This is a genomic window from Maribellus sp. YY47, from assembly GCF_023111095.1.
Lineage (GTDB): Bacteria > Bacteroidota > Bacteroidia > Bacteroidales > Prolixibacteraceae > Draconibacterium.
The window spans coordinates 115,343-173,013 of record NZ_JALGYW010000009.1 but is presented as its reverse complement, the minus strand read 5'-3'; the positions used below and the strand labels follow the sequence as shown (position 1 = coordinate 173,013).

At 42.4% G+C, this 57,671-nt stretch carries 50 protein-coding genes, 1 tRNA gene and 1 riboswitch (2 of these 52 running past the window's edge); of the genes, 33 read left to right on the top strand and 18 right to left on the bottom strand.

Features of this window, described 5'->3' with window-relative positions:
- From MR764_RS09530 to MR764_RS09515, 4 genes are all read left to right on the top strand, one after another.
- On the top strand, positions 1 to 98 hold the final stretch of the coding sequence (locus tag MR764_RS09530) for a secondary thiamine-phosphate synthase enzyme YjbQ (protein ID WP_247979185.1). 406 nt of this gene lie to the left of the window's left edge; 98 of the gene's 504 nt are visible here — the last part of the coding sequence; its start codon lies beyond the left edge, outside the window; its stop codon occupies positions 96 to 98.
- Between the two features lie 81 nt (positions 99 to 179).
- Complete coding sequence (locus MR764_RS09525) at positions 180 to 698, top strand: SIS domain-containing protein (RefSeq protein ID WP_247979184.1); 519 nt, start codon at positions 180 to 182, stop codon at positions 696 to 698.
- Positions 699 to 1,801: 1,103 nt separating this feature from the next.
- Complete coding sequence (locus tag MR764_RS09520; RefSeq protein ID WP_247979183.1) at positions 1,802 to 3,193, top strand: aminopeptidase P family protein; 1,392 nt, start codon at positions 1,802 to 1,804, stop codon at positions 3,191 to 3,193.
- Positions 3,194 to 3,885: 692 nt separating this feature from the next.
- Positions 3,886 to 4,284, top strand: coding sequence for a hypothetical protein (locus MR764_RS09515; protein ID WP_247979182.1), 399 nt, complete (start codon positions 3,886 to 3,888; stop codon positions 4,282 to 4,284).
- Between the two features lie 100 nt (positions 4,285 to 4,384).
- On the opposite strand, the gene MR764_RS09510 is transcribed toward MR764_RS09515, so the two are convergent.
- Positions 4,385 to 4,470, bottom strand: a tRNA-Leu gene (locus tag MR764_RS09510).
- Positions 4,471 to 4,558: 88 nt separating this feature from the next.
- Positions 4,559 to 4,885, bottom strand: a complete 327-nt coding sequence (locus MR764_RS09505; RefSeq protein WP_247979181.1) for a hypothetical protein — start codon at positions 4,883 to 4,885, stop codon at positions 4,559 to 4,561.
- 254 nt (positions 4,886 to 5,139) lie between these two features.
- Between MR764_RS09505 and purL the strand changes: the two genes are divergently transcribed.
- A complete protein-coding gene (gene purL / locus MR764_RS09500; protein WP_247979180.1) occupies positions 5,140 to 8,829 on the top strand; it encodes a phosphoribosylformylglycinamidine synthase in 3,690 nt (1,229 codons plus the stop codon).
- Positions 8,830 to 9,311: 482 nt separating this feature from the next.
- Here the strand turns inward: purL and MR764_RS09495 are convergent, their stop codons facing one another.
- From MR764_RS09495 to MR764_RS09480, 4 genes are all read right to left on the bottom strand, one after another.
- Complete coding sequence (locus MR764_RS09495; RefSeq protein WP_247979179.1) at positions 9,312 to 10,997, bottom strand: hypothetical protein; 1,686 nt, start codon at positions 10,995 to 10,997, stop codon at positions 9,312 to 9,314.
- A gap of 11 nt (positions 10,998 to 11,008) precedes the next feature.
- On the bottom strand, positions 11,009 to 11,758 hold the full coding sequence (locus MR764_RS09490; RefSeq protein WP_247979178.1) for a hypothetical protein: 750 nt from the start codon (positions 11,756 to 11,758) through the stop codon (positions 11,009 to 11,011).
- A gap of 70 nt (positions 11,759 to 11,828) precedes the next feature.
- Complete coding sequence (locus MR764_RS09485) at positions 11,829 to 12,383, bottom strand: DJ-1 family glyoxalase III (RefSeq protein WP_247979177.1); 555 nt, start codon at positions 12,381 to 12,383, stop codon at positions 11,829 to 11,831.
- A gap of 357 nt (positions 12,384 to 12,740) precedes the next feature.
- Complete coding sequence (locus tag MR764_RS09480; RefSeq protein WP_247979176.1) at positions 12,741 to 13,250, bottom strand: RNA polymerase sigma factor; 510 nt, start codon at positions 13,248 to 13,250, stop codon at positions 12,741 to 12,743.
- A 238-nt stretch (positions 13,251 to 13,488) separates the two neighbouring features.
- On the opposite strand from MR764_RS09480, the gene MR764_RS09475 reads away from it, so the two are divergent.
- Positions 13,489 to 15,543: a TonB-dependent receptor gene (locus MR764_RS09475; protein WP_247979175.1), complete on the top strand. Its 2,055-nt coding sequence runs from the start codon at positions 13,489 to 13,491 to the stop codon at positions 15,541 to 15,543.
- Positions 15,544 to 15,676: 133 nt separating this feature from the next.
- Entirely contained in the window at positions 15,677 to 16,093 is a 417-nt protein-coding gene (locus MR764_RS09470; protein WP_247979174.1) for a DUF5606 domain-containing protein, read from the top strand.
- An 11-nt stretch (positions 16,094 to 16,104) separates the two neighbouring features.
- On the opposite strand, the gene MR764_RS09465 is transcribed toward MR764_RS09470, so the two are convergent.
- On the bottom strand, positions 16,105 to 16,644 hold the full coding sequence (locus MR764_RS09465) for an exonuclease domain-containing protein (protein ID WP_247979173.1): 540 nt from the start codon (positions 16,642 to 16,644) through the stop codon (positions 16,105 to 16,107).
- A 165-nt stretch (positions 16,645 to 16,809) separates the two neighbouring features.
- On the opposite strand from MR764_RS09465, the gene MR764_RS09460 reads away from it, so the two are divergent.
- Positions 16,810 to 18,105, top strand: coding sequence for an OmpA family protein (locus MR764_RS09460; protein WP_247979172.1), 1,296 nt, complete (start codon positions 16,810 to 16,812; stop codon positions 18,103 to 18,105).
- A 913-nt stretch (positions 18,106 to 19,018) separates the two neighbouring features.
- Here the strand turns inward: MR764_RS09460 and MR764_RS09455 are convergent.
- Positions 19,019 to 20,014, bottom strand: a complete 996-nt coding sequence (locus MR764_RS09455; protein WP_247979171.1) for an FAD:protein FMN transferase — start codon at positions 20,012 to 20,014, stop codon at positions 19,019 to 19,021.
- 333 nt (positions 20,015 to 20,347) lie between these two features.
- On the opposite strand from MR764_RS09455, the gene MR764_RS09450 reads away from it, so the two are divergent.
- The 13 genes from MR764_RS09450 (at position 20,348) to MR764_RS09390 (ending at position 32,887) form a co-directional block, all read left to right on the top strand.
- Complete coding sequence (locus MR764_RS09450; protein ID WP_247979170.1) at positions 20,348 to 21,358, top strand: Gfo/Idh/MocA family oxidoreductase; 1,011 nt, start codon at positions 20,348 to 20,350, stop codon at positions 21,356 to 21,358.
- 432 nt (positions 21,359 to 21,790) lie between these two features.
- On the top strand, positions 21,791 to 22,675 hold the full coding sequence (locus MR764_RS09445) for a restriction endonuclease (protein WP_247979169.1): 885 nt from the start codon (positions 21,791 to 21,793) through the stop codon (positions 22,673 to 22,675).
- Positions 22,676 to 22,686: 11 nt separating this feature from the next.
- Positions 22,687 to 23,016 (top strand): hypothetical protein, encoded by a 330-nt coding sequence (locus MR764_RS09440; protein WP_247979168.1) that lies wholly within the window; start codon positions 22,687 to 22,689, stop codon positions 23,014 to 23,016.
- A gap of 45 nt (positions 23,017 to 23,061) precedes the next feature.
- The gene (locus MR764_RS09435) at positions 23,062 to 23,427 is read left to right on the top strand and encodes a DUF2200 domain-containing protein (RefSeq protein ID WP_247979167.1); all 366 of its coding nucleotides are present in this window, start codon (positions 23,062 to 23,064) and stop codon (positions 23,425 to 23,427) included.
- A gap of 123 nt (positions 23,428 to 23,550) precedes the next feature.
- On the top strand, positions 23,551 to 24,864 hold the full coding sequence (locus MR764_RS09430) for a sulfatase-like hydrolase/transferase (protein WP_247979166.1): 1,314 nt from the start codon (positions 23,551 to 23,553) through the stop codon (positions 24,862 to 24,864).
- Between the two features lie 64 nt (positions 24,865 to 24,928).
- Positions 24,929 to 25,564 carry a chloramphenicol acetyltransferase gene (locus tag MR764_RS09425; RefSeq protein WP_247979165.1) on the top strand — a complete coding sequence of 212 codons (636 nt, stop codon included), beginning with the start codon at positions 24,929 to 24,931 and terminating at the stop codon, positions 25,562 to 25,564.
- A gap of 61 nt (positions 25,565 to 25,625) precedes the next feature.
- Positions 25,626 to 26,471: a DUF4349 domain-containing protein gene (locus tag MR764_RS09420; protein WP_247979164.1), complete on the top strand. Its 846-nt coding sequence runs from the start codon at positions 25,626 to 25,628 to the stop codon at positions 26,469 to 26,471.
- Between the two features lie 599 nt (positions 26,472 to 27,070).
- Positions 27,071 to 27,359: riboswitch (cobalamin riboswitch) on the top strand.
- A gap of 73 nt (positions 27,360 to 27,432) precedes the next feature.
- A complete protein-coding gene (locus MR764_RS09415; protein WP_247979163.1) occupies positions 27,433 to 28,248 on the top strand; it encodes a helical backbone metal receptor in 816 nt (271 codons plus the stop codon).
- Positions 28,249 to 28,252: 4 nt separating this feature from the next.
- Complete coding sequence (locus MR764_RS09410; protein WP_247979162.1) at positions 28,253 to 29,272, top strand: iron ABC transporter permease; 1,020 nt, start codon at positions 28,253 to 28,255, stop codon at positions 29,270 to 29,272.
- A gap of 4 nt (positions 29,273 to 29,276) precedes the next feature.
- On the top strand, positions 29,277 to 30,086 hold the full coding sequence (locus tag MR764_RS09405; protein WP_247979161.1) for an ABC transporter ATP-binding protein: 810 nt from the start codon (positions 29,277 to 29,279) through the stop codon (positions 30,084 to 30,086).
- Positions 30,087 to 30,221: 135 nt separating this feature from the next.
- On the top strand, positions 30,222 to 31,058 hold the full coding sequence (locus tag MR764_RS09400) for a sugar phosphate isomerase/epimerase family protein (protein WP_247979160.1): 837 nt from the start codon (positions 30,222 to 30,224) through the stop codon (positions 31,056 to 31,058).
- A gap of 140 nt (positions 31,059 to 31,198) precedes the next feature.
- Complete coding sequence (locus MR764_RS09395) at positions 31,199 to 31,954, top strand: sulfite exporter TauE/SafE family protein (protein ID WP_247979159.1); 756 nt, start codon at positions 31,199 to 31,201, stop codon at positions 31,952 to 31,954.
- Between the two features lie 21 nt (positions 31,955 to 31,975).
- Complete coding sequence (locus tag MR764_RS09390; RefSeq protein WP_247979158.1) at positions 31,976 to 32,887, top strand: GTP-binding protein; 912 nt, start codon at positions 31,976 to 31,978, stop codon at positions 32,885 to 32,887.
- Here MR764_RS09390 and MR764_RS09385 read toward each other — a convergent pair.
- The 3 genes from MR764_RS09385 to MR764_RS09375 are packed head-to-tail and all read right to left on the bottom strand — an operon-like array spanning position 32,884 to position 34,538.
- Positions 32,884 to 33,579 carry an LrgB family protein gene (locus MR764_RS09385; protein WP_247979157.1) on the bottom strand — a complete coding sequence of 232 codons (696 nt, stop codon included), beginning with the start codon at positions 33,577 to 33,579 and terminating at the stop codon, positions 32,884 to 32,886. The genes MR764_RS09390 and MR764_RS09385 overlap by 4 nt on opposite strands.
- Positions 33,567 to 33,926, bottom strand: coding sequence for a CidA/LrgA family protein (locus MR764_RS09380; protein WP_247979156.1), 360 nt, complete (start codon positions 33,924 to 33,926; stop codon positions 33,567 to 33,569). Before MR764_RS09380 ends, MR764_RS09385 begins: the two co-directional genes overlap by 13 nt.
- A 27-nt stretch (positions 33,927 to 33,953) precedes the next feature.
- Entirely contained in the window at positions 33,954 to 34,538 is a 585-nt protein-coding gene (locus tag MR764_RS09375) for a beta-phosphoglucomutase family hydrolase (RefSeq protein ID WP_247979155.1), read from the bottom strand.
- A gap of 323 nt (positions 34,539 to 34,861) precedes the next feature.
- On the opposite strand from MR764_RS09375, the gene MR764_RS09370 reads away from it, so the two are divergent.
- Complete coding sequence (locus MR764_RS09370) at positions 34,862 to 35,689, top strand: glycoside hydrolase family 16 protein (protein WP_247979154.1); 828 nt, start codon at positions 34,862 to 34,864, stop codon at positions 35,687 to 35,689.
- A 201-nt stretch (positions 35,690 to 35,890) separates the two neighbouring features.
- On the opposite strand, the gene MR764_RS09365 is transcribed toward MR764_RS09370, so the two are convergent.
- From MR764_RS09365 to MR764_RS09355, 3 genes are all read right to left on the bottom strand, one after another.
- The gene (locus MR764_RS09365; RefSeq protein WP_247979153.1) at positions 35,891 to 36,616 is read right to left on the bottom strand and encodes an SIMPL domain-containing protein; all 726 of its coding nucleotides are present in this window, start codon (positions 36,614 to 36,616) and stop codon (positions 35,891 to 35,893) included.
- A gap of 105 nt (positions 36,617 to 36,721) precedes the next feature.
- On the bottom strand, positions 36,722 to 37,609 hold the full coding sequence (locus tag MR764_RS09360; RefSeq protein ID WP_247979152.1) for a dienelactone hydrolase family protein: 888 nt from the start codon (positions 37,607 to 37,609) through the stop codon (positions 36,722 to 36,724).
- 116 nt (positions 37,610 to 37,725) lie between these two features.
- Complete coding sequence (locus MR764_RS09355; protein WP_247979151.1) at positions 37,726 to 38,613, bottom strand: metallophosphoesterase; 888 nt, start codon at positions 38,611 to 38,613, stop codon at positions 37,726 to 37,728.
- A gap of 68 nt (positions 38,614 to 38,681) precedes the next feature.
- On the opposite strand from MR764_RS09355, the gene MR764_RS09350 reads away from it, so the two are divergent.
- Positions 38,682 to 39,128: a nuclear transport factor 2 family protein gene (locus MR764_RS09350; RefSeq protein ID WP_247979150.1), complete on the top strand. Its 447-nt coding sequence runs from the start codon at positions 38,682 to 38,684 to the stop codon at positions 39,126 to 39,128.
- A 2-nt stretch (positions 39,129 to 39,130) separates the two neighbouring features.
- Here MR764_RS09350 and MR764_RS09345 read toward each other — a convergent pair whose 3' ends face one another.
- On the bottom strand, positions 39,131 to 40,489 hold the full coding sequence (locus MR764_RS09345) for a carboxypeptidase-like regulatory domain-containing protein (protein WP_247979149.1): 1,359 nt from the start codon (positions 40,487 to 40,489) through the stop codon (positions 39,131 to 39,133).
- Positions 40,486 to 41,070: a sigma-70 family RNA polymerase sigma factor gene (locus tag MR764_RS09340; protein ID WP_247979148.1), complete on the bottom strand. Its 585-nt coding sequence runs from the start codon at positions 41,068 to 41,070 to the stop codon at positions 40,486 to 40,488. Before MR764_RS09340 ends, MR764_RS09345 begins: the two co-directional genes overlap by 4 nt.
- Before the next feature lie 114 nt (positions 41,071 to 41,184).
- On the opposite strand from MR764_RS09340, the gene MR764_RS09335 reads away from it, so the two are divergent.
- The 6 genes from MR764_RS09335 to MR764_RS09310 all read left to right on the top strand — a co-directional run bounded on the left by MR764_RS09335 (position 41,185) and on the right by MR764_RS09310 (position 49,241).
- On the top strand, positions 41,185 to 43,029 hold the full coding sequence (locus tag MR764_RS09335) for a VWA domain-containing protein (RefSeq protein ID WP_247979147.1): 1,845 nt from the start codon (positions 41,185 to 41,187) through the stop codon (positions 43,027 to 43,029).
- Positions 43,030 to 43,114: 85 nt separating this feature from the next.
- Positions 43,115 to 44,626: a DUF4419 domain-containing protein gene (locus MR764_RS09330; protein WP_247979146.1), complete on the top strand. Its 1,512-nt coding sequence runs from the start codon at positions 43,115 to 43,117 to the stop codon at positions 44,624 to 44,626.
- Positions 44,627 to 44,738: 112 nt separating this feature from the next.
- A complete protein-coding gene (locus tag MR764_RS09325) occupies positions 44,739 to 46,862 on the top strand; it encodes a S9 family peptidase (RefSeq protein WP_247979145.1) in 2,124 nt (707 codons plus the stop codon).
- 219 nt (positions 46,863 to 47,081) lie between these two features.
- A complete protein-coding gene (locus tag MR764_RS09320) occupies positions 47,082 to 47,267 on the top strand; it encodes a helix-turn-helix domain-containing protein (protein WP_247979144.1) in 186 nt (61 codons plus the stop codon).
- A 320-nt stretch (positions 47,268 to 47,587) separates the two neighbouring features.
- Positions 47,588 to 48,475, top strand: coding sequence for a toxin-antitoxin system YwqK family antitoxin (locus MR764_RS09315; protein ID WP_247979143.1), 888 nt, complete (start codon positions 47,588 to 47,590; stop codon positions 48,473 to 48,475).
- A 163-nt stretch (positions 48,476 to 48,638) separates the two neighbouring features.
- Positions 48,639 to 49,241 carry a hypothetical protein gene (locus MR764_RS09310; protein ID WP_247979142.1) on the top strand — a complete coding sequence of 201 codons (603 nt, stop codon included), beginning with the start codon at positions 48,639 to 48,641 and terminating at the stop codon, positions 49,239 to 49,241.
- Between the two features lie 56 nt (positions 49,242 to 49,297).
- Here MR764_RS09310 and MR764_RS09305 read toward each other — a convergent pair whose 3' ends face one another.
- Positions 49,298 to 50,737, bottom strand: a complete 1,440-nt coding sequence (locus tag MR764_RS09305; RefSeq protein WP_247979141.1) for an SDR family oxidoreductase — start codon at positions 50,735 to 50,737, stop codon at positions 49,298 to 49,300.
- Positions 50,738 to 50,927: 190 nt separating this feature from the next.
- Between MR764_RS09305 and MR764_RS09300 the strand changes: the two genes are divergently transcribed.
- The 4 genes from MR764_RS09300 to MR764_RS09285 all read left to right on the top strand — a co-directional run bounded on the left by MR764_RS09300 (position 50,928) and on the right by MR764_RS09285 (position 56,990).
- The gene (locus MR764_RS09300; RefSeq protein WP_247979140.1) at positions 50,928 to 52,427 is read left to right on the top strand and encodes a LysM peptidoglycan-binding domain-containing protein; all 1,500 of its coding nucleotides are present in this window, start codon (positions 50,928 to 50,930) and stop codon (positions 52,425 to 52,427) included.
- The gene (locus tag MR764_RS09295) at positions 52,424 to 53,893 is read left to right on the top strand and encodes a GDSL-type esterase/lipase family protein (protein WP_247979139.1); all 1,470 of its coding nucleotides are present in this window, start codon (positions 52,424 to 52,426) and stop codon (positions 53,891 to 53,893) included. The genes MR764_RS09300 and MR764_RS09295 overlap by 4 nt, the downstream gene beginning before the upstream one ends.
- A gap of 197 nt (positions 53,894 to 54,090) precedes the next feature.
- Positions 54,091 to 55,290: a GDSL-type esterase/lipase family protein gene (locus MR764_RS09290; protein WP_247979138.1), complete on the top strand. Its 1,200-nt coding sequence runs from the start codon at positions 54,091 to 54,093 to the stop codon at positions 55,288 to 55,290.
- 11 nt (positions 55,291 to 55,301) lie between these two features.
- Positions 55,302 to 56,990, top strand: coding sequence for an MBOAT family O-acyltransferase (locus MR764_RS09285; protein ID WP_247979137.1), 1,689 nt, complete (start codon positions 55,302 to 55,304; stop codon positions 56,988 to 56,990).
- Positions 56,991 to 56,993: 3 nt separating this feature from the next.
- Here MR764_RS09285 and MR764_RS09280 read toward each other — a convergent pair whose 3' ends face one another.
- On the bottom strand, positions 56,994 to 57,671 hold the end of the coding sequence (locus MR764_RS09280; protein WP_247979136.1) for a hypothetical protein. Its footprint extends 1,071 nt past the window's final position; 678 of the gene's 1,749 nt are visible here — the last part of the coding sequence; the start codon falls outside the window, past its right edge; its stop codon occupies positions 56,994 to 56,996.

The window sequence follows — 57,671 nt, the reverse complement described above, 5'->3', positions numbered from 1 at the left end:
AAATGCAGTTGGGCGAGTTTGGATATATTTATTTTATCGATTGGGATCAGGTAAGAGCTAGAAAAAGAGTATGTCAGGTTCAGGTAATGGGAGAGTAATTGATGAAAAAAGACATTTGGAAACATGCGGAGGACTCTTTTAGGATAGAGTCCTCCGCTCTACTGAAAGCTTTGGAGTGTATGGACGAGACAGCTTTCGAAAAAGCGGTGACTGTATTGGCAAAGGCAGGGAGCATAGCTACGAGTGGTTGCGGTCATTCAGGAATAGCCTGTCAGCATTTTGCGCATTTGATGTGTTGTATCGAGAGACCGGCAAGATTTATTTCTCCCTCAGAAGCCTTGCATGGCGCAAGTGGATTTCTAAAAGAAGGGGATGTTATGGTACTTGCCTCAAGGGGGGGGAAAACAACTGAACTCATCCCGATAATGGATGTTTGTAAATTCAAGAAGGTAAAAGTTATAAGTATAACAGAAAACATAGATTCTCCTTTGGCTTTGAAGGCAGACATAGTGATTAAAATGCATGTGGAGCGTGAAACTGATAAGTATAATAGTCAGGGAACAACCAGTTTTGTCGTATTGTCGGCAATATTTGATGCTTTGCAGAGTGCTCTTCTTGAAGAAACAGGTTTTAAAATAGATCAGTTTGCGTTGATTCATCCGGGAGGAGCAGTAGGTGAGAGACTTAACGCAAAATGATCATAATTGTAGTTTGTCTATTTTGTAAAAGTTAAGATTTGATTTGAGAGTAAGCCTGATAGCAGATTTGTAAGAAAGTTTCTAAAGCAACGATGCCTTGTATGTTCGATCTGGCAGATATTTTTCAGCTCATCGTGTACCGTTTCAACAAGTGCCCTTTTGCGAAGCAGGATTTTATCCTGAAGCAGCATCCATGAGTTCTTGATGTTTTTACGAATCTTGGTAATCAAATGAATCCCTTCATTAAACAATTCATCAAATAATGTCTTGGATATGTACCCTATGTCTCCGACCAGTTTGCCAAAGATTTTGTGATGAAAGGTTTATTCTTCAGAGGCTTACTATCGTTAATATTAAAGTGTGTGAATAGTAAATCAAGAATCTCTCATTTGTCGTTTATTATATAATGTGGAGTTTGAATTCGAAAAACCCTCCCTTTGAACACTGACTGTTGGTCGCCAGACCTTTGAAAGTTTTATGCAGAAACTCACGCTTTATATGACAAACCCGGATCGGGATAGAATCAATAATGGAAATGCCGGTACACTTGCTTAGAGAGCATAATTGAAGGAGAACGGGCATTGGCATTAAATTTTTTTGTTGTAACTCTACGAAACGGTTGCATGTTATGGTCTTCATGACGTCAGGTTGCATATATATTGGAAGTACATGGTATCTAAGTTTTTTTAACAGCAGTATTTTTCAGATAAAAAAAGGACTATGATGGCTATCACGTTACTGTCAACCAAGATGAATTTGCGTTTTCTTCGATTTACAGAGCTTATTTCAGTTACTGTGTGTCCTCCCTTAGTTAGTTCAGATTCGTTGCAAAATTCGTCAACCAGATAGAAAATTTCGATATTTAAGAGTTTATAAGCAAACAAGTCATCTGGTTTATTTTTCTAAAGTTTGATTCATTGAACTCACATTAATTTAAATCGCCTATTACTGAAAAAAAGTTTGTCATGACTTTGTCGCTAACCTGAGAGGAATCAAGATAAATTCAGAGATTTAAGTCTATTTTTAAGACTTATTAAAAGTAGCCTTTATGCTTTTGGTAAGATTAATTGTATTTTCGGGTTTTTATAAAATATACAAATACTATGTTTGACAGAAGTACATACATTAACAGGAGAAGCGCCCTGAAAACAAAAGGATTGACCGGCATTGCACTGATCTTAGGCAATGTGGAGGCTCCGATGAATTACCGGGATAATACCTATCATTTCAGACAAGACAGTAACTTTTTATATTTCTTTGGTCTTGACTTTCCCGGTTTGGTGGGTGTTGTGGATTTTGACAGTGGCGAGGATTTTATTTTTGGAAATGATGTGGATATTGAGGACATCATTTGGATGGGGCCACAGGTGACTTTACAGGAAAATGCTGCAAAAGCAGGAATAACAAATACAGCGCCGTTTGCCAAGGTTTTCGATGTGGTGAAGGCGGCCAAAGAGACAGGCCGGAAAATTCATTTTCTTCCACCATATCGCGCCGAAAACAAACTTTTACTGGAAAATTTAACCGGAAGTTCTGCACAATCAATCAATGGTTTCGCATCGCTTGAATTGATTAAAGCGGTGATCTCACTTCGCGAAGTAAAGGAAGCACAGGAAGTTGACGAGATCAGGAAAGCGTGTGCAACCGGCTACCAAATGCATGTTACTGCCATGAAAATGGCACAACCCGGAACCTGGGAACAGAAAATTGCAGGTACCATCGAAGGAATTGCCCTGGCAGGAGGAGGAGTGAGCCCTTACCCAACGATTCTTTCCATGAATGGGGAAACGTTACACAATCATGATCACTCTCAGATTTTACAGGAAGGGAGGTTGATCGTTTGTGATGCCGGCGCCGAATCTCTTCTGCATTATGCATCTGACTTTACCCGTACAACACCGGTAGGAGGTAAGTTCACCCAAAAACAGCGCGATATATACGAGATTGTTTTGGCCGCCAATAACAAAGCCACCGAGTTGTCAAAACCGGGAGTTACCTACCTGTCGGTTCATTTGGCCGCGTGCGAGGTTTTGGCTGCAGGTTTGAAAGAACTGGGACTGATGAAAGGAGATGTGAAAGAAGCTGTAAAAAGTGGAGCTCATGCACTGTTTTTACCTCACGGATTGGGACATATGATGGGATTGGATGTACACGATATGGAAGATTTGGGCCAGATTTATGTGGGCTACGACGATGAAGTTCGTCCGGTTGACCAGTTTGGAACTGCGTATTTGCGTATGGGAAAACGGCTGAAACCGGGATTTGTAGTCACCAATGAACCCGGATGTTATTTTATTCCTGCACTAATTGACAAATGGCAGGCAGAAGGCATAAACAAGGATTTCATCAATTTCGATAAAGTGAATGAATATCGCGACTTTGGAGGCATTCGTCTTGAAGATGACATTCTGATCACAGAAACAGGAGCTGAAATAATTGGCGAAAGAGTGCCCATTACACCCGATGAAGTGGAGGCAACAGTAGCCAAAGGATAGCATGTAAAATTTAACGGAGTATAGAAAAACGCAGTAGAAGAATTTATAAGAACAGATTTCAACTGCGTTCTGTCTTTAATTTTATCCTTTTTGTGGTTTTAAAATATATTTGTAAAAATAGCTCAATTCGAGTATGAGTTCGTCGCGAACTGAAAACCTTTACGTATTGCTTAATGCAATTACAAATAGCCTCTGGGGCAATTTGACTATCATAAATTCTGGATTATCATTCCAAGTTTGAGACTGATTGAGTCCTATGTCCTTAAACAATTTAAAAACGATGGTATATTGTTGCGAATGACCTGAAAGATGACAGAATAAAAACCATCAGGTGGATCGGCTTTCTGACTTGTCTATCACCTCAATTAAATTTTTGAAACCAAGGACCTTCTCTATTAATGCTTACTTTGGGAATTGTTTTAGAATTATTACACTCGGCGCAGGAGAACCGGAAGAGGTTATTCTCTCCTTGCCTCAGTATGAGTAAATACATTATAACAATGCCTTTGCATGACTCTCAGAAAGTGCTGATCGATAACGAAATGGAAGGAAGAATTTATCTAAAATACACCTAACCTATGACTTCTTGTTGGAGCTCTTATCATTTGGAGCCAACGTCAAAATAGTAAGTCCACCGAAGGTCGTTGAGCAAATCAAGAACAACTACAAAAAAGCTTTAAAACAGTACACCAATGAAAAGGCTAATTGAAATAGCAGACCGCCTAAATGAACTTCATGATGCTGAACCTTTGGATACGAACAAACTCACTGAAATGGCTCTTGCGTTGAATCAGATACTTGATTTACGCATCAAAATAATCGATTTCGAAAAATACAATAAGGACACTTTAGCAACACCAACAGAAGAAAAACTCAAAAACGTCAAGGAGCAAAATTTCGATAATGCCACCAACCTAAAAGAAGAAGAAAAGAAATGCTCTTATTTCGACAACTTTCATAAGTACTTTAAGCTGAAACATTCTTTTTTCTATCCGGAGGAGAACAGACTCTTTTGCTTTTATCTGGGAACATCAAAACAAGAAAGGGAAATAAAAGAATTTATTATTGATAACACATCTTCTGGTTCTTAAAAAGTATGCTGTTTGAAGTGTAAGGGTATGTATCCGGGTATGAATAAAAAATAAACCCGATGTAATTTCCTTATATACATCGGGTTGTGATTTTTAAAAGTGCCCAGGACGGGACTCGAACCTGCACGGGATTATACTCCCACAAGGCCCTCAACCTTGCATGTCTACCAATTTCATCACCTGGGCAGTACGTTTAGAACGTTTCTCGGATCTCCCGAAAATTGTGTGTGCAAAACTATAAAAATTTTTTAACCTGCATACATTTCAGAAAAAATCATTGCCGTTCGTATTCATTTTCGAGTTTAATTTTCACGATCACCCCTTCTTTAACCGTTACATAATAACGTTCGGTTTTCTGCACCTTGGGTGTTACAATCGGATCGAGCGCTAATCTTCCCTGGCTGATCTCGGTGCCTTTCAGCGCTTTTTGCTTTTCAAAAATGTACACCTTTCCGGTTTCATTGTCAAATACTTGTTGCGGATCGCCCATTTCTTTCAGCAAAGCAGTAATGGGTTTTCCAACGTATGAACGTTGAATTTTTTTCTGCGGGCTGCAGGCCATCGCCGCCACCAGAATCAACAGTAATAAGAAACGATGCATTGATTGTCAATTTTTGCTAAAGAAAACCAGAATAATTGAATTCACCGATCATTTTAATTCATTTTAACTTTAAGGCTTGTTGAAAACTGCAACCTAATGATGAAACGAGTCCCGAGTGCTCGGGACGAGTTACATGAGTTACGAAAAAATAAACAATTATAAACGAGTGAAAACTTATCATACTCGCCCGTTTTTATTTTTTATCTTTGTGGCGTGTTTTACAACATGTTCGTCATAAAACTTAGCCGTACAAAATGATTCAATTCTTTAAAAATCAAAGTAACAGTATTATCGCAGTTTACTCTGCAAAACCTCTTGGTGAAGAGAATATTGAAAAACTGATCTGGCTTTTTTCCGGAGCCGAATACCTGAAAAGTCAAACGCTGGATGGTTGGTTTGTTGGGCCTCGTAAAGAGATGCTAACTCCGTGGAGTACCAATGCAGTGGAAATCACTCAGAATATGGGGATCGATGGAATTCGCCGGATGGAAGAGTTTTTCGAAGTTGAAAGCAAATCTGCGAAATACGATCCGATGCTCCAGGCGATATACAACGGGCTTACCCAGCAGGTGTTTGCCATCGATAAAGCGCCGGATCCGATTCTGAATATTGAAGACATTGCGGCATACAACGAACAGGAAGGACTTGCATTAAGCGATGATGAAATTGCTTACCTGAATGGTGTTTCAAAAGAAATGGGACGTCCGCTTACTGACGGGGAAGTATACGGATTTGCACAGGTAAACTCCGAACACTGCCGGCACAAGATCTTTAACGGCACCTTTATCATCGACGGAAAAGAGATGGAGTCGTCGTTGTTCCAGATGATCAAAAAAACATCGAAAGAAAATCCCAATAAAATAGTTTCGGCCTACAAAGACAATTGTTCTTTTGTACAAGGACCGGTGGTAGAGCAGTTTGCGCCCAAAACACAGGATAAACCCGACTTTTTCGAAGTTAAGGATATTGAAACCGTACTTTCATTAAAAGCCGAAACACATAACTTCCCCACAACGGTTGAACCCTTTAACGGGGCAGCTACCGGTACCGGAGGCGAAATTCGTGACCGTATTGCCGGGGGAAAAGGAAGTTTACCGATTGCCGGAACAGCAGTTTATATGACGTCGTATCCCCGGACAGAAGCGCAACGCTCGTGGGAACAGGCAACCGAAGAACGTGATTGGTTGTATCAGACTCCAGAGCAAATTCTGATCAAAGCTTCGAACGGAGCCAGTGATTTCGGAAATAAGTTCGGACAGCCGATCATTACCGGTTCGGTGCTTACTTTTGAGCATTTTGAAAGTTTTACCAAATACGGCTACGACAAGGTGATTATGCTGGCAGGCGGTATTGGTTTCGGAAATATAAAACACAGTTTAAAAGACGAACCCACTAAAGGAGATAAAGTCATTCTTCTGGGGGGAGATAACTACCGCATCGGAATGGGCGGAGGCGCTGTTTCGTCGGTAGCAACCGGCGAGTTTAACAATGCCATCGAGTTGAACGCGGTGCAGCGTGCAAATCCCGAAATGCAGAAAAGGGTGTACAACGCCATCCGGGCATTAAGCGAATCGGATGAGAACCCGATTATTTCGATCCACGACCACGGCGCAGGCGGTCACCTGAACTGTCTGTCGGAGTTGGTAGAATCGACGGGTGGAAAGATTGATACATCAAAATTACCGGTGGGCGATCCAACGCTTTCACAAAAAGAAATTATCGGAAACGAGTCGCAGGAGAGAATGGGATTGGTGATGAAACAGGAACATGTTGACCTGCTTCACCGGATTGCCGATCGCGAACGGGCACCGATGTACGAAATCGGAGAGGCAACCGGCGACATGCAGTTTACCTTTGAAAACTCGGTTACCGGCGAAAAATCGATCGACTGGCAACTGGGCTACATGTTTGGAAATCCACCCAAAACGGTTTTGGAAGACGAAACCATCGAGCCCGATTTTGAAGAACTGGAATACAACTGGGAAGAAATATACGATTTGGTGGAGCAAACCATTCAGTTGGAATCAGTGGCCTGTAAAGACTGGCTGACCAACAAAGTGGACCGCTCGGTAACCGGACGAATTGCCAAACAGCAAACGGCAGGTGCGCTTCAGTTGCCGTTGAACAACGTTGGGGTGATTACGCTCGACTATCAGGGGAAAGCGGGTCTTGCAACTTCCATCGGCCATGCGCCGGTGGCAGCTTTGGTGGATGCCGAAAGAGGTTCGGTGCTGGCAATTGCCGAATCGCTGACCAACATTATCTGGGCGCCCATGACCGATCACCTCAAAAGTGTTTCGTTAAGCGCCAACTGGATGTGGCCGGCAAAAAATCCGGGCGAAAATGCACGGATCTACAAAGCCGTTAAAGCTGCCAGCGATTTTGCTTGCGGTCTTGGAATCAACATTCCCACCGGAAAAGACTCCATGTCGATGACCCAGAAATACAAGGACGATGTGGTACTGTCGCCCGGAACGGTGATTATCTCGGCTTCGGGCGAGGTATCGGATGTGAAAAAAGTAGTGGAGCCGGTATTGGTGAACGACGAAAGTAAGGAGATTCTTTTTATCGATTTATCGTTCATGGAAAGAGCTTTAGGCGGAAGTGCCTTTGCCCAGTCGATCAATAAAATAGGGAAGACAGCGCCAACGGTGGCTGATCCCGGGAAATTTGTAGTTGCTTTTAATACGGTTCAGAAACTGATTGAACAGGATTTGATTCTGGCCGGACATGATATTGCTTCGGGTGGTTTGATTACTACTTTGCTGGAAATGTGTTTCAGCAACACCAAAGGCGGAATGAAGGTGGATGTTACTGCCTTTGAAGAGGAAGATTTGGCGAAGATATTACTGGCTGAGAACCCCGGGTTGGTTATCCAGTGTGCCGACAACGACGAGGTGAAAAAACAGCTGACCGAAGCTGGTGTTGCATTTATGTCGCTTGGTTTCCCTGTACCTTACCGCAAAGTGAGAGTGCTGAACCGTACGGTGGAAGCTGATTTCGATATCAACTCGTTGCGCGATATGTGGTTCAAAACTTCGTACCTGCTCGACCGCAAACAAAGTGGCAAGGAGAAAGCGCTGGAACGTTTCAAAAATTACAAGAATAACGCGCTGAAATTCGATTTCAAGGATTTCACAGGAAAAGCTGCAGATTTGGGTATCGACCTGAAACGCAGAACTCCGTCAGGAATTAAGGCCGCAATCATTCGTGAAAAAGGGGTGAATGGCGACCGCGAAATGGCTTATGCCATGTACCTGGCCGGTATGGACGTAAAAGACGTTCATATGACCGATTTGATTGCCGGACGTGAGACACTGGAAGATGTGAATATGATCGTATTTGTGGGTGGTTTCTCCAATTCCGATGTACTGGGATCAGCCAAAGGCTGGGCCGGCGCATTTAAGTTTAACGAGAAAGCCCGTGTTGCACTCGAGAAATTCTACCGCAGGGAAGATACTTTGAGTTTGGGGGTTTGTAACGGTTGCCAGGTAATGATCGAATTGGGCGTGGTTTATCCCGAGCATAGTATTCAGCCCAAAATGTTGCACAACGAGTCGCATAAATTCGAATCGACCTTCCTGAATGTAGATATTCTTGAAAACGATTCGGTGATGCTCGGAAATATGGGTGGCATGAAACTGGGAATCTGGGTAGCACACGGAGAAGGTAAATTCTATCTGCCGTTTAACGAGAACCAGTACCAGATTCCGATGAAATACAGTTACGAAGAGTATCCTGGAAATCCAAACGGCTCGCATTACAATGCTGCTTCACTTTGCTCGGAAGATGGCCGTCACCTGGTAATGATGCCTCACCTGGAAAGAGCTTTTAAACCATGGCACTGGCCGCATTATCCTGCCGACCGGAAAGCTGACGAAATTGCTCCGTGGATACAGGCTTTTGTAAATGCCAAAAACTGGATCGCTGACAAAACGAAATAGATTTTACAGAATAGAGAAGCCGCTTTTCATGATTGAAGAGCGGCTTTTTTCTGAAAGTCAAACCCTATCCGATCACATATTCATACCCATCTTTTTATCCTTCCCTGCGGGCAAGAAAGCCTGCCTGCCTGGGTAGACAGGGACAATTATTCTTCAGGAAGTAAAATGGTATTCATTTTATACACGTGCATTGTTGTTTTCAGAGGCTGATCGTCTTTCCCTTCGCAGAAGGTAGAGATAAAAGAGAGGGTAAATACGTTGCAACTAAAAATACATTTTAATTTCTCCCGGCGAGTACTAAAATCATACATGTTTTATGATTTCTTTTCCTCTCAGAAAAAGCGCAGGTGTGATCCCAAAAATTTCGTGCTTACCTTTTTAAATTTCGTAACTACGTTTTCCCAATTTCATGCCTACGTTTTTTTTATTTCGTAAGCACGAAATTGGAAAACTTACTTTTATCGTTTATTTCGATCGCGATATTATTGGGTTATATCCACTTTTGTAACCGACCAGATTCCGGTTTCGTCACTGATATAGTCTGCAAATTTCTGTACCAGCCACACATTAGTTTTATCTTCCGACGGGAAAATGGCTACAGGCCGCCCTGTCCATGTGGATGTAAATGAATCGGGGCGTACAAACATCATATCGTAAGACTTTAACTGAACAAGCGTATTGCTGTTATATACTTTTAAAATCAAAAAAGCATCTGACCCGTGGAACCCGGTAACGGCAAAAATTCGTTCCGTCGAACGCTGGCTCGAAATACAGTCAACGGTTTGGTAATTGCTAAAACTGAGTTGTCCGATTACAGGTGGCTCAGTTACGTAAAAGCTATTCCCAATCGTAAATTCGGGCATGTTATAAATATTCTTCCAACCGGTAAACAAGCGTTCTCCATCGTCAGATGGCCAGTAGCCATACGTGCTCATGTGGTACTGGTTTATTGAGTCGGTCTGGCCGGGTTCGGAAATATCGAACAGAAATAACCCATCGGGCGAATAGCCGGGCCGGTTCGACAACAAGAGTGGTTTTCCGGGCACTTTTTTTAATGTTTTCAGTCCGCTTTCGCCTTTTTGGGCACGCACAATTTCTTCAGTATTTAGGTTTATACTGTGCAGATAATTCTGGTAATCGCGTTTGGCAATAAAATAAAGCCATTGGTTAGTGTTTAGCTCAATGCTTATTGGAATGGTTCCCAAATTATAGGTTTTTAAAGGAGTACGGCTAAGGGCGTCATAGGTTGTGAGGTTTGAATTTGAATAACCAACAGCAATCAACGATTCGTCTTCGGATAAAGCCAGGCACTGAGGAACTCCGTTTAGTTCAACAATTTTGGGATTATTTATATCCTCTTTAAAAAAGAGGAGTTGATTGGGCGATTTGGTTAATACAATAACCTCGTCGCGGGTTTTGCTAAAGCGGGTATCAACGAGTACTCCCTGGCGGTAACTGCCGTAATGGGCGCTTGCCGAAATCTGCAAATACACCTGAATATTAAAAACCGGGGTATTCTCGGCATTGCTTTGAATGACTACGGTGCCCTTGTACTCGCCGGGTGCAAGCCCGTTAACGTCGGCTGAAAGCATAATCTCTTCTGATGTAAATTCATCAAGCAGCCCTGATGTTTTGTTGGCTTTTATCCAGGAAGGTGCACTGCTGATTTGCCATGCTAAAAATCCATACCCATTATTGTTTCTGATTTCGAAGGATTTATTGTACGTGTTATCAAACGAAATATTGTTGCGTGATACCTGTATTAACGGATGTCCCAAATGAGCCAATGCAACGGTGTAGCCAATCATTTCTCCATTGCCGATATCGAAAACCAGTGGGAAAGTATAAAAACCAAACCCTAAAGTTATGTCAGAATCTTTAACCCCGAATTGAACAACTGAGCTTCCGTTGGCATTTTTTGATCCTTCCTTGGGGTGAATTTCCAGCCAAAACGGATATTGTACCAATTTCCAGTTGAGAGCCTTATCGGTATTAAATTCCATATTCAGACTAAAGGGGGGTGTTGTGTTGGTAACAAACAGGGTGTCGGGTATATCAGTGTAATTCAGGTTCTGGGTTTCATCGAGGAAACTATTGTCACACGATTGGAAACTGAACAAAAAAATCAGTCCAATAATAATTAAGTTGCAGATATGTTTTGTTTTCATAGGTAGTTTATTTAGAAGTACAACCGTAAGCCAACACCGGCATCAAGTCTCGAAAGGCCTTCGCGTTGTTCGTCTTCAAGCTTGATTTCGGTAGTAGAAGTCCCGTCGTCAACTTTTATTTTCGAAATGGTTGAGAGAAAGCAGTTGAGGTTGGCTCCCACAGCGATACGAGGAGTAATAAAATAATCAAGGCCAGCTTCTGCGTTAATGCCCGGAGCCTTGCCTGTGATAAGTACCGGGGTATAAAAAGTTTCATTTTCCTGTCGGAAGTACGTAATACCAAACGATGCCTGTGCGTAGAAATTAAATACTTCGGGTTTAACCCACATTTCTTCGTACAACGAAAGCCCCACGTAATTGGCGAATATTTTGTCCTTAAGTTTTCCGTAATAAAGTGTTACCCCGTCCTGTGGGTCAATAATGCCGGTCATGGAACCTGACCCGTAATGGAATTGATAATCGATACCAATACCATAATTTTCTTTAAAAAGATAGTGAAGCTGTGCCGAAGCTTTGGGCCCCCACTTTATCCCTTTAAAATAGTTGTCAACCTGCGACTTGGCAAATCCCTGCTGTGTGAAAATTTGCTTTGAATCTTTGGTGCTGGCAACACGGTATCCCATTCCGCCGGTTAAAGCAATTCTCCACCGCTTATCGTTGTTTTCATTTTGCTGTATTTCGGGTTCCTGGGCCGAAAGGTGGTTTAAAAATGTTGGTGCCAAGAAGAGGAACAGCAACAACAAGTGAGTTTTGGATGGCATAAGATTGTAGTTTTATTTTGGGGTGAAGATACCGGAACTGTTGTGATTTTTACATAATTTGGATTACTTTTTACATATGTTCTACAATCATTTTTTTGGCCAGCTCAGCGGCAGCTTTTTCGCCTTTACTATTTTCTACAATTTTCAGTGCAAATTTTATGGCAACACCGGCCCCCTTTCCGGTAATAATATTTCCGGCTTGCTCCACGTCGTTTCCGGTGATAATGGCTCCGTGTAATTCATCTTCAAATCCAGGGTAACACGTCGCTTTTTTGTTTTTCAGGAGGCCCAGGTTTCCGAATACCATTGGAGCAGCGCAAATGGCTCCAAGCTGTTTTTCGCTATCGTTAAAATTCAGAATTTGTTCGCGCAATCCGCCATGGGCTTTAAGGTTGGCTGAACCGGGCATCCCTCCCGGAAGAACCAGCATGTCAATTTCTGAATAGTCAACTTCCTCAAAAATTTTATCGGCTGTAACTTGTATCTGGTGCGCTCCTGTAACAACGAGCTTTTCAGTGATGGAAACGGTGGTGACCTTCAGGTTGGCCCGGCGTAACACATCAATAATACTTATGGCTTCTATCTCTTCAAATCCTTCAGCTAAATGAACGGCTATTTCTTTCATGACAGTTTACTATTGTTGTTTTTATTGACCTCTCTGTCCATCCTCCCACATTCCCTAAGCAGGACATCTCTCTTAAAATAAAGAGAAAATAAGGAATATTTAATGATTTCAAAAATAAAAAATCATGATTACAGAGGAATTACCAACAGGAATGAAAGTAATGATTTCTACTCCTATCCGGGATTTGTTTTTAATTTATAATCCAGAATATTCAATGCAGGATTCCCAATATCCAATTTCCAGGATTTTGTTGGATATTTTTCATTCAAATTTGAGAATTGGATATTTTTAAAAAATGACTTTCAAAAAAAAGGCCTTCAAAAATTGAAGACCTAATTACCTAATCATTTATTATCATTAATTATCAGAGTACTCGTGTAGCGCTTTTTCAAGCTTTTTCCGGGTGAAGAAGATACGGCTTTTCACAGTTCCCAAAGGCAAATTCAGTTCTTCTGCAATTTCTTTGTATTTGTAACCGTCCAAAAACATGGTGAAAGGCACTTTGTATTCGTCTTCCAAAGCATTAATGCTTTTTGTGATTTCTTTTGAACTGTAAAAGGAATCAGGTGCCGGATAGACTTTGTCTTTTGTAAACATCAGGTGAAAGTCGTTGTTTGAACCTTCAAAGGTGTTTTTTGTTTTAACCTTTCTACGATAGTCGTTGATGAAGGTGTTTTTCATTATGGTATAAATCCAGGCCTTGAAATTGGTGTTCTGGGTGAATTTTTCACGGTAAGTAAGCGCTTTCAAAAATGTCTCTTGCAACAGGTCATCAGCTCTTTCCGAGTCGGCAGTCAGACTAAGTGCATAGTAGTGTAGCTTGTCGCTTAACCCTAGCAGGGCGTTGGTGAATTGAATTTGAGTCATGGCGCGTTATTTTTAATTTGTCTAAACAAATTTAAGCTTTTATTACCCTGAAAAGCAAATAAATCATGACAAAAGTCAGTCGATTAAATCTATCCTACATAAAGATTTTTTATCTGCCTATCGTGTTGAATTTGATATATGTTAGTAATACTGCACTTTGGCTCCCGAATCGGTTATGGCCGTTTCTGCACGGCTGTATTCATATCAATTTATATCTTTGCCGCTTCATAGATTTTGTATGATGAGAACAAGTAAGTTTAACCATGATGCGCAATCTGTTTTGTTTTTCCGAAAGTGGGGAAGAAAGAGTTATTCTCTTTTCCTTGCACTGAAGAAAGTTGTGGCGATTTCGGTTTTGGCGGTAATTTATTTTCTGTCGACACCTGTTATAACGCTGGCAACTACTCAGGATACTTCGGAAGTTAAAATGGAATACGACCTTGATGAGATCGAGGTGAGTGCGCAGAGAACACCTGCACTTTATTCGCAGGTAGCACGGATTGTTTCCGTGATCGAGAGAAAAGAAATTGAGGCGGTACCGGCTCAGAGTGTTCAGGACCTGTTAGAGTACATTGCCGGAGTGGATGTGCGACAACGCGGAACTGAAGGAGTACAGGCGGATGTTAGTATTCGCGGTGGTACTTTCGACCAGATCTTAATCCTGCTAAACGGTATTAACATCACCGACCCTCAAACCGGCCATCACAATTTAAATCTTCCAGTCAGTTTAGCCCAAATCGAAAGAATCGAAGTGCTCGAAGGGCCCGCTGCACGTGTCTATGGTCCCAATGCATTTTCCGGCGCCATTAATATTATTACCCGGAAAGGTAATGGGAATTCGGCAACCGTGAATGCTTCGGGTGGAAACTTTGGTTATTTCGATGGGAATGCTTCGGCCAACGTTCAAACCGGTCGGGTTAGCAATGTGCTTGCCTTTAATAAAAAGCGTTCAGACGGGTATACTAACAATACCGACTTTGATGAGTTAAATGGTTTCTATGGCGGTTACCTGAACACAACAGACGGGGATTTGAACGTTCAGCTTGGTATTTCAGAAAAAGGATTTGGGGCAAATAGTTTTTATACGCCCAAATATCCCAACCAGTACGAAGCCACCAAAACACTGTTTACATCGGCTAAGTGGAATTCAACCGGAGATTTGCATTTGAGCCCGGCTGTTTATTATCGGCGTCATCAGGATCGGTTTGAATTATTTCGGAATAATCCGGCTTCGTGGTATGGTGGTCACAATTACCATTTGACAAATACATACGGAGCCAACTTGAATTCATGGTTTGCGTGGGATGCGGGAAAAACTGCAGTAGGATTTGAATACCGGAGCGAGCATATTCTGAGTAATGTTCTTGGAAAAGAGATGGACCATCCCAAAGACGTTCCGGGAGAAGATGCACAGTTTACCAAATCCGATTCAAGAAACACTTTGTCCGGATTTTTGGAGCACTCGTTATATATTAGTAAGTGGACGTTTACGGCCGGGATAATGGGGAACTATATTTCAGGAAGCGATCTTGGTATAAATTTCTTTCCCGGAGTTGATTTGAGTTATGATATTCTGGACGGAGTAAAATTATACTCAAGCTTTAATACCTCGTTGCGAATGCCAACTTTCACCGATCTCTATTATCAGGGGCCCACCAATGTAGGAAACCCTGATTTGAAACCGGAGAAATCGGCAACGATTGAAGGGGGAATCAAGTTTAGTAAGCCGGTGGTGAAAGGACACGTAGTTGTGTTCTATCGAAAGGGAAAAAACATTATCGATTGGGTAAAGGAATCTGAGGATGAGATATGGATGACGCAAAACCTTACCCGCCTGACAAGTTTTGGGGCAGAGGCTCAGGTGCAGCTGCTATTGCGTAAGCGGTTGGGCGAGTTTGTTCCCAATGTCGATGTCAGCTGTTTATTTAATAATGTAGACAAACAGGAAGACGATTTTATCTCGCGTTATGTATTGGATAATTTGAAACACAAGCTGGTACTCTCCGTTAATCAGAGATTGATAAAAAATGTAAGTATCGATCTGAAAATGGTTTACCAGGACAGAGAGGGAAGTTATACCAGATTTGAAGACGCTGCCCCGGCGGGTGAAGTCAGTTACGATCCTTTCTGGTTAGTAGACACAAAGCTGTCTTACAAGCGAAGGAATTTAACACTTTTTTCATCAGTTAATAATTTGTTTGACACGACATATAACGATATTGAAAATGTTGTTCAGCCCGGAAGATGGGTAAAGGCCGGTCTGATTTATACTTTTCAAATCAATAAAAAATAGTCACCTCATAATTTATTCGAAATAAAATAATTACATACGAAGCCGGGTTTTCTGAATTCTGTTGTTTTCGGATACCCGGCCTCTGTTTTAAAAAAGAATTACAAAAATTGTATATTCGCCAAAAATTTAAGTCATGTTAAAGGGAATATTAGCGATTTCAGGCCACTCAGGATTGTTTAAAATGGTGGCAGAAAGTAAAAACAATATAATAGTTGAATCACTGGATACAGGCAAACGTATGCCTGTTTATTCAACAGCCAAAGTTTCGGCGCTGGAAGATATTGCGATCTATACCTATGAGGGCGATGTTCCGCTAAAAGATATTTTTAAAACCATATCAGAAAAAGAGGATGGGGGAGCAGCTATCTCGGCAAAAGCATCGGGAAGTGAACTAAAAGCCTATTTCGAAACTGTTTTGCCGGAATACGACAAAGAGCGTGTATATGTTTCAGACATTAAAAAGGTGTTTTTGTGGTATAACACACTTCAGGAAAAAGAATTGCTCGATTTTACTGAAACAGAGGAAGAGGAAAAAGATACTAAGGAATAGGCTGTTGGCAATCAGAACAGGCGGTAATTGTTCTGACTTTTTAGTCCGCCGTTTTGCTGGTTTTTTTCCATCAGTATTTCAAAAAGTTTAACAGTGGCAAAGGCATCGCCTGCAGCGCGGTGTCTGCCATTTATATTAATACCAAGCTCAGCACACAATTTCCCCAGCGAATAGGAACGATGCCCCGGCAGAAGCTTTCTTGAAAGTTTTACGGTACAAAGTGTTTTGCTTTGATAATCGTAACCCAGCCGTGCAAATTCTTCGCGAATGAAATTGTAATCAAAACTTACATTGTGCGCCACAAAAGTTCTTCCTGAAGTCATTTGAACGATCTTTTTGGCTACTTCGTAAAACTTTGGAGCATTGCTTACCATGTTATTGTCGATTCCGGTAAGGTCGGTGATAAAGTAGGGGATGTCCATTTCGGGGTTGATCAGTGTTGAAAAAGAATCGGTTATAAATTGCCCATTGTGTTGAATAATAGCAATTTCTGTTATTTTTCCAAATTTGGCGCTATGGCCTGTAGTTTCGATGTCAATTATTGAAAACAAAATGTTTAATATTTTGAGTTTATATAATTTTAATGTTTAATTTTGTTCAAAAGTTTAATGTTAATAAAATAAACCATAAGCTGATCTTCCATTCTTTGTAGGAATAAAATTAATTTTTAAATTGGCTGAAGATTTCAAAGACAACAAAAAATAAACTCTTAGATTATGAAAAAAATTACTCTATTCTTTCTCACTATGTTATTGGTTACTGGAGCTGCGGTAGCGCAGAATTCAGATAACAAATGGGCGATAGGCCTTGGACCTGGTATTGATTATAACATTGAACGGGAATATACAAGCCCACTGGCTAATTTTTATATCAGCCGCTACCTGACCCCACGGTTCGATATTATGTTGGATAACAGAATGTCATTCAACGATCCGAATGTGGATGTTTTCACCACATTATTGAACTTACGTTTTAAACTTCTTAATGAAGATAAAGCCATTCAACCATTCCTGCTTGCTGGTGGTGGTTATATGTGGGATAACAGAGAAACCGGTTTCACATTCGATTATGGTGCAGGTATAAAAGTTCCTGTAAGCGACAGAACATCTCTTTTCGTTGCTGGAACTTATGTTAACAGTATCGAAGGCTGGCATTCAGGACATCCTGGATTTGGATGGACTGACGAACATTTTATGATTACCAGTATTCTTGAATTTGCTTTAGGCAAAGGAAAAGATTCAGATGGTGACGGCGTAAAAGACAGAAAAGACGAATGTCCTGATACACCTCCGGGAGTACAAGTTGACGAAAAAGGATGTCCGCTGGATCGTGACGGTGACGGTGTTCCGGATTATAAAGATGATTGTCCGGATGAAGCTGGTCCTGCTTCATTGAACGGCTGTCCAGACCGCGATGGTGACGGTGTTGCTGACAAAGATGATGATTGCCCGGATGTAGCTGGTTTGGCTAAATTCAAAGGCTGTCCTGATACTGACGGTGACGGTGTTCCGGATCCAAAAGACAAATGTCCTGATACACCAAAAGGTTGTGCAGTTGACTCAGACGGTTGTCCGCTTGATTCAGACGGTGACGGTGTAATCGACTGTGAAGATAAATGTCCGCAACAAGCCGGTCCTGCTTCAAACAACGGATGTCCTGATTGGTCAGACATGGAAGTTGAAACAATCTATTTCGATTTCGACAAAGCAGATTTGAGCCCTGCGTTCAAAGCAGAATTGGATAAATTGGCTGAACAGTTGAATGCTGCAAAAGAATACGAAATTGTTGTGGGTGGTCACACTTGTAACATCGGTACAGAAGCATACAACATGAAACTTTCTGAAAAACGTGCTCAAGCCGTTGTAAAATACCTGTTGATGAAAGGTGTTAACAATGCTTACGTTGGATCAAACAACTACGGAGAAAGCAAACCAGCAGTTGCGAATGATTCAAAAACACACAGAAAAGAAAACCGTCGTACTGAATTCGAAGTTGCTAAAATTAGAAAATAGTACTCGTACGAGATAATATTCAAAAAGCTCTGCCGTTTGGCAGGGCTTTTTTTTTGAAAGTCTGTCAACGAAAGACAGCTATTTTTCGTCCGGAAGTCTTATAAATCTATGATCAACTAACTGTTCCAGACGATTTCCCTTCGGTCATTTCATCCCGGCGTTATACACCGGGTTACTCACATTCGAGGCTTTCAGCGCCATAAAAAGCTATGTGTTCAAACATTATTGTCCGGTTAACTCGACTTAAGTTTGTAATTCTGTTCAATATACCAAAGGGATAAAATAAGATTAACCTCGGGTGAAACCCGGAGCTGATATGTAAATAATAGAAGGCGCAATCAATAAGCGATTCAACGCACAATCGCTTTATGCGCGTTGTAATCTAACTACTTTTATGAAATGCTGTCGGCAAGCCACACTGTCATTCCTGTTGGTGATTCCCGAAAATCATGATTGTTTTCTGCCTTGCACTGATGTCTTTTATGATTTAATCCCTTTCAATTTGGGTAGCGATAATCAACTCATTCGATCGTATTATTCGTAAAAGGAATTTAATAACTGCTGTTGGGAAATATGGGCAGTCCGAATTAATGGGAATTTCGAATTTCATATGAAACGAAAGCGAACCTATAAAGCTTGCAAAGAAGTCAGATGATTGCCACAAGAAACTACGTCTTGACTTTTAATGCTAACACTGAAATGAAATACGTAAAGAGACTGTTCATCGCGTAAGTAAAATCAAGACCGGTCAACGAGCCAAAAGAAGCGAAAAGGCACAGACTAATTATCAGCCCATGCTTAGCTTTCTTTTGAGTAAGCCCTGGCATACTAAACGTTAAGCTTACTTGTGATATGCTCTTTTCAAAAACTAACTTAAAAATATACTCACCGATTAAGGCAACTCAATCAAGACCTATTTTGCCATATACTGCGAAAATCCTTCCGACATATACACCTTGTTTTCTCCCTGATCATCAGCATAAATAAAATAGATTTCCAGACCGGGAACTTTACTTGCCACCTCAATTCCCGCATCTTTCCCCAAAACCATAAAGGCAGTGGCAAAAGCATCGGCAGTCATACAATCGTTGGCCAAAACGGTAGAACTAAGTACACTGTGTTGCACCGGGTAGCCCGACGACGGATCGATGGTGTGCGCATACTTTTTCCCGTTTTCTTCATAAAAATTAAGGTAATTACCCGAAGTCGCCAGGGCACGGTCAGGAAGCCGGATGGCAGCATTCAAATCGTTACGGAAAGGATCTTCCGAAGGTTCGCGAATACCGATAGTCCAGGTGCGGCCTTTGTCGTTGTTTCCTTTGGCAACCACTTCGCCACCGATGTCAACCATGTAGTTAAGGCATCCGTGTTTAGCCAGAAATTCGCCGATCAGATCACAGGTATAACCTTTGGCAATGGCGCTCATGTTGAGCTGTATCTCAGGTATATCTTTCTCAATTTTCCCGTCGACGATTCTGATTTTTTGATACCCGATCAACGCCTTTAGTGAGTCGACCACTTCCTGCGTCATCTTTTGCCGGTGTTCGGGGCCAAATCCCCAGGCATTGATCAGCGGGGCAGCGGTAATGTCGAAAGCTCCGTTGGTGATCACCGAAATTTCTTCGGCTTTATTAAAGCAGTTAATAAATTCGGGTTCCAGCGTTACGGCTTCATTGCGGTTGACTTTCGAAATGGTCGACGCTTTTTCGTAGTGCGAAAAAATCAGCGTTAAACGGTGAAACTCTTCATCAATTTTCTCCTGAAGATCCGATCCATCCGGACTTTCATATTTTATACTGTAGTAGGTTCCGTAAACGGTGCCGTTATTCGCGATATATTTGGCGACCGGTTGTTGGCAGGCTGCCATAAAAAACAATGCAGCAACCAATATGGAAATACGTATCTTCATTATCCTGTAAATTAATTTGGATGAAAACTTATTCAACTTAAATGATTCGGATGTAAAATTAGCATTTTCAAACGGTGGCTGGTTTTATTCGGGGAATTAATATTACAATTCATCATTATTCAAACGATGTGCGGGAGAGGTTTCTGCCTGGTTTTCATCAACCGAAGGTTGTTCATATCACAACAGTAGATCAGCTGGTTGAATGTTTTTTACACCCGCTAAATGCTGTTTTTGGTCTGCTTTAGTCTTGTAAATTCAAAAAAAATACAGAGATAAAACCAGGCGATGTATTACCTTTAAGACCTTTGATAACTTAAACATTCAATCGATTTTATGTCTGAAACAAAAACGTATAACTGGGCGGTTTTGGGATGCGGAAAGATTGCCCGGAAATTTGTGAGCGATCTGAAGTTATTGCCCAACGCGAGGCTTTATGCGGCTGCGGCACGCGACTTATCGCGTGCTCAGGAATTTGCCGCTGAGCTGGGTTTTGAAGTGGCTTACGGCAGCTACGAAGAGTTGGTTCGCGATCCAAAGGTCGATGTGATCTATATTGCCACTCCGCATTCGCATCATCGCGAACATGCCCTGTTGTGCCTGAGCCACAAAAAGGCAGTGTTGTGCGAAAAGGCGCTGGCGCTCAATTCAAACGGAGTGGAGGAAATGATGGCCTGTGCCCGCGAAAACAACACCTTTTTTATGGAAGCATTCTGGACGATGTTTCAGCCCAGCTACCGTAAGGCGATGGAAATACTTCGCTCGGGAGAGTTGGGTAAAATCAAGATCGTGCGGTCCGATTTTGCTTTTAATGCGCCTTACCTCGAAGACAAGCGTCTGTACAATGTAAAACTGGGAGGCGGTTCGTTGCTCGATATTGGTATTTACCCGGTGTTTGCAGCGCTAACATCGCTGGGCCTGCCCGAAACCATTAAAACTTTTGCCGATTTCAGCCCGACCGGTTCCGAAGAAAGTATCAGTATCATTTGTAAATACGCAGATGGCGCTATGGCGAACCTAACCTCGAGCTTCTCGTCGTATTCGCCCACGCAAACCGAATATTTTTGCGAAAAAGGCTACCTGGTTCTTAATCCGCGCTGGTTTACGCCTACCCAGGTTACGGTTTGGAAAGAGGGAGGTGAAGTAATGACTTATCCCAAGAGCCACAAGGAGGGATTTGGCTACCAGTACGAAGCCGAACATGTGATGGAATGCCTCGATCAGGGGCGGATCGAAAGCCCGCTAATGAGCTGGCAAATGAGTCGCGACCTGATTAAGTTCCTCGACCGGATCCGCATCGACGCAGGCATCTTTTTCCCTGATCACGACGATAAAATGTTTTTCTAGAATAACGTGGCAGGAAGTTGCCAATGCCCTGAGACCTTCAAGGTTTTTGCAACCTTGAAGGTCTTTGCTTACAGGTAGTTATCCGGTAATTTTCCGCCATTCTGTTACTGTTTTTTTTTTGCGGCTTTTTTTACCTCCTTGTTGGGGTCATATTGTTCGCCTTGGCAAACAGCCTGGTGGACGTACCTCGATGGCTTTGAAGATCCATTTTACGCTTTGGTCGTAAATCCATTGATATTTTGTCAGATTTATGTTTATTTTAGGACAAAATCAATCATACCCAATACCTTGAAAACAAAGCATACAAGGGCCAAAAAGCATTATTCCCAGTTTTCAGAAATATAAAGGAGATAACAGCAAGTTATTAAAATGGTAGCTAACAAGGCATAACAGTATTATTACATTTAGGCAGGAAAGAAAAAATGAATCTATATGGAAATACCAAAATTTCATGAGACTTTTATCCCAATCTTGAAAGTATTAGAGAATGGAGAAACACTCCAAACAAGGGAAATGTATCATAAAGTAATTGATCAATTCTATTCAGAACTAACCAAAGAGCAGCTAGAGCAGAAAACGAAAAGTGGTGAGGTTTTAATAATAAACAGGATTGCTTGGGGCAAATCATATTTAAAAAAGGGGGGATATATAGAGTTTCCCAAAAGAGGATTTGTAAGAATAACCGAGAAAGGTAAAACACAAAGTTCTTCAGAGTTGACGTTGAAGCAAGTTGAAAGTTCAGAGAACTACCTTGAATTCTATAATGAGGAAAATTCCAAAAAAGTATCGACACCTTCAATAATGGAAAATGCTTCACCACAAGATCTGATTGACGAAGGCTTTAATCAAATTGATATTCAGGTCAAAGATGAATTACTAGAGAAGTTGAAGAAAATTGATCCATTTTATTTTGAGAAAGTAATTCTTATTCTGCTCAAAAAAATGGGTTATGGTGACTTTGTTGAAACAGCAAAAACTGGAGATGGTGGAATTGACGGAATAATCAATGAGGATAAACTTGGATTGGATAAAATTTACATTCAAGCCAAACGATATGGTGAAAATAAGGTGCGTGAAAAAGAAATCCGAAATTTTATAGGAGCAATGAGCGGAGACACTCAAAAGGGGGTATTTGTTACAACATCTTCATTTGATTCCGGAGCAATAAAAAAAGCTCATGATGCTCATCATACGATTATTTTGATTGATGGATTAAAGTTAGTTGATCTTATGTATCAGTATAATGTAGGCATTCAAACAAAAGCGGTTTATGAATTTAAAGAACTAGATCATGATTTCTTTGAAGAAAATAATTAATTGAAAGTCTGATGTCAAATCAATGGAGTATTCCAAAGAATGTTGAACAAATTGTAAGAGAAAGAGACACTGCATGCGTTTATTGTGGAGTATCATTTTCGTGTGAAAGCAATTCACGAAAGAGTAAGCCATCTTGGGAGCATATAATAAATGACATAAGAATTAATGGGACTGATAATATCGCTCTTTGTTGTGTGTCATGTAATGCTAGTAAAGGTTCGAAATTGCTTAAGGACTGGCTTGAAAGTGACTATTGTAAGAAAAAAGAAATTACGGTTGATTCTGTTGCTGAAATAGTGAGAATAGCATTAAATAATCCTCCCGGATTGGATAATGACTAAGCATAACACCACACCACAATAGCATATTTTAAACAGAAGGCAGCAATGAAAACAACACAGGAACACAATGAGAAAATCGCGAAAATGACTTTTGCAGCTGTCTATCCGCTCTACATCCGAAAAGTGGAGAGCAAAGGTAGGACAAAAGAAGAATTGAACCGGGTGATAGAGTGGCTGACCGGATTTAACGAAAGCAAACAGCAGGAACTGATAGCCGAAAATGTGAATTTCGAAACCTTCTTTAAGCGGGCAACTTTGCACCCCAATGCCCATTTGATAACCGGTGTAATTTGTGGTTACCGGATCGAAGAAATCGAGAATCCTGTCACCAAGCAAGTGCGATATTTAGACAAGCTGGTCGACGAATTGGCGAAAGGCAAAAAGATGGAAAAAATTTTAAGAGGTTCATAGATGGATCAATTGACAAGGTTACCCGGAGTTACCGCTTCCGGCTTGTTGTAATTTCCGGTGTACGTGGCGCCATCGGGCCACGATAAGAGATCGTTAGTACTAGTTTTAAATCGATAAGAACCAATGAAAGCTATTCGAAAACTATCAATCGTATTTTGGGCTTTAGCTTTTTTTCCCTGTTCAACAGATGCAAAAAAAGACCGGCCGAATGTGGTACTGATCATGGCCGACGATATGGGGTATGAATGTCTGGGTGCCTATGGCTCCACATCGTATAGTACTCCTCATCTCGATAAAATGGCTGAACAGGGCATCCTTTTCTCCAACTGTGTTTCGCAGCCCTTGTGTACTCCTTCGCGGGTAAAACTGATGACCGGAAAATACAACTACCGCAATTATGATTATTTCGGGCATTTAAACCTTTCGGAATATACTTTTGGGAACCTGATGCAGGAAGCGGGTTACGAAACCTGCATTGCCGGGAAATGGCAGTTAAACGGGCTGGCTTATAAAGACCTTATTGCCGACTGGAACGACAACACCCGCCCCAATAAATTCGGGTTTCAGGAATATTGCCTGTGGCAGCTTACAAAAGCCGGAAAGCAGGGCGAACGGTACGCAAATCCTTTAATCGAACAGAACGGCAAAATCATGGAAAGAAACAAGGATGACTATGGCCCCGATATTTTTTCGGACTTTATCCTGGATTTTATCGAACGGAAAAAAGATAAGCCCTTCTTTGTTTACTATCCCATGGTTTTGGTTCACGATCCTTTTGTCCCAACGCCCGATTCGCGGGATTGGGAAAACCCCGAATTCAGGTATAAAAAAGACACCGCCTATTTTAAAGACATGGTGGCTTATGCCGATAAAATGGTAGGCAAAATTATGAATAAACTAAAAGAACTGAAGCTGGATGATAACACCATTGTAATCTTCACAGGCGATAACGGAACCAATATTAACATCAAATCTCATTTGGGGGAAGAGCTGATTGCCGGAGGAAAAGGAAAAACAATTGATGCCGGTACGCACGTTCCGCTGATTGTCTACTGGCCTGCTCAAATCAAAGAGAAACTGGTATTCAACGATCTGATCGAGTTTAGCGATTTTTTCCCAACGTTGGCAGATTTAACACAGACCGATGCTGAATCAGACGGAAAAAGTTTTTATCCTCTACTAATTGGCGGAGAATATCAGCCCCGAACTACCGCCTTTGTACATTATGATCCGCGCTGGGGAGAATTTGTAAACCGGCACAGAAATCAATTTGTACGAACACTGGAATATAAGCTCTATCCCGACAGTAGTTTCTATCATCTAACCCACGATAAACTGGAAAAGCACCCGTTGTTACCCGATTCGCTCCGGCCCGAAGAGCTGGTAATAAAACAGGCATTGGAGAACGAGCTGAAGAAGCATCCGAAGTGGAAATAAAATTACTGTTTCAGTATGATGGCGCAGTGTGAAAAGAGGAAACCTGTCATAAAAGCATAAAGCAATGAAGTATATTGATCTTGAAACCTGGAAACGAAAAGGCCATTTCGAGTTTTTTCACCGGATGGACTATCCGCATTACAACATTTGTATGAACCTCGATGTGTCGAACTTTGTGCAGTTTAGCCGACGGAATAACTTATCGTTTTACTACGCCATGGTGTTTGCCGGAACATCGGCGCTTAACCAGATAGAGAACTTCCGGTACCGGATACGCGATGGCAAAGTGGTACTTCACGACAAGGTACACCCTTCATTTACCGATATGGACAAAGCCGGAACCGATGACCTTTTTAAATTTGTAACGCCTGAGTTGGGCGATAATATTTTTGATTTTGAACGTCGGGCGAAAGAAACCAGTGAAAACCAACAGGAATATTTTGAATTTGAAAAACTTGCCGGTCGCGATGACCTTGTTTACATAACCTGTATTCCGTGGATTTCGTTCACGCATATTTCACATACCATTTCGTTTAATAAAGATGATTCAGTTCCGCGAATTTCCTGGGGAAAATTCTTTACGCAAGACAATAAAATTCTGCTGCCTTTTTCGGTACAGGTGAATCATGCGCTGATCGACTGCTATCATGTAGGGAAGTACATCAATCAGTTACAAACTTTTCTGGATCAAATAACGTAGGATTATCAGCTACTTCATAAACGGGTAGTCGTTATATTAAATAAATCAAAAAACTATTCCAATGAAATTCATTCTTTCAATTATTGTTTTAATGGTCTTACTGGCCTCATGCGGGCAGCATCAGGGTGACGAAAGATCGTACGCATTGGATCAAATCGAAGAGGAAATTATGCCGGTAACCCGGGAAGATTTGTCCAGTCCGCCGCCACCGCCGCTACCTCCGGTGAAAGAGCACGAAGGGATCAAAAAGAAAATCATTAAAGACGGGCGTTTACAGATAGAGGTAAAAGACCTGGAAAGTACCAAATCGCGTATCGATACATTGGTGAAAATGTATGGCGGTTATTACGACAACGAGAGCTTTAATAATACCGAACGGGAATCTTCGTATAATTTAAAAATCAGGATACCCGGTTCAACCTTTGACCGCTTTGTCAGCGACGTAGAAAAAGGTAAGGGCGAAATAAAATTCAAGGAGATTGAGGCACGCGATGTCACTGATCAGTTTATTGACCTGGAAACCCGGCTTCAAAACAAAAGGAATTACCTGGCACGATACAACGAACTGCTCTCGCAAGCCAAAACGGTAAAAGAAATACTGGAGATTGAAGAGGAAATACGTGGAATTGAAGAGGAAATTGAAAGTACAACCGGCAGACTGAAATACCTGGGCGATTTGGTCGATTACAGTACGCTGAACCTGACCCTCACAAAACGAAAAGACTTTAAATACAATCCAACCGACCGCGACAATTTTGGTCAAAGATTAAAACAGGCCCTGTCGAAAGGCTGGTTTGGCTTTATCGATTTTATACTCTTTATGGTGAACCTGTGGCCATTCTGGTTGATTGTAACACTGTTGGTTTACGGCCTGATACGACTGGGGAAAAGGAAGACAAAGAAATAGGATTGTGGTGTGCAAAAGAGCAGTATTCAAAAGTAAATCTGTTTGAAAGGATGTTTCTTCAGGAAACGGGCACGATGTCTAAGGAAATAAGCATCCTGATTTTAGAAACTCGCATGCCAGTTAAAGAAGTAAGCATCCCATCTGTAGAAATAAACATCCTGTAGATGGAAGTATGCAATCTGTAAAAGGAAATAAGCAGCCTGATTTTACAAACTCGCATGCCAATTAAAGAAGTTAGCATCCTATTTGTTAAAGTAAGCCTCCCGTTTGTTAAAGTAAGCCTCCCATTTGTTGAAGTAAGCCTCCCGTCGAAGGAAATAAGCAGTAGGTTCAAAGGAGGTTATGAGGGTGTCTGAAAATTGAAATGAAAATATTCCTGGCTTACACCTTGAACGTTAGTGTATAAAAACAGAACACTGATAACACCGATTTTGCAAATAATCACGGATAAAATCGGCGAAAATCTGTTGAGTCTGCGTTATCTGTGTTCCATTCGTTTTTTTATGTAAGTTTCATACTTTTCATACACCCTCAACAAAGTAAATCCAACAAGGTGCTGACTTGCCTTACCGGAGCAGCCAACTGCCACAAAAAATTTTCTACCTTTGTCGGAGGTTGGTAACGAAGTGTCGTTAAAAGGGAATCCGGTTAAATTCCGGAGCTGTACCCGCAGCTGTAAGTTCCGGTTTTTTCTTAAGATTTGTGAGGAATCTCAATCAAATCGTTAGAAAAACAGAATCCTGATAAAAAAGAATAAAGTAAAATTCTTCGTCAGGATCTGTTACAAAACAAACTGACTTTTCTTACACCATTATCCGTTGGTGAACGGATGAGAAGGTTGAAGTCGGAGAACGAGCCAGAAAACCTGCCAACAAAAAAAGATGAACGAACTTCGGGAGTAAAGTGTCGGGAATCATTCGCATGATTCTGTAAGTTGTTTCCGGGTTGAAAAAAGTATCCAATGAATGCGAAAAGCATTTGGCTTTCGGTAGTACTGTTTCTGCTAATTGTTCCGGTTTTTGGAACCGGGGTGCAACGTGTGGTTTCGCTGGCGCCATCGATTACCGAAAATATTTACCTGATTGGCGCGCAGAACAAGTTGGTGGGATGTACCAGTTATTGCACGCAGGCGGTAAACGATGGTGTTGACCAGGTGGGGTCTACCATCGATGTGAACATTGAAAAACTGTTTTCGCTAAAGCCCGACCTCGTGCTGGCTTTGCAGCTGACCAAACAACAGGACATTGCAGCCATGGAAAAGCTGGGAATAAGAGTCGAAACCATGAAATCGCCGCGTAATTTTGCCGAAATGTGCGAACAAACAAAATTCATTGCTGATTTGCTCGGAAGCTCAGAACATGCAACTGAAGTGCTCGAACCTCTGGAAAAGAGAGTGGCGGAAATTCAGCAGCTAACCAAATCGTTGAAACCTCAGAAGATCTTTTTTCAGATTGGCGCCAATCCGATTTTTACGGTGCTGGAAAATACCTTTATGAACGATTTTATTACATTTTGTAACGGCTCCAACATTGGGGCCGGGCTTACCAAGGGAACCATGACGCGCGAAAGTGTGGTGCTGCGTAATCCCGATGTGATTATTATTGCGACCATGGGAGGTTTTGGCGAAACGGAAAAAGAGGAGTGGATGAATTACAAAAGTGTGTCGGCCGTTCAAAATGGCAAGGTTTTTCTAATAAACTCGGAGACTTCCTGTAGTCCGACTCCTCAGAATTTTGTGAGCGCGCTCGAAGATATGTATCGTTTTTTAAGTGAATAAGCGGATGGCGGGAATACGAACAAAATACTGGAAGTGGATCGTCTTTTTAGCGGCGCTGTTGTTGTTGCTGGCGATCTCGGTGGCCATTTCTCTTTCATCGGGCGAAATCGATATTCCGATTAGCCGGCTTCCGCAAATCCTTTCGCAACCCGATTCAATGGAGTTTACCATTCTTACCCGGATCAGAATACCCCGGTTGATTCTCGCTATTGCCGTTGGAGGTGCCTTGAGTCTTTCCGGGGCTATTTTACAGGGGATTTACCGTAACCCGCTGGTGGAACCTTACACCCTGGGTATTTCAGGTGGAGCGGCGCTGGGGATTGCCATTGCCATTGTTTTTGGACTGAATAGCCTGAGCTTTCTTACGCTTCCCGTGTTTGGCTTTTTAGGAGCCATAATCACCTTGTTTTTGGTGTATTTTCTAAGCATAAAAAGGGCAGGGCTTAGTATCAACAGCATGTTGCTGATTGGGGTGATGGTGAGTTTTATTTCATCGTCGGCCATGATGTTTTTGATGTCGATCTCGACTACCGATAACCTGCAAAGCATTGTTTTTTGGGTGATGGGGGCGCTGGACGAATCAAATTCGATGTTAATAAGAATCGCAATGTATTCGTCGCTGGCCGGACTGATCATTACTTATTTCTTTGCACAGCCTTTAAATGCGCTGCGTTTGGGAAATGCCAAGGCAAAACATTTGGGAATCAATACCGATGTTACGGTTCGCCTGTTGTTTTTTGTGGCGTCGCTGCTCACCGGGATTGCGGTTTCCGTAGCCGGGGTGATCGGTTTTGTGGGACTGGTAATTCCTCATCTGGTACGTTTGCTTATCGGTAACGATTACCGGATATTGCTGGGCGGATCGTTTCTGGGAGGCGCTATTTTTCTCGTGTTAAGCGATACGATTGCCCGGACGATCATTGCTCCCAACGAGTTGCCAATAGGCGTAATTACAGGTTTTGCAGGCGGACTGGTTTTTATTGTTGTGCTGAGTAGGTCACGTTCTCACGTTAAATTAAATTGAATACATGCAGTCATTTGTTAACATAGAACATTTTTCGTGCGGTTATCCGGGGCATTTTGTCCTCGACGATGTCAGCTTTGGTATTCAGAAAGGAGACTTTGTCGGAATCATCGGCCCCAACGGATCGGGGAAAACTACTTTGTTCAGAGGCATTTCTGCCGAGCTTTCCGCATTAACAGGGGTAGTTACCTTAGACGGAAAAAACATTCACAAAATGAGTTTGCGGCAACGCGCGCAAAACGTAGCCATTGTTACGCAAACAATCGAGGCAGGCGCAATGACCGTGGAAGAGTATGTGTTAATGGGCCGCATGCCTTACCGAAAACAGTTTCAGTTTTTTGAGAACGAGAACGATTTTGCCATTGTCGAGAAATACATGAAACTCACGGGTGTTGACCGGCTTCGGAACAAATTCATGAACGCCTTGAGTGGGGGAGAGCAGCAGTTGGCGGGTATTGCCCGTGCACTGGCACAGGAACCTCAGTTGCTTTTGCTGGATGAACCCACATCGCATCTTGATATCACACACCAGGTTCAGATTTTGAACCTTATCCGCCGCTTGAGCCACGATCTGAAACTGACCATTCTGATGATAATTCACGATTTGAATCTCGCCGGAGAATATTGCGATCAGCTGATCATGATGCAAAAGGGAGGCGTTCGTAAAACAGGTATTCCGATGGATGTGCTCAATTATAAAGACATTGAAGCAGTATACGACACTGTGGTGATTACCCGTACGAATCCGGTCTCCGGAAAACCGGTTGTCTTCTTGATTTCAGAGGACGTGATGAGCACAAAAAAGCTTCCGTGAAACCTGTTGAATGTTCAGCAATCAAGATTTTCTGACCGGGATTAGGTTATATCCTCCATTTCATTTTTAGGCCGCAAGCCTGGTTCCGTAAATTATTTGCTACTTTTATACCCATTAAATCTAAATCATTGAACCATGAAAAAACTTTTGACATTAACTGTCCTGATTGTTTTTGCACAGTTGGCAGTTCATGCACAACAGCCCAAAAGGCCCGATCCTCAACCGGCGCCGGAAACTCAAGAGAACTTTAAGCTGGGAGTTGCCGGTTACACCTTCCATAAATTCGATCTTCAAACTACGCTTGAAACCCTGCAACGTTGTGATGTTCATTATTTGTGCATCAAGGATTTTCATTTGCCGGTAGCAAGTACCGATGAAGAAATTGCCGCTTTTCATGCCAAATGTGCCGAATACGGTGTAAAAGGTTATGCTGTGGGCCCGCTTTATATGAAATCGAAAGAAGATGTCGACAAGTATTTTGATTACGCCAAAAGGGTGGGCGTGAATACGATTGTCGGCGTTCCGAATTACGATCTGTTGCCTTATGTCGATGAAAAAGTAAAAGAATATGGATTCTTTTATGCCATTCACCTTCACGGTCCCGATATCGACATTTACCAGGATGCGGATGAAGTTTGGGAAAAAACAAAAGATCTGGATCCGAGAATCGGTATGTGTCTCGACATCGGTCACGATACCCGTAACGGTAAAGACCCGGTGGCCGACTTAAAAAAGTATCATTCACGTGTGTTTGATATTCACCTGAAAGATGTGACCGGAACCACAAAACTGGGGTATTCGGTAGAAGTGGGAAGAGGCATTATTGATTTTCCTGCCTTTGTGAAAATGATGCGTAAAGTAAACTATACAGGTGTGATAAGTTTGGAACACGAACGTAACATGGACAATCCTTTTATGGGAATTGCCGAGTCCATCGGTTATTTCCGCGCCATGATTGTGGCAACCCGCTAAAGGAACAAAGCGTAAATGAATAGTTGAAAGGTGTTGGCGTAGAGTTAACACCTTTTTTGTTTTGAATTACAAACTGTTATTTCACACCTTTGTAGTGATTAACAATAGGAAGCCGAATTATACCCGCAAAATCGATAAACATGGAGTGGTATTTTGTTTTAGCCCTGATAGGAACCGGAATTGCAGCCGGTTTTATAAACACGACAGCCGGTGGCGGATCGATGCTGACGGTTCCCTTGCTAATGTTTATGGGATTGCCGGCCAACGTGGCAAACGGCACAAACCGGATTGCTATTTTGATGCAAAATATCGTTACCGTTCGAACTTTCCGCCAAAAGAAAGTCCTCGATTATAAAGAAGACTTTCGGTTGACGATTCCGGCAGTATTGGGCTCACTGGTGGGGGCGTTAGTTGCGGTCGAGATAAATACCTTTTTGCTCGAAAAGATCATTGCGGGAGTGATGGTGATGATGCTTTTGCTGGTGGTATTAAAACCCGATGTGTGGATAAAAGAACGCGCGGGGTCGGTAAACGCGAAACCAACATTCTGGCAGTACCTCATTTTCTTTTTTATCGGCTTGTATGGCGGATTTATTCAAATTGGAGTGGGATTTATTTTACTGGCCGGTTTGGTACTGGGCTGTGGACATAACCTGGTGAAAGCAAATGCTTTGAAAGTTTTTATTGTTTTGATGTACATGATCTTTTCGCTCGGAATTTTTATTTACAATAAACAAGTTGATATCCGGGCGGGTTTGATACTTGCAGCAGGCAACATGTTTGGAGGCTGGCTCGGGGTAAATTTCACCGTAAAAGGCGGTGCGAAGTATGTGCGTTACATGTTGATTTTTGCGATGATCATTGTGATCTTAAATTTGTTTGGAGTGTTTGGATAGAATAAAACTTTCACTGTTCACTTGAAAAGAGATACGAAAATACCAGTCACCGTAATAACCGGCTTTTTGGGAGCTGGAAAAACCACGTTTATCAACCAATTGCTTCAGAAATATCCGGAGCGAAAGTTTGCCCTGGTGGAAAACGAATTTGGCGACGTGGCGATCGATACTAAACTGATCAAAGGAGTGGATGCCAGTCAGATGTTCGAATTGAAGCAGGGGTGCATTTGCTGTACGATTACCGACGAATATGAGCTGGTTTTACAGGAACTGGCTGATCGTTTTCCGGATGTGGAGCACTTGCTGATCGAGACCACGGGAGTAGCCGATCCTGCACCGGTGATTCAGCCTTTTTTTAGCGATGAAAGATTAAAGGAAATATACGCTTTCAACGGTACGATTTGCTTGGTGGATGCACTTCATTTTGATGAAATTCCTGAAAAGGAAATTTCGTTAAAACAGTTGGCAGTAGCCGATCTGATTCTGATCAACAAATCGAATGAACTGACAAAAGGACAACATGAAGCGTTCCTAAAAGAAATTGGAAAACTGAATCCCTTTGCACGAATGATTCCGACAGCTTATGGAAATGCCAATGATGTGGAGTTGGATAAAGTGATGCAGAAGATCCGTACGGCTTTTGATTTTGTGCATTTTCCTTCGGTACACCAACACATCGAAACCAAATTAATGGAATTTGGTACGCCCATCCCAAAAGAAGAATTTCTTCGCTGGTTTTCGTATTTGATGGATGTAAATAAGCGCCTGATCTACCGCACCAAGGGAGTGCTGTATTTTGAAGACGAACCTTTTGAGTACATTTTGCAGGGTGTAGGCGGCAACTTCGAACTCACCGAAGGAGATCTGGTGATCGAACCCGGTGAAAGCAAAATTGTATTTATCGGAAAATTAAGCGACGTTCAGTTTAATTAATACCAGCCCATCAGCTGCATTAAGATGACTGCCAGCACGGTGGTAAGTGCAGCAACACCAATTGCCAGTCCACTCATGGCACCTTCTGTTTCGCCCATTTCAATGGCTTTGGTCGTTCCCAATGCATGCGACGAAGTACCAATGCTTAATCCTTTGGCCACCGGGTGGGTAATGCGCAGTAATTTCAGCATAAAAGGAGCCAGCGAACCGCCCAGTAATCCTGTAATGATGATGGAAATGATGGTGATTCCTTCGTTGGCCTGAAGCATATTGGCTACACCGATTCCGATGGGAGTGGTGACCGAATGACCGATGAGGGAACGTTCCAGCAATTCATTTATTCCCAACAAACGACAGAGTACAATTACTGAAATGATGGCAGACAAAACACCCGAAACAATTCCTCCTAAAATGGAATATTTATGCTCAACCAGAAGTTTTCGCTGGCGGTAAAGCGGTAAAGCCAGCACCACCGTAACCGGTCCCAAAAGTGAATGGATAACACTTCCGCCTTTCATGTAATGATCGTAAGGAATATCGCCCATAACCAAAATGCAAATAATAATGACGGTTGACAAAAGAAGCGGATTGAGCCAGTTCAGGCCCGATCGTTTCCGGACCAGCGAGATAACATAAAAGCAGCCCACGGTAAGGAAAATACCAAAAAGGTGGGCGTTGGTTATTTTTTCCATCGTTCTTTTAAATTAATCAACAATTGGGTGGACAATGCAGTAACCGCCAAAACGATAATGGTTGACAGCACAACAACTAAAGAGGTTTGAAAATAGTGACCGTCCAAAGCATGGTAAGTAACCAGTACACCAACGGTTGCCGGAATAAAAAAGAATCCCATATTCTGAATCATAAAATCGGCTGTTTCGCGGATATGTTTTTCCTTTAAAATTCCTGTAAGCAATAATACCAGCAGCAATATCATCCCGGAAATAGAGCCCGGAATGGGAAGGTGCAGGTATTTGCTCAATAATTCTCCGGCGAGGTTAATCCCCAGAATAATAAAAAGTTGTTTAAATACCTTCATTACTAAGTGTATGATGTAAAGGCTTGATCAGTAGGTGTAAGGACGAACATCGGTTACAAACATCCCGGCTGTTTGGGCGGCTTCAATACCGAGTACCCCGTCTTCAAAAACCTGGCATTGCTTAGCTTTTACGCCCATTAACACAGCACACTTCAAAAAAGTTTCGGGTTGTGGTTTGTGCCGGGTAACATCGTCGGAACTTACCACCGCATCAAAATACTTGTTTAAGCCCAGCGATTTCAGCTGAACTTCAGCGCTCCGCCGGCTGGCTCCCGTTCCAATTGCCATCGGAAGTTTGCCATGGTATTCAAATACCAGGTCAATTACCGGCTGGTGAGGTTTTAACAGCGAAGCATGATCCCAGAACAGTTCCTGTTTCATCCTGACAAGGTTTTCGGGCGTTTCGCTAAGTCCGTATTGGGCCACCACGCGACGGGCAAAATCAATGGTGGGGCGGCCGGTTAATTCATAAAGAATTTGACGGTCGAAACTGAATCCGTATTTTTCGCCAATCATCTCCCAGGTTTTCAGGTGAACAGGTAGTGAATCGGAGAGCGTTCCGTCCAAATCGAATATAAGGCCTCTTGCCTCCGGATGAACTGTTATTCCCATGCTTAATTATTTGCGGCAAAGGTAACAGAAGCTGATGAGATGTTTGTTGCCTTGCCAACTCATCGTAAAAATTTAATTATCAATTAAAAGAAAACAGTCAATTAAATAATTCTCCGTGGCAGACCACGGGGTTTCCTTATATTCTCCCCTGAGTTTCAGGGGAGATGTCATCCTTCAGCTGACGGATGACAGAGGGGTGTAATAAAGAAAATTCGATTCTCAGCTTTTTTGCTGAAATAAAGTTGGCGTAATACTCTGTGGACAGTCAACTTTAGAATTTTCTTTATTTGTTATCTTTGGGAAAAACCTTTCAATTAAACTTAATGATGAAAACGATTTTTCTTTTGGCTGCTTTAGTAGTTTCAACTTCAGTTGATTGCTCCGCTGAAAACAATTCCCCCCAAAAGCAATCTGCTCCGGATACCGGTAAAAAGTGGGAGTTGGTTTGGGAAGATAATTTTGAAAAAGATGGTTTACCTGATCCGAAAATCTGGGGGTACGAGGTGGGCTATGTAAGAAACCGAGAAGCGCAGTTTTACACCGAAGGCCGCTCCGAAAATGCACGTGTTGAAAACGGCTGCCTGGTAATCGAAGCCCGGAAAGATAATTGGGAAGGACACGAGATTACATCGGCCAGTTTGCATACTTACGGTAAAAAAAGCATGCTTTATGGCAGAATTGAAGTAAAAGCCAAGCTTCCGACCGGAAAAGGTACATGGCCGGCCATTTGGATGCTGGGCGACAACCACAGGGAAGGCACACGATGGCCTGATTGTGGCGAAATTGACATTATGGAGAACGTAGGTTACGATCCTGATCATATTTTCGCGAATGTTCATACCAAGAAATACAATCACTCCATTGGAACCGGGCGGGGAAGCAGTATTGTCATGGATAAACCTTACGAAAACTTTTATGTGTACGCCTTGGAATGGGATGAGAGTGAACTGCGTTTTTATGTCGATGATCAGCTGTATTTTACCTGCCAAAACGATGGGACGGGAGTTGAAGCGTGGCCCTTTGATCAGCCACAATATCTGATCCTGAACCTGGCTATTGGAGGTGCCTGGGGAGGCAAGCAGGGCATCGCCGAAGATTTGTTGCCGCAAAAGTATTACATCGATTACGTGCGGGTCTACAAGCAAAAGTAACGGAGGTGACTAAAAATAAAGAAGGGGCTGTCCAAAAAGTTGGCAAAAACAGGTTCTCGCAAAGACACAAAAGAAGCGCAAAGGTCGCAGATTGCTCATGATTAGCTTCTTTTTTTGCGTGCTTTTGAGTAAATCTTGGCGTGCTTTGCGTGACATTTACTTTTTGGACAAGCCCTTTGTTTTTATCTGTTGTGTTGTCGCTTATTGGTTAATTTCCCACGAAATGAAAATATTGGTGTTCATTTCCACTTCATCTGGATTGAGTACATCCGTTATTTGGGCTGACGATTTCGCCTGATCCATCATGGCGAACATACGAAGTTCGGGTTGTGTCGGCCCGATTGACCGTTGAGCTTCCCCGTACTGAATGTTTTTAATTTTTCCGAGCGTTGTTCCCGAAGCTTTGGCAATCCATTCGGCTTTCTGACGGGCATCTTGTACTGCCAGCGTAATCAGTTTTTCTTTTACCGCATTCATTTGTTCTTCGGAAAGTGAAAAATTGAGATTGAAATTCGATTCCAGGTTGTCTTTTATCAACTCAAAGATTTTATCGTTCTTTTTGTAATCCCGTTTTGTACGGATAGTCACCGGAATATTGGCTTCGTAGCCGTCAAATACAGACTGCCGCAGTTCGGGATCGTATTTTTGGATTTCGCGGATGGAATAATTATTAGCTTTTAGCAAATCTTTGTCGATGCCGTTTTTTACAAAGAGTTTTTTTATGTTGTCCATTTTTTCAACCGCCATCTCGGCACACTTTGTATAGTTGTTATCTTTTACACTCAGGTTTACGGTAAACGAAAGGTCTTCGGGCATCAGCTTAACCAATGATTTTCCTTCTACTGAAATAATTGCCCCTTGATTATTTTGGGCAAATGAGCCGAGAGAAAACAACAATACGGCCAAGGATAAAATAATTCTTTTCATGACTTACTTTTTAATGATTTTAAAGGTTCGTTGCAGAACCTGGTTGCGAAGTAATACAAAGTATATGCCAGAAGCCAGCCGGCACTATCAATAACGTTATTATGTTCATTTAAGTTGCTGATGAAAAAAATCGATGGTTCGTTTCCAGGCAAGTTTTGCAGCTGTTTCGTCATAACGCGGGGTGGTATCGTTGTGGAAACCATGATTCACTCCCTCGTACATGTAAGCTGTGTATTTTTTATTGTTGGCTTTTAATGCCACTTCGTAGGCCGGCCAGCCTGCATTTACCCGTTGATCAAGAGATGCAAAATGCAGCAGGAGCGGAGCGTTAATTTTTGGCACATCCTCGGCTTCGGGTTGTCCTCCGTAAAAAGGAACGGCAGCTTTAAGATCCGGTACCCGTACCGCCATCATGTTTGAAATCCAGCCACCAAAACAGAATCCAACCACGCCCACATTTCCGTCGCATTCCGGGTGATTTTTTAGGGTTTCGAATGCCGCAATAAAATCCTCCAGCATCTCGTTTCGGTCGCGTTTACTCTGCAGCTCACGGCCTGCGTCATCGTTGCCGGGGTACCCGCCCAGCGGTGTTAAAGCATCGGGCGAAAGCGAAATAAAGCCCTCCAAAGCTGCCCGCCGGCCAACATCAGCGATGTGTGGGTTCAAACCACGGTTTTCATGAACCACCACAATCCCGGGTAATTTTTTTGTGTTACCCGCAGGTCTCGACAGCTGCCCCTTAATTTTGCCTCCGCCTTTTGGCGAAGCATATTCGATGGTCTCCGTTTTTAAGCGACTGTCGTCGGCCTTTACCTGGATCTTTTCCTGGTAATCGGGCATTATAAAACTCATCAGTGATGAAACTGTCAATCCTCCAACAGCATAGGCCGAAAGTCGTTCCATAAATTGCCGGCGATCGATCTTGTTGTGCGCATATTCGTCGTACAGGTCAAATACGCCCTGGTCGACTTGTTCTTTTTTGATCTGCTTCATGGTAAAGTATTTTCATTAAAAACCTGAATGAGAAGGTTTTGTTCACAGGAGTGACCGACTTTCTTTTGCAGAAGATTTGGCGATCCAAAAGAGTAAAATGAATTGCTGTCGGGCGCTTAGTTGATCGGTAAAGTACGTTGTGGCTCATTCCCATAACCGGTCACTTCGATGGCCTTTTTACTTAGCTTTATAACGGAGAAGGTGTTGATATCCGCTGTTTCAATCATACCCTTCAGGTTTAGGAAATGAATACCATCGGCAAAGGTGTAGTTTCCGGCGTGATTGTGACCGTTCATCCAGCATTTTACGCAATCGTACTTTTTCAGGATGTCAACCACTTCTTCGGTATTCCAAAGTGAATGCGCATTATAGGGGAGTAGCGGAAAATGACAAAACAATATTACTTTTTGCCGGCTGTTCTGCGCTTTCTTAAGCTCATTTTCCATCCATTGAAGCTGTTCTTCCCCAATGCCTCCGTTCCAGTTGTGGTAATTGGGTTTGCCCTCGTTTTTCAATGCTGCGGTAAGTGCCTTGGCTTTTTCAACGATTTGGGGATCATTCGATTGAAAAGTAAGATCACATCCATTCAAAAAAATAAAACGCCATCCCTTTTTCTCAAACGAATACCAGGTTTTGTCGAGTTTAAGCATTTGAGGTACTTTTTCAAAATACTCATTTTCAACCGACAAATCGTGATTGCCGATCACCTGGGAAACTTCTGTTTTTGAATGTGAAAGAACGGGAGTAATTCCGTCGAAACTCGAAAATTCATGATCGATCAGATCGCCCAATCCAACGACAAAAGCAACATTGTTATTGTTGAATTCATGAATACAGCTTTGGAGTTTTTCCAAAGAATTTCGGTAATGCCGGGTTCCCTTTGTATCGCAATTGCAATACTGGCAATCGGCAAATACGCCAAATTTAATTTGCGATTTTGCAGTTTGACTAAAGCTGAGAAGCAGGAAGACAAAGACGAGTTTTGCGAATGTTTTTGTTGTCATCGAATTGATTTTATATTTCCCTTACCGGGAAGGATTGCTAATTTAGCAAGGAACATTCAAAATTGATTATGCAAAAAATAATAATTCTTGTGCTTACGGTTTTTTTCAGCTTTTCGGCAACGGCTGAACATCGCTTAAATGAAAAGGATGAGAGCAATATTCGGAAGCTGATTCAGCAACAGGTGGATGCCTGGAACGAGGGTAACCTGGAAAAATTTATGGAAACCTACTGGAAGTCGGATCAGCTTTCGTTTGTTGGAAGTCGCGGCCCAACTTATGGCTGGCAGGCAACCCTGGATAATTACAAGAAAGGTTATCCCGACAAAAAAGCGATGGGGCATCTCGATTTGAAGGTGCTGAAACTTACTCAAATCGACAAAAAGACGGTATTGATGATTGGCCGTTTTGAATTAACACGTGAGATTGGTGATGCTGCAGGGCATTTCACCCTGGTTATTCAGAAAATAGAAGGTGAATGGAAAATTATCAGTGACCACTCCAGCGCGGAGAAGTGATTTTATTTTTCTTTTCGGAACACGATTCGAAGTTTTACGGTTGAATCTACTTGTTTGTCATCCAAAAGTTCCGGTTTCCAGGCAGGCCCGTTTAAAACGATTTGTTTTGCTTTTTCAACCAAGGTTTCATCCGCATGGTTGAGATTTTCGATCGATTCAATTTCTCCTTTTTTGTTCAGTTTAATGCGAAGTCTTACTACTTCTTTTTCGTTCGGATAATCGGCAGGTAAAATGGCTTCCGATTTTAAATATTCGTAGTAAGTTTTGTATCCCGAAACGGGTTCTGCAGCCAGCTTCTCGGTTGGCAATTCGGGACTTACTTTGGTGACACTTCCGGTTAGAGACTCCTTCTTTTGTACGCCATAACCAACCACCACCACTTCATCCAGAGCCAATTGATCAGGTTCCAGTTCTATGATCGAACTCAGGCTGTCGGTTGGAGAAATTACTTTGGCTTCCATTCCAATAAAATTGGCCGTTACGGTTGAAAGACTGTCTGTTAATGGCAGTACAAAATTTCCCTCGACATCGGTAACAGTGCCATTGGATGTCCCGTTCTCAACAATGGAAACACCGGGTAAAGGCAATTTGTCGGAAGCCGAAATCACTTTGCCTTTGAGTACTTTAACGGCCGGCGGCGTAGGATTTGACTGAAGGGTGGCATAACCTCTGATTCTTATTTCGGCACCGGGTGCCACATGTTTCGCAACACTGCCTTTCATTTGCGGAGTGATTTTTGACTGAACGGTTACTCCCTGAACTCGACCGCTTAAAGCTTCAATCGGAAGTTCCTCTTCTTTTTCTTCCAGTGCTTCAGCAACCACTACCGGTTCTTTCTTTTCAATCGGAAGTACAACCGGGGCTGCTTCTTTCGGTTTTGGAGCAGTAGTTATTTTATCCGTTTCCGTTTTTTCTTGCTGAAGTTCTTCCGTGTCTGGTTCAACTTCTATTTCGGCTATCGGTAATTCTTCCTCTGTATCCTTTAACTCAGGTTCAGTCTGTTTTTCCTGAACAGCTGCAGGATGTTCCATTTTTTCAGTCTGAGTTAGTTCGGGAACCGGATCTTGTTTGCTGATCTGCAGCCATAAAATACCAATCGAAACAAGAATAAGAATCGACGCAGCCGCGGCCACAAAACGAATCTTACGTTTTTTCTTAGGCGAAGAAATTTGCTTAGAAAGTTCAAGAAGCTGCAAAGACATTTCTTCCGGAGAAAGCTGTTCCAGTCCTTCCAGCGCTTCGGCCATAAACGGATCTTTTTGCAGTTCTTTTTCAAACGCATTTCGTTCATCCGGCGTCATTTCGTTGGCACGATACCTTCTGAAATCATCAAAAACAATATGTTTTTTGCGGTTCTTCATTTCTTTTTATCCAGACAAATCTTCAAATTTCGTTTCGCATTCTGAATATAGCTTTTTACTTTTTTTTCATCGATGTGCATTAAACCGGCAATTTCGCGGTAACATTTATTGCTGAAATAGAACAAGCGGATGCTTTTTTGCTGCTCGGCTTTCAGCTGTTCGATGCAGTCTTGCAATGCTTGCTCCACATCTTCGGTTCGCTCTCCGTCAATAGGATGCATTTCAGCATCGTTTTCCATAAACGAATCGCTATTTTCCACCTCAGCTAATGAAACAATCTGCCCCGGTTTTGCCCTGCGCAATTCCATTAAACAATGGTTTTTGCTAACTACGTACAGCCAGCTTTTAAAGTTCCTGATGTTGTGGCGGTCAATTTCTGTCTGAATTTTTTCATAGATCGAAATTACCGCGTCTTTGGACTTGTGTGTGTCTTTCAGGTATTTCAGGCACAAACCGAAAACCAGGTGAATGTAACGCTCATAAAGCTCACCCAACACACCCACATCTCCTTTTTCAAGAAAGAGGGCAAGCAATTCTTCATCGCTTTTTTGGTTTCGGTGCCGGCTGTAGATAAGCTTCATTCTGGTTTGAAAAATCCGACTAAAAGTAGAATAATTCAGAAAACTTTAAAATTTTTTATGGAATCTGTTTCGCCTCTGCATCCTGTTAGTGACTTTAATTTAAATCTGAAAATCATGAAACGAATATTTTTAATCCTGATGATGGCAGTGGGCTTGGCTACTATTGCTTTCGCGAACCAAAACAGAGAGATTTCCGGATCCGTTACCGATGAGTCGGGCGCTGCACTTCCCGGAGTAAGTATTTGTGTTGAAAATACAAGTCGAGGAACGGTAAGTGATGTAAACGGATTTTACAAGATTATGGTTAATCCCGGTGATAAAAGACTGGTGTTTTCTTTTATTGGTATGATTACCGAGAAAGTGAAAATACCGGAAACCGATAGATTGAATGTGGTTTTGAAGGCAGATGAGGTGGGTTTAGAAGAGGTAGTAGTTGTAGCTTATGGTGTACAGAAAAAAGCAAACCTTTGCGGCGCCGTTGCCGGAGTAGGTGTAAACCGTGCTCTATATTTCCAGCCGCAGGCAGATTGCAACACCGAAAATTATTCCACCATTCGTGAAAATGGTTTTAAAGATGTAAACGCAAATCCGCTTTCTACGTTTTCGATTGATGTTGACCGGGCTTCGTATTCCAACGTTCGTCGGTACATTAACCAGGGAAATTTGCCACCGGTTGACGCGGTGAAGGTAGAGGAAATGATCAATTATTTTGATTACGATTATTCCGAACCAACCGGCGAGCATCCGTTTAGCGTAACAACCGAAGTTTCGACTTGCCCCTGGAACAGCAAACATTACCTGATGCACATCGGATTGCAGGGAAAGCACATTGATAAAACAAACCTGCCGGCCTCGAACCTCGTGTTTTTGTTGGATGTTTCCGGTTCAATGAACGCGCCCGACAAACTTCCGCTGGTAAAACGCGCCTTTACTATGCTGGTAAACGAGTTGCGCCCCGAAGACCGCGTGGCGATTGTGGTGTATGCCGGAGCAGCAGGTAAAGTGCTCGATTCCACTCCCGGAGATAAAAAGAAGACGATTCTGGATGCACTGGAAAAACTCGGAGCAGGGGGTTCAACAGCAGGGGGGGAAGGACTGAGACTAGCCTATAAAATTGCAGAAGAAAACTTTATTGAAGGTGGTAATAACCGCATCATTCTGGCTACCGACGGCGATTTTAACATAGGCGTTTCAAGCACTTCTGAAATGGAACGACTGGTGGAAAAGGAACGCGAAAACGGCGTTTTTATGACTGTGCTCGGTTTTGGGACAGGAAACATCAAAGATGATAAAATGGAAACAATCGCCGACAAAGGAAACGGGAATTATGCTTACATCGACAATATTCAGGAAGCCCGCAAAGTTTTCATTACCGAATTTGGCGGAACACTTTTCACGATTGCCAAAGACGTAAAATTTCAGCTGGAATTTAATCCGAAACAAGTGAAATCGTACCGTTTGATGGGTTACGAAAACCGTTTGCTAAACGATGAGGATTTTAACGACGATAAAAAAGATGCGGGAGAAATGGGCACAGGTCATACTGTAACGGCTTTGTACGAAATAATCCCGGCCAATATCGCCAATGACGATCGCAAACCGTCGGTTGATCCGTTGAAATACCAGACTTCCAAAACAGTTTCAGGAAAAGTGGGCGAGGAGTTATTGACCATTAAGCTGCGTTACAAAGCTCCCGAAGGTGGCAGAAGCAGACTGCTGGAAATTCCGGTTGCGAATAATTTGCAGAAAAATACTTCAGACAACTTCCGTTTTTCGGCTGCCGTAGCTGAGTTCGGGATGTTGCTGCGTCGTTCTGAATTTGCCGGAAGTACAAATATCAAGTCCATTCTGGAACTTGCACGCGCTGCCAAAGGCGAAGATGAGGAAGGCTATCGCTCGGAATTTATTCAACTGGTAAAAATGGTGGATGATTTGCAATTACTTAGTTATGACAAATAGTTTTGGAAAATAGAATAAAAGAGAAGTATTTTGTTACCTTAACGTGCAAGAAAAAGACCAATAAACTGCCATAACCGACAATAAAATGAATAAGTTTTTTAACCTACTAATACTGCTCGGAATTACAGTAAATGTATTCGGACAGCATGAAATTAAATTTCAGGTAGAAGAATTATCAAAACCGGAGAAACAGCTATTTTTAACAGACTATGATAAGGTTTACAAACACTTGATATTGTCTGATTTAAGTATGAATCTTTTTCAAGTCGAAAAAGATAGGATCGATTTTCCGTACAACATTGTTACAAAAAGCATGGCACCTTACCATTTAGTGACAATGGGTTATCATTCGTTTTTCAATGGAATGTATCGCGCTTATGCCGACCACAGACCATTTGTATTATCGCCTGATATGATTTGGTTGTTAATAAGCCAGGGATTCGCAAGACATGTTAGTGCGAACCCGGAATTATTCAGAGAAAAATTTCTGGATTTTGATGGTAAGGCGTCATTGGTAGTTAAATCGAATAAAGACTTGTTGGATTCATCTGTTAATCCAAAAGATTGGGAGAATGTTTTTCCGCAGTTTACATCTCAGATTGCAAATTATACCGGAGAGCAACTTGTTCATACTTTATCGTCAGACTTTTCTACCACAACAGCCATTGAGAAAGTTGCATCGGAAATTACGATAATGGAAGCGATGGAACCTTTTTTCGAGTTTGTTGTCTTCCGGATTGTTTGTGGAATTCCGGAAATCACCTTAAAAGGAACACCGGAGGATTGGCAAAAGGTTTATGATAAGGCGAAAAATTTAGGAGAATATGATTTAGAATGGTGGACAAATGAACTGGAGCCAATTTTAGAAGAATTTATAAAAACCTCGAAAGGTGATATTGATAAAGACTTTTGGCGAAATATGTTTAAGTCCCATTCGCAGAAGATATACGGAGCACCTGATAAAATTGATGGATGGGTTGTTAAATTTTTCCCCTACAATAAGGAGGGCAAGCGAAATAATTTACAAGAATTAATAGGAAGCGATAATTTACCGGAAGAAATTGTAAAGGTTGATTTACAATGCCTTGAGGTTTTTGGTGATGTAACAAAAACGACTCCGCTCGAATTGTGGGCCGGATTTATTGGATTGGAACAAGATTCTTCTGATTTCACTTTAACACCCAAAATTGGTTGGATGATTCGAAAAAAAGATACTGATAACATTGGACTAAAATACCGATTTAAAAAGGAAGCGGATTCAGGGATATCTATTAGGGTTAAGGAAATACCTGAAGCAATTTATGCATTAGAAGAGATTAACCTTCTTGAAGTTTCTTTTATCGATAGCATATTAGTACCTGATAAACTAAAAGAAATCACAATTGATAAACTTAAATTAACCGGTAAAATTGACAAGTCAGAGTTTGAGAGGATAAGTAAAATGTTTCCAAATACAGAATTGACCATAACCCAAAAGAAAGCAACTAAGGACACCAAATTAAAATCGGGGGAAATAGACAAATTAGAAATTGAGCCGATTGGTAATAAATCTAAAGACACAGAATTGATTAAAGGTAAAATAATCTTTCAATATTGATTTAAGAGCAGAGATTCATGTGTTGATGTTGAACACCGGAATCCCTGCTTTTTCTCATCCTGACAGTCAGTAACTTTTACTACATTCGTCACCCAAATTTAAAACTCAGAAAATGTATCGGATTGTACTGTTCTTTCTTTTGATCTCCCAAATTTCAGTGTTTGCCCAAACCAAACAAATGAGCCTCGAAGACGCGATAATGGGGCGCTATACTTATTTGAATCCCGGTTCGCTCAGAGGCCTTGCGTGGCAGGACGATGCAAACTATACGCAGATAAAAAGCGATTCGCTGGTGGCGATCAATGCAAAGAGCGGCGATGAAAAATGCCTGCTTACCACGGAAGAATTGGGCGGGATCATTGGCGCTTCGTTACGTTATTTCCCTGCTTGTCAGTGGCTGGAAGATGGTTCGTTGCTGGTACAAACTTCCGGTGCTTATTATATTATAAATGCAGCAGAAAAGAAACTGGTTTATTCCATTGAGCTGCCCAAAGAAGCGCAAAACGCTGTTTTTTCGGAGCAAGGGAAATGGGTGGCTTTTACACAAGGCGATGATTTGTTTGTGGCCTTGAAAGATGGAAGTGTAAAACAAATTACCGGCGATGGCGGCAACGGGATTGTAAACGGACAAACCGTGCACCGCAACGAATTCGGCATCACCAACGGGATTTTTATTTCGCCCAAGGGGAATTTTATCGCCTTTTACCGCAAAGACGAAAGCATGGTAAAAGATTACCCGCTGGTTGATTTTATGGCACGTGAAGCCGAATATACACCTGTGAAATATCCGATGGCAGGAATGGCAAGTCACCATGTAACGCTGGGAGTATACAATATTGAAACCGGCAAAACCACTTTTCTGAAAACCGGTGAGCCGTTTGATCATTTTCTGACCAACGTGGCTTGGTCGCCCGACGAAAAGAACGTTTATATGGCTGAACTCAACCGCGAGCAAAACCACATGCAGATGAATTGTTACGATGCAGCATCGGGTGAGAAAGTAAAAACCTTGTTCGAAGAAACAGCTGACACCTATGTGGAACCCTTGTTCCCGATACAGTTTTCAAAAGTAAATCCAGCCGAGTTTTATTACCTGAGCCGCCAGGATGGCTGGTTTCATGTGTACAAATACAACACCGAAGGAAAGTTGGTGCAACAAATTACAAAAGGAGAGTGGGAGGTAACTTCAATCATTGGTTTCGATCCGAAAGAAAAATTTCTTTTTGTGGAAGGAACACAGGACAGCCCCGTTGAAAATCATATTTACAAGATTGAAGTGAAAAGCGGGAAAAGCACGAAGCTGTCATCCGGAGAAGGAATGCACAGCGCGATGCTGAGCCCTGCAGCATCCTACGTGATCGATAACTGGAACGGAGTGGAAGTGCCCCGGAAGATAGCTTTGCTGTCGACCGATGGAAAAACGCAGCGTACCCTTTTTGAGGCTGAAAATCCTTTGGCCGACTACAACATGGGCGAAACCAAACTGGTGACTTTAAAAACCGCTGACGGGAAATACGATCTGTTTGGACGCCTGATCCTTCCTCCGAATTTCGATTCATCCAAAAAATACCCGGTAGTGGTGTACGTTTACGGCGGACCGCATTCGCAAATGGTGGACAAGAGCTGGCAGTATCAAACCCGCTGGTGGCAGTATTACATGGCTTCGCAGGGTTACATTGCTTTTACCATGGATAACCGTGGCACCAATAACCGCGGCCGCGCTTTTGAAACGGCCGTTCACCGTCAGCTCGGAATTCCCGAAACCGAAGACCAGATGCAGGGAGTGGAATACCTGAAAAGCCTGCCTTATGTCGATGCCGAACGCATTGGTGTGCACGGCTGGAGCTATGGTGGCTTTATGACATTGAACCTGATGACGCGTCATCCTGAAGTGTTCAAGGTGGGTGTTGCCGGTGGTCCGGTGGTCGACTGGAGTATGTACGAAGTGATGTACGGCGAACGCTACATGGACATGCCGCAGGAAAACCCGGAAGGCTACGAAGAATCGAATATGGTCAATCATGTAAAAGATCTGCAGGGCAAATTAATGCTGATTCACGGCGTGCAGGACCAAACCGTGGTGATGCAGCACAGCATGAAATTTCTGCGCGAGTGCGTAAAACAAAATAAACCGGTCGACTTTTTTGCTTACCCTATCCATCCACATAACGTACGCGGTAAAGACCGCGTACATTTGATGGAAAAAGTAAGTCAGTATTTTTTCGATTATTTGTGATCGCTTAAGTACAAAAGTGAATCCTCTGGCTAAAAATCGACGGCTTGCTATGTGAAGATATCTCCAGCAAGCCTGTCCATTTTTAGCTGGTGTTTTATCGACTTTCGTATGGTTTTAAACTTCGGATGCAAAGCCGACGGGCGGAGTGAGCTTTCTTTCAGGAAAAAGGCCAGCAGGCTGGCATTGCAAAGGATCGACAACCATCCCTAAAGCTCCTTCATGCTCACCATTATGGCCCGGTGTTGTGACGACTATGTGGTTCTGGAACTCAAGGTAAAGCTGAAATCGGGTAACGAATCGTTGCAAAACATCGCCGATGAATTCAGCTTTTCCGACATCGCCTTTATGTCGAAATATTTTAAATCGCGAACCGGTTTGTCGCCCGGTGTCTTTCGGGCCAGTTAAGGTCTGTAGCTGGCGTTGTTTATGGTTTTCTTCCATATTGATGGATCCAAAATCCGAATAAATGAATTGGGGGAACTTGTTATCGGCTCAAAACATGTTGTCATCCTGTTGAACAAAAGATTTTTATGTTTATTTTTAAAAGACTAAAAAAAACGAAAGGCCGAATACATGTAACTCAACTCTTGCAAACAACAAAAGTTTATTGTTCCATATTTCGACGAATAAGTCATAGAATAACAATGAGTTACATGAGTAGCTGATAATAAGATATAAGTTGCATTGCAACATAAACATACGTTAGCGGTAATTTTTTTTTAAAAATGAGAACTTATATAGTTTTAATATTGAGTATTCTAATAAATCTGTCTGTTTCTGGACAAACGGAAAATGAAACAGTCCATTACTTTGACGGATTGTTTCCAAAGAATGGACTGTTTATTCGACCGGACTCGTTACCAGATGGCGTCTGGATTGCGTATTGTGAAACGAATCCTTCTCAGATTGGACTGAAGTTGCATTATAAAAATGGAAAAAGAAACGGCGAAACAATTGCGTATTGGCCAAATGGAAATATTCAACAAAAAGGATTGTATCAAGATGGATGTTTAGTCGGACTAAATGAAAAATGGTATGAAAATGGGGAAAAGGAGTCTGACAGTAATTGCGAAATAGATAATATAAAATTACAGCACTCACAATGTCATATAATCAATTATTGGTCAAAGACAGGTTCTCAGTTAATTAAAGATGGCACTGGTAAATATATTTCATATCATGACAATGATACGTTACAAGTTAATGGAGAATATCTTAACAGTTTGCAGACAGGTCAATGGACTTGGCATTACGACAATGGAGATTTGCAATATATAGAACATTTCAGTCAAGGCAAGCGAGACGGTGAGTACATTTTTTACTACATCAACGGACAAATCAGAAATAGGGGAATGTATTTAAATGGGAAACAGATAGGTGAATGGATACATTGGTATCAAGATGGCAAAATGGAAGAATATGAAAATCGTTTAAATGGATTAAGAAACGGAGAATATAAGTACTGGCACCGAAATGGAAAACTTTATGCATCAGGACACTATGAATTAGGTAAAGAAACGGGCGTTTGGGAATACTTTAATGAGAATGGTAAGTTGGAAAAGAAAGAAATTTATAAAAATGGTAAATTAAAAAGAACAAAAAGCTACCGCTAACATTTTGCAAATTGCATTGCGGGTGCAGTGGTGTGCGTTGTCTCTGCTCCTTTCTTGATCGTCATGTCCTGTCGGACACTGACGCTCTTCGAAATCCGCAACGACAACTTGCAAGTGACCGTTAAATGGCTTTTAAAAAAATAACAACACAAAGAAATACAGCGTGATCAGACTACTAATTATTATCTCATTGATTGGGGCTTTCCTTTCGTGTAGATTCGAAAAATCGGATAAAGGACAATTTGAGATAGATCAGACCTTACAATCGGGTAAAAGATTTTTTGTTCAGGATTCATCGGTATATGCGCCTGAATTTATCAGCGGACTCAGAAAATTAGATTCAGAATATGATTCCGTTCGTTTGATCGGGAATTATTTAATCATCAATACAGCTGATACCAGTTGGATTCCGACAGCGCTTCCGCTGGATGAGCTTGTAAATTATCGGGCAACCCGGGGAGATACGGTTTATAGTCTTGGAGTAAAACGGATCAGCTATACAACCATTGATTATGAGTTTAAAGTCAATGATATACGGATTAAAACAGGACAAGTAACACTACCGGCACAATTTATCTTTGGTTTGGAGTTTACGGAAATTGGCGCCAATGAAGCAATTCCAATGGTTCAGTATTTTGATCAGAATGGAATCTGGACGTGTATAAAGATTGAATCGGGAACTGCCAGGCGGATAGATTTTCAGATGCAAAGTGAGAATGATTCAACAAAAAATTATATGCAGGTGCCGGTTTTGACCAGAATATAAAAACGCCACATGATGCTTATCGAATCAGGTTTTCTTCGTTTTTCAGCAAAGCCCTGTTAGCGGTCCTCTTCTTCGGTTTTTGCAATATTCCGGATCATTCCGTTAAAAATAAAAAAGTGGAAAGGAGAGGTGGCGATCCAGTAGAGCCGTCCCAGGATTCCCCGCGGGCGGAAAGTGGCGGTTTGGTGCAAAACATTGTTCTCGTCGATCCTGAATTCGAGCCAGGCTTCACCGGGTAGTTTCATCTCGGCAAACAAGAGCAAGCGTTTTTTTTCGCGGCTGGCATACAGCACCCGCCAAAAATCGAGCGCTTCGCCGGTGGTAATTTCTTCGGGCAGCTTTCTTCCTCTGATCAGTCCAACGCCGCCCAGCAACAGGTCGAACCATCCCCGGGTTTGCCACAACCAGTTGGCGTAATAATAGCCCTTTTCTCCGCCAATCCGCCAGATGTTGTGGATCACCTGGTCAACGTTTTCAACCTTTAGTTTTTTGATGTCTTTGTAACAGCCAAAGTTGGGAACCTCGATAAAATCGGAAAGCGTAAGCCCCAGGCTACTGCTGATGATGGAATCTTTCCAGCTGCTCAGCACAAGGTTCTGTTTTATTCTCAGAAAGGCATATTTTAGTGCCGTTTTGTACGTGATGGGCTGAATTTTCAGCAACTCTGCCAGCTGGTTGTCTTTGCAGGTAACGTCGTTTTTCATGCTGTCGACCAGGCTCACCGAAAGACTGAACGAAACCGAAGTAATAAAGAATAACCAGTACGATGAAATCCGCGGCGAGATGAGGGAAGTTGTATAAACGCGGCGTTTTAATTTCCTCATTTCGGCATATTGCAGCATCATGTCTTTGTAGGTTAGTATCTCGGGGCCTCCAATGTCGTAGTTGTTTCCATAACATTCGGTTCGGCCCAAAACGCCCACCAAAAACTGTATGACATCGCGGATGGCAATGGGTTGCGACTTGGTCAGGATCCACTTTGGTGTGATGAGGATGGGTAGTTTCTCAACAATATCGCGGATGATTTCAAAAGAAGCGCTACCCGAACCAACAATGATGCCGGCCCTCAGAACAGTGAGCGAGTAACGATCGCTGCGCAAAATATCTTCCACCATTCGTCTCGACCGCAGGTGTTTCGAAAGGCTGTCCTGGTTCGAAATACCGCTTAAATAAATTACCTGTTTGGCCGATGTTGATTCAACATGTTTTTTAAAGTTTTCGGCAGCTCTCGATTCCAGTTCGTCAAATTTTCCCTTTGATGAGCTCATGGAGTGGATGAGGTAATACGCCGCATCAATGTCGTCAGGTAAAATACCGGGGACCACTTCATCCAGAAAATCGATCTCGATCATCCTGATTTTTTCGAGCAGTGGCTTGTGTAGTGTGAGCCTTCTTTTTTCGCGCACACAGCAAATAACTTCGTGTCCTTTGTCGATAAGGACAGGGAGGATTCGTTTGCCTACATACCCGGTAACGCCGGTTAAAAGTATCTTCATGGTGCTGTTTTGATGTTAGTTAAACCATCAAATGATTCCGAAGGTTCGCGGTTTCGCCACAGAAATAGTAGCTTAAGATACTATAAATCGAATTTTCCAATTGACGGGTTCTGACTTTTTTCATTTGATTTTCTATTTTTGCCCACCTGTGAACAACATTACATCAATTAAAATCAAAGGTTCCTTCGGATTGAAAAGCTATTTCAAATATCTTTTGCTGCTGTTTTTTATGCCCATGGCAGTCCGATCGCAACCCGATACTATCTCGGAATTCACACTTCAGCAATTTACCCGCAACCTTTTGTCGGTGAATGATTCTTTTAATCCGATCTCAAACGAAGCAGTTAAGTTGCCTGAAGGAAAGAACTACACCTTGCTCGCCAATCAACTTACACCGGTAGACGGCTGTTTATTTGCCAATGAACTTCCATTAACCGGGAAATTCTATGACTTGCTGGTAAATTTTTCGGAAGCCGATCAGAAAAGATGGGTACAGCGGTTTTCAAATTACGAAAGTTATTTTGATTCGTTGCTGAATGAAGCCGGTCTTCCGGTAGAATTGAAATACCTGGCTCCGGCGCTTTCCGGCTTGAATCCTTTGGCAGTGGGTGCCGACAAACGGGCCGGAATCTGGCAGTTGACGCATTTTCAAGGCATTTTGGGTGGACTGGAAATCAACCGGCTGGTGGACGAACGTTTTGAGATGGCAAAGGCAACGCAGGTTTTTATTGCTCAGATAAAAAGAAATATCCAACTCTTTGGGTCGGTGGAATATGCTGTTTTAGCTTACCTGTCCGGAGATACAAAATTCAGAAATGCATGGGCGAAGACAGGTGAAGGAGCCTCGTTAAACGACCTGTTGCAGGAATTGCCGGATCTTGTTTCTGAAAATGTGGCGGCGTTCCAGGCTTGCCGGGTGTTTCTGAAAAGCACGAAAACAACTTTGCCTGTTTTGCATGAGAAGGCAGATACCATAATTGTCAGGCAGAAAATGCATTTGCAACAGGTGTCGCAGGTGCTGAATATTCCGTTAAAAACACTCCAGGAACTGAATCCGCAGTTTCGGTATTCGATTGTTCCGGGAGATAAAAACGAAGCCTTGCTGCTTCCGGAAGGGAGAAAGGAAGACTACATCGTTGGACAGGATTCTATTTTCAATGCCTTCGATTCAACGCTGTTTGACGTGGTGGCTCAGAAAGTGGAATATCCGCCGGCACCCACCCGGCAATACATTGGTGAAAAAGTAAAAGACCTCGAAATTGAGGGGAAGGTAAAAATTAAATACACCCTTCAGCGTGGCGATGTGTTGGGCTACATTGCCGAGGATTACAACGTGCAGGTAGAGGATTTGAAGTACTGGAACAACATTTACAACGAACGAAAAATTCAGGCAGGTCAGCAGCTGGTGATTTTTGTGGATGAGAACGAAGCTGATTACTACCGGAGCCTGCAAAAACTACCGGCGGCAGGTGCAGGGCAGGGAGCTGTCGCTGCCAGTGTGCAAAAGACCTGGGAAATACCGGCTTCGGCACATAAGGTGGAGCATGTGGTTAAAAGCGGCGAGTCGCCGTATGTTATTGCCAAGAAATATGAAGGCGTGACACCCGAGGCCATTCTTTACTGGAATGGAATTGACGATGCCCGAAAAATTCAGATAGGACAAAAATTAAAAATATACGTGACCGAATGAAACCCATAAAGACCCTGATTTTTACGCTTGGCGTGTTTGTGCTTTTGGCTGGCACCATGTGGATCACTCCGGAAAATGGTGTGACGGTGGGAAGTTTTACGTTTCACATGCCCACTTTGGAAGAAATGCTGCTGAGCAAACAGGACGAATATGCGGATATTTCGGATTTGGTAAGTCACCAGTTTGAGATTGATTCGGTGATGGAAGTTGAGGTGGATACTACTTTGGAAGGCGGAACAACCACCGAAGTAGTGCACGGTGCCGATTATGAGGAGTTGGTGAAGTCGATTCGGAAACTGGAGATGAACCACGAAGGGCGGAAGAACCTGGAGAAGTTCTTTACTCATCTTCAAAACGATTCAACGGTTCGGATTATGCACTACGGCGACAGCCAGATTGAAGGCGACCGGATCACTTCATTTGTCCGGAATAAATTACAGGTTCGTTTTGGTGGAACAGGCGTTGGTTTACGTCCTGCTCTTCAGCCCTACGATTATGTTTTTAGTGCCAACCAGAAGAACACGGGCGACTGGAAGCGTTACCCGATCTACGGGAATGTGGATTCTACGGTCACACACAGCAACTACGGCGTAATGGGCGCTTTTTCCCGCTATGCTCCGCTGGTTCCTGATTCCATTCCATTTCATGATTCGATTTGGTACGAGGCGGAAATGAACGTTTCGAAATCGGATATTTCATATGTGCTGACACGCGAATACAAGCACATGCGCCTGTTTTACGGAAATACAAAAAGTCCGGTGGCACTGACCGTGATCGCCCGGGCCGATACCATTTTAACGAAAACGTTGCCAGCCAATCTGGACTATGGCGTTGTGGAAAGCGATCTTCCGGATTCGACCAGTAGCATAACACTGCGTTTTGCGGGTTACGACAGTCCCGATATTTACGGTATCGAACTGGCCTCGCAAACGGGTGTGATTATGGATAACATTGCATTGCGCGGAAGTTCGGGGACAATTTTTACCCGCACGAATTTTGAGCATGCGCTGAAAATGTATCAAGACCTGGATCCAAAGCTGTTCATTCTACAGTTTGGTGGAAACGTGATGCCTTACATCAAAGACGTGAAGGCGATCGACCGTTACGGACGCTGGTTTGGAAGCCAGATTAAACGAATACAGGAGATGTGCCCGGAGGCAGCGGTTATTGTGATTGGGCCAAGCGACATGTCGACCAAAGAAAAAGACCGCTATGTAACCTACGAACATTTGCCCAAAGTGGTGGAGGAGCTCAAAAAAGTAACGATGGCCAACGGCGGAGCCTACTGGGATATGTACCGTGCCATGGGAGGCTACAACAGCATGCCTTCGTGGGTAAATGCCGATCCCGAGCTCGCCCGACCCGATTATGTGCATTTCTCGGCAAAGGGAGCGAGGCTGGTGGCCAACATGTTTTACAATGCTTTGATTTTTGAATACAACAGTTACCTGGAGGAGGAGATTTAATGAGGGCAGTTCAAAGTTCAGAGTTTAAAGTTCAGAGTTTAGGGTTCAGGGTTCAGGGTTCAAAGCTCAGAGTTCAGGGTTCAAAGTTCAGGGTTCAAAGCCTTAAGAAAGGCTTAAAAGTTATTTGCCTTTTCATTGCACTTTTTATTGCTTTCCAGTTTCGTTTGGTTGCGCAGGATGAGGCTTATTTCTATCGAGTGAATCCCTACAATTTTATTCGTTACGACCTCAACGAAATGCACTTTCCGGGTAAACGTACCAGTATCGATCGCTTTTATTCAAAGCTTGAAACACTGATGACAAGTGGTGAAGGGCGTGTAAACATCGTTCATATCGGAGGCTCACATATTCAGGCGGGTACTTTTTCGGGCCAGATGCGAAACCGCTTTCAAACACTCAATGGAGAAATGAATGCCGGTTGGGGTTACATGTTTCCGTACCGCATTTCGCGCACCAATTCGCCTTTTGGCTACTACATCCGTTACACCGGTGCATGGCAGAGTTTTCGGAATGTGGAAAGCCGCAAAAGCGGAACGCTCGGAGTGGGAGGGATGTCGGCAACCACCCATTCAACAAAAGCCGAGCTAACCATTTTGCTGGAAAAGGAAAACACACTGGATTACAGCTTTAATAAATTCAGGGTTTATTACGAAAACAAAGCAAAGAATTACGAGTTGTCGGTTGATTCGGCTATTCTGAATACGGTTTCAAACGGCGACGGATTCATTGATTTTTCGCTGAATACGTATGTTGACAGTTTGACATTAACACTCACCCGAAAAAGCAACTCTACCGGAAGCTTTACCTTGTTTGGAATCACTACCGAGTCGGCGCCCAACGGAATTATGTACCACAGCATTGGTGTGAACGGAGCACATGTTCCTGCTTATTTGCGCTGCCAGCTTTTTGAAAAACAACTGGCTGAGCTAAAACCCGACCTCGTGATATTGGGAATAGGTATAAATGATGCTTATGGAAGAAGATTTACCCAGGATCGTTTTGAAGATCATTACGATCAGTTGATAGCTGAAATAAAAAGGGCTGCACCCGATGCTGCCATTGTTTTTACCACCAATAACGACAGTTATTTGTACCGGCGGTATGTAAATAAAAACGGAGAGAAAGTACGCGAAAGCATGCTTCGGATGGCGGAAAAATACAATGCCGGTGTTTGGGATATGTTCACCGTAATGGGTGGTTTGAATTCGATTGTTTTGTGGCAACAGAATCATCTGGCACAAAGCGACAAAATACATTTTACCCGCGAAGGTTACCTTATGATTGCCGATCTGTTTTTTAATGCACTGATGCAGGATTTTGAAAATTACCTGGGCCAAAATATACAAGCCGATATCAATCGTCAGGAAACCGACGAAACAAAAACAACCGATAATTAAAACCACTGACTTTGGACTTACTTCAACAAATAGATATCACTGAGGCGTTGCGGAACATTTTTCTGTACAACGAGATCGCACCGCTAATTTTTATCCGTTTTTTCTTCTGGGCGTTTTTTGCCGTGGTTTTGCTGGGATACTCGCTGGTTTACAAAAACAAAAACCGCAGCGTAAGAGCAGGTTACCTGTTCCTGGTAAGCATGTTTTTTTATTACAAGTCGAGCGGATTTTTCTTTTTTATATTGCTGTTTAGTACGCTGGTCGATTATTTTATTGGTAAACGTATTTATCGCTCACAAAACGAATTGGTTCGGAAATTATTGATAGCTGCAAGTGTTGTAATAAATCTGAGTTTACTGGCCTATTTCAAGTATGCTTACTTTTTTGTTGATAGTCTGAATCTGATGCTGGGTACCAACTGGCAGGTGATCAATCATCTGGCATTGTGGGCCAACGAAGCTACCGGAACACATTTCAATGTGAACCAGATTTTGCTGCCTGTGGGTATTTCATTTTTTACGTTTCAAACCATCAGTTACTCGGTAGATGTTTATCGCAGAGAAACTGAACCGGTCAAAAACCTGATCGATTTTGGATTTTATGTGTCCTTTTTTCCACAGCTGGTGGCCGGGCCGATTGTTCGCGCTTCAGGTTTTATCAAACAGATTTACGAGGATTTTCATCTTTCGCGGGCCGAATTCAGCTGGGCTATTTTTATGATTCTGAAAGGTCTGATCAAAAAGATATTTATCGGAGATTTTATTGCGGTGAATTTTGTTGACCGTGTATTTTCCGATCCGATCACCTATTCAGGTTTTGAAAACCTGATGGCTTTGTTTGGTTACTCATTGCAGGTGTATGTCGATTTTTCGGGTTACACCGATATTGCCATTGGCGTAGCGCTTTTGATGGGTTATCGTTTGCCGCAAAACTTTAACTCGCCTTACAAAGCGAAAAATGTTGGCGAATTCTGGAAACGCTGGCACATGTCGCTTTCGTCGTGGCTGAAAGATTACCTGTACATTCCGATTGGCGGAAATCGTGGTGGTTCTACTTTTAGCTACATCAGTTTAGGAGTGATTCTGGCCATCATTGTTTTACTGGCCGGGAAACTGATTCTGGTGCCGATTCTGGCCGGGGTAGTCATTGTTTTAGCAATACTGGCCAAACTTTACCCTCAGGTAAGACAAAGCATCGATACAAAAATCAACCTGATGCTGACCATGTTGCTGGGTGGATTGTGGCACGGCGCATCGTGGCAGTTTATCATCTGGGGAGGACTAAACGGACTTGGTCTGGTAGTTTATAAAGCCTGGCGGAAAATAAGTCCGTGGGAAAAATACAACAACGTTTGGGGAAATATATGGAAGATTGCCGTCACTTTCAGCTTTATCACTTTCACCCGTGTTTTCTTCCGTTCCGAATCGATGGAGGTTGTAACCGGAATGTTGCATCAGATTGGAACGGCGATGGATCTTTCGCTGGTTCCCAAAGTTTTGGCAGCTTACAAGTGGGTGTTTTTGGTGATGTTGTTTGGTTTTGTGATTCACTGGCTGAGCGATCACTGGAAAGAAAGGATCAAAGACTGGTTTGTAGCGTCTCCGCTTTGGGTGCAGGTGGTATTGGCGGCTATAACGGTAATTGTTGTTTATCAGTCGATTTCTTCCGATATGCAACCCTTTATTTATTTCCAGTTTTAGCCATTATTCAAACTGCATCGGTATTGGTTTTGAGGGATCGAACGAATTGAATTTCTGTTTGGACTGTTCGTCGAGGATAAAGCCCAAAAAGCTTACATCTTTCGGGTGGAAAGGATAAAAAGCCAGGCGTAACCGGAAGGTTTCAAAAACAAGGTTTTCGTTGTGCAGCCGGAGACCAATTCCAATTCCCGAGTAGTAGTTTTCCCTGAAAATAAGATTCTGATTCGAACCGATGATCCCCAGGTCTGCAAAACCAAAGACAGCCATATTAAATTTGTAAAACTGATGAGGCAGGAAAACAACATGCTCCAGTTTAAGTGTCAATCGTTGTTTGCCCGCTGCAGTCCGACTGTCAAAACCCCGAATGTGTTCTTCTGTTCTGAGGGTAAGATTATCAATGTCGAATCGCCGGATTCCGAGTGTGTAATCCACATTAATAAACGAACGGACACTTTTCTTGCCGGCTGTCGATAACTTGGAAATAAATTTGATGCCTCCGCGGATCATGCACTCTTCCATTCGGTTGTTTTTCAGGTATCCGCCGAGTCCGGTCGAGAGGTAAACATAGCCTTTGCGGTTCAGCAGTAAGTTCCCGTTTGAAGAGGAGAATTGAAAATAGTGCCGGTCGCCAAATTCGTTGGCTTCATAACCGTACAAAATCTCATTTTTGAATCCCTCAGG

Excerpts from the sequence above, each read along its gene's own strand:
- MR764_RS09525 (WP_247979184.1), top strand. The coding sequence starts at position 180 with ATGGACGAGACAGCTTTCGAAAAAGCGGTGACTGTATTGGCAAAGGCA.
- MR764_RS09435 (WP_247979167.1), top strand. The coding sequence starts at position 23,062 with ATGAAAACAACACAGGAACACAATGAGAAAATCGCGAAAATGACTTTT.
- MR764_RS09430 (WP_247979166.1), top strand. The coding sequence starts at position 23,551 with ATGAAAGCTATTCGAAAACTATCAATCGTATTTTGGGCTTTAGCTTTT.
- MR764_RS09445 (WP_247979169.1), top strand. The coding sequence starts at position 21,791 with ATGGAAATACCAAAATTTCATGAGACTTTTATCCCAATCTTGAAAGTA.
- MR764_RS09410 (WP_247979162.1), top strand. The coding sequence starts at position 28,253 with ATGGCGGGAATACGAACAAAATACTGGAAGTGGATCGTCTTTTTAGCG.
- MR764_RS09335 (WP_247979147.1), top strand. The coding sequence starts at position 41,185 with ATGAAACGAATATTTTTAATCCTGATGATGGCAGTGGGCTTGGCTACT.
- purL (WP_247979180.1), top strand. The coding sequence starts at position 5,140 with ATGATTCAATTCTTTAAAAATCAAAGTAACAGTATTATCGCAGTTTAC.
- MR764_RS09330 (WP_247979146.1), top strand. The coding sequence starts at position 43,115 with ATGAATAAGTTTTTTAACCTACTAATACTGCTCGGAATTACAGTAAAT.
- MR764_RS09385 (WP_247979157.1), bottom strand. The coding sequence starts at position 33,579 with ATGGAAAAAATAACCAACGCCCACCTTTTTGGTATTTTCCTTACCGTG.
- MR764_RS09350 (WP_247979150.1), top strand. The coding sequence starts at position 38,682 with ATGCAAAAAATAATAATTCTTGTGCTTACGGTTTTTTTCAGCTTTTCG.
- MR764_RS09480 (WP_247979176.1), bottom strand. The coding sequence starts at position 13,250 with ATGACTCAAATTCAATTCACCAACGCCCTGCTAGGGTTAAGCGACAAG.
- MR764_RS09305 (WP_247979141.1), bottom strand. The coding sequence starts at position 50,737 with ATGAAGATACTTTTAACCGGCGTTACCGGGTATGTAGGCAAACGAATC.
- MR764_RS09490 (WP_247979178.1), bottom strand. The coding sequence starts at position 11,758 with ATGCCATCCAAAACTCACTTGTTGTTGCTGTTCCTCTTCTTGGCACCA.
- MR764_RS09365 (WP_247979153.1), bottom strand. The coding sequence starts at position 36,616 with ATGAAAAGAATTATTTTATCCTTGGCCGTATTGTTGTTTTCTCTCGGC.
- MR764_RS09415 (WP_247979163.1), top strand. The coding sequence starts at position 27,433 with ATGAATGCGAAAAGCATTTGGCTTTCGGTAGTACTGTTTCTGCTAATT.
- MR764_RS09295 (WP_247979139.1), top strand. The coding sequence starts at position 52,424 with ATGAAACCCATAAAGACCCTGATTTTTACGCTTGGCGTGTTTGTGCTT.
- MR764_RS09315 (WP_247979143.1), top strand. The coding sequence starts at position 47,588 with ATGAGAACTTATATAGTTTTAATATTGAGTATTCTAATAAATCTGTCT.
- MR764_RS09475 (WP_247979175.1), top strand. The coding sequence starts at position 13,489 with ATGATGAGAACAAGTAAGTTTAACCATGATGCGCAATCTGTTTTGTTT.
- MR764_RS09395 (WP_247979159.1), top strand. The coding sequence starts at position 31,199 with ATGGAGTGGTATTTTGTTTTAGCCCTGATAGGAACCGGAATTGCAGCC.
- MR764_RS09460 (WP_247979172.1), top strand. The coding sequence starts at position 16,810 with ATGAAAAAAATTACTCTATTCTTTCTCACTATGTTATTGGTTACTGGA.
- MR764_RS09320 (WP_247979144.1), top strand. The coding sequence starts at position 47,082 with ATGCTCACCATTATGGCCCGGTGTTGTGACGACTATGTGGTTCTGGAA.
- MR764_RS09405 (WP_247979161.1), top strand. The coding sequence starts at position 29,277 with ATGCAGTCATTTGTTAACATAGAACATTTTTCGTGCGGTTATCCGGGG.
- MR764_RS09400 (WP_247979160.1), top strand. The coding sequence starts at position 30,222 with ATGAAAAAACTTTTGACATTAACTGTCCTGATTGTTTTTGCACAGTTG.
- MR764_RS09370 (WP_247979154.1), top strand. The coding sequence starts at position 34,862 with ATGATGAAAACGATTTTTCTTTTGGCTGCTTTAGTAGTTTCAACTTCA.
- MR764_RS09325 (WP_247979145.1), top strand. The coding sequence starts at position 44,739 with ATGTATCGGATTGTACTGTTCTTTCTTTTGATCTCCCAAATTTCAGTG.
- MR764_RS09455 (WP_247979171.1), bottom strand. The coding sequence starts at position 20,014 with ATGAAGATACGTATTTCCATATTGGTTGCTGCATTGTTTTTTATGGCA.
- MR764_RS09470 (WP_247979174.1), top strand. The coding sequence starts at position 15,677 with ATGTTAAAGGGAATATTAGCGATTTCAGGCCACTCAGGATTGTTTAAA.
- MR764_RS09485 (WP_247979177.1), bottom strand. The coding sequence starts at position 12,383 with ATGAAAGAAATAGCCGTTCATTTAGCTGAAGGATTTGAAGAGATAGAA.
- MR764_RS09420 (WP_247979164.1), top strand. The coding sequence starts at position 25,626 with ATGAAATTCATTCTTTCAATTATTGTTTTAATGGTCTTACTGGCCTCA.
- MR764_RS09355 (WP_247979151.1), bottom strand. The coding sequence starts at position 38,613 with ATGACAACAAAAACATTCGCAAAACTCGTCTTTGTCTTCCTGCTTCTC.
- MR764_RS09360 (WP_247979152.1), bottom strand. The coding sequence starts at position 37,609 with ATGAAGCAGATCAAAAAAGAACAAGTCGACCAGGGCGTATTTGACCTG.
- MR764_RS09520 (WP_247979183.1), top strand. The coding sequence starts at position 1,802 with ATGTTTGACAGAAGTACATACATTAACAGGAGAAGCGCCCTGAAAACA.
- MR764_RS09425 (WP_247979165.1), top strand. The coding sequence starts at position 24,929 with ATGAAGTATATTGATCTTGAAACCTGGAAACGAAAAGGCCATTTCGAG.
- MR764_RS09505 (WP_247979181.1), bottom strand. The coding sequence starts at position 4,885 with ATGCATCGTTTCTTATTACTGTTGATTCTGGTGGCGGCGATGGCCTGC.
- MR764_RS09515 (WP_247979182.1), top strand. The coding sequence starts at position 3,886 with ATGAAAAGGCTAATTGAAATAGCAGACCGCCTAAATGAACTTCATGAT.
- MR764_RS09440 (WP_247979168.1), top strand. The coding sequence starts at position 22,687 with ATGTCAAATCAATGGAGTATTCCAAAGAATGTTGAACAAATTGTAAGA.
- MR764_RS09450 (WP_247979170.1), top strand. The coding sequence starts at position 20,348 with ATGTCTGAAACAAAAACGTATAACTGGGCGGTTTTGGGATGCGGAAAG.
- MR764_RS09495 (WP_247979179.1), bottom strand. The coding sequence starts at position 10,997 with ATGAAAACAAAACATATCTGCAACTTAATTATTATTGGACTGATTTTT.
- MR764_RS09380 (WP_247979156.1), bottom strand. The coding sequence starts at position 33,926 with ATGAAGGTATTTAAACAACTTTTTATTATTCTGGGGATTAACCTCGCC.
- MR764_RS09375 (WP_247979155.1), bottom strand. The coding sequence starts at position 34,538 with ATGGGAATAACAGTTCATCCGGAGGCAAGAGGCCTTATATTCGATTTG.
- MR764_RS09340 (WP_247979148.1), bottom strand. The coding sequence starts at position 41,070 with ATGAAGCTTATCTACAGCCGGCACCGAAACCAAAAAAGCGATGAAGAA.
- MR764_RS09345 (WP_247979149.1), bottom strand. The coding sequence starts at position 40,489 with ATGAAGAACCGCAAAAAACATATTGTTTTTGATGATTTCAGAAGGTAT.